General features: G+C 53.0%; 53 protein-coding genes (2 of these 53 cut by a window edge). 31 read left to right on the forward strand and 22 right to left on the reverse strand.

What is annotated here, in order from left to right:
- The 4 genes from ppc to gldA all read left to right on the forward strand — a co-directional run.
- On the forward strand, nucleotides 1-911 hold the 3' portion of the coding sequence (gene ppc / locus ACUY4S_RS22565; protein WP_458022961.1) for a phosphoenolpyruvate carboxylase. The gene continues 1741 nt to the left of window position 1, outside the view; the window shows 911 of its 2652 coding nt (coding positions 1742-2652); its start codon lies beyond the left edge, outside the window; it ends in the stop codon at nucleotides 909-911.
- 95 nt (nucleotides 912-1006) lie between these two features.
- A complete protein-coding gene (locus ACUY4S_RS22570) occupies nucleotides 1007-1867 on the forward strand; it encodes a helix-turn-helix transcriptional regulator (protein WP_458022960.1) in 861 nt (286 codons plus the stop codon).
- A gap of 226 nt (nucleotides 1868-2093) precedes the next feature.
- Nucleotides 2094-2756, forward strand: a complete 663-nt coding sequence (gene fsa, locus ACUY4S_RS22575; RefSeq protein ID WP_458022959.1) for a fructose-6-phosphate aldolase — start codon at nucleotides 2094-2096, stop codon at nucleotides 2754-2756.
- 10 nt (nucleotides 2757-2766) lie between these two features.
- Nucleotides 2767-3870 carry a bifunctional L-1,2-propanediol dehydrogenase/glycerol dehydrogenase gene (gldA, locus tag ACUY4S_RS22580; protein WP_458022958.1) on the forward strand — a complete coding sequence of 368 codons (1104 nt, stop codon included), beginning with the start codon at nucleotides 2767-2769 and terminating at the stop codon, nucleotides 3868-3870.
- An 86-nt stretch (nucleotides 3871-3956) separates the two neighbouring features.
- Here the strand turns inward: gldA and metF are convergent, their stop codons facing one another.
- From metF to metB, 3 genes are all read right to left on the reverse strand, one after another.
- Nucleotides 3957-4847, reverse strand: a complete 891-nt coding sequence (gene metF, locus ACUY4S_RS22585) for a methylenetetrahydrofolate reductase (RefSeq protein ID WP_312691549.1) — start codon at nucleotides 4845-4847, stop codon at nucleotides 3957-3959.
- A 208-nt stretch (nucleotides 4848-5055) separates the two neighbouring features.
- Complete coding sequence (locus ACUY4S_RS22590) at nucleotides 5056-7488, reverse strand: bifunctional aspartate kinase/homoserine dehydrogenase II (RefSeq protein ID WP_458022957.1); 2433 nt, start codon at nucleotides 7486-7488, stop codon at nucleotides 5056-5058.
- Nucleotides 7489-7490: 2 nt separating this feature from the next.
- Complete coding sequence (metB, locus tag ACUY4S_RS22595) at nucleotides 7491-8651, reverse strand: cystathionine gamma-synthase (protein WP_312691547.1); 1161 nt, start codon at nucleotides 8649-8651, stop codon at nucleotides 7491-7493.
- Nucleotides 8652-8919: 268 nt separating this feature from the next.
- On the opposite strand from metB, the gene metJ reads away from it, so the two are divergent.
- A complete protein-coding gene (gene metJ / locus ACUY4S_RS22600; RefSeq protein ID WP_015960995.1) occupies nucleotides 8920-9237 on the forward strand; it encodes a met regulon transcriptional regulator MetJ in 318 nt (105 codons plus the stop codon).
- A gap of 303 nt (nucleotides 9238-9540) precedes the next feature.
- Here the strand turns inward: metJ and rpmE are convergent, their stop codons facing one another.
- Entirely contained in the window at nucleotides 9541-9753 is a 213-nt protein-coding gene (gene rpmE, locus ACUY4S_RS22605) for a 50S ribosomal protein L31 (protein ID WP_039055221.1), read from the reverse strand.
- A 207-nt stretch (nucleotides 9754-9960) separates the two neighbouring features.
- On the opposite strand from rpmE, the gene priA reads away from it, so the two are divergent.
- The 7 genes from priA (at nucleotide 9961) to rraA (ending at nucleotide 17925) form a co-directional block, all read left to right on the forward strand.
- A complete protein-coding gene (priA, locus tag ACUY4S_RS22610) occupies nucleotides 9961-12153 on the forward strand; it encodes a primosomal protein N' (RefSeq protein WP_458022956.1) in 2193 nt (730 codons plus the stop codon).
- Nucleotides 12154-12277: 124 nt separating this feature from the next.
- Entirely contained in the window at nucleotides 12278-13303 is a 1026-nt protein-coding gene (cytR, locus tag ACUY4S_RS22615) for a DNA-binding transcriptional regulator CytR (RefSeq protein WP_312691545.1), read from the forward strand.
- Between the two features lie 95 nt (nucleotides 13304-13398).
- On the forward strand, nucleotides 13399-14388 hold the full coding sequence (ftsN, locus tag ACUY4S_RS22620) for a cell division protein FtsN (RefSeq protein WP_312691544.1): 990 nt from the start codon (nucleotides 13399-13401) through the stop codon (nucleotides 14386-14388).
- Between the two features lie 91 nt (nucleotides 14389-14479).
- Nucleotides 14480-15010 (forward strand): ATP-dependent protease subunit HslV, encoded by a 531-nt coding sequence (gene hslV / locus ACUY4S_RS22625; RefSeq protein WP_312691543.1) that lies wholly within the window; start codon nucleotides 14480-14482, stop codon nucleotides 15008-15010.
- A gap of 9 nt (nucleotides 15011-15019) precedes the next feature.
- Entirely contained in the window at nucleotides 15020-16351 is a 1332-nt protein-coding gene (hslU, locus tag ACUY4S_RS22630) for an ATP-dependent protease ATPase subunit HslU (protein WP_312691542.1), read from the forward strand.
- A 66-nt stretch (nucleotides 16352-16417) separates the two neighbouring features.
- Nucleotides 16418-17347, forward strand: a complete 930-nt coding sequence (menA, locus tag ACUY4S_RS22635; protein WP_458022955.1) for a 1,4-dihydroxy-2-naphthoate polyprenyltransferase — start codon at nucleotides 16418-16420, stop codon at nucleotides 17345-17347.
- 92 nt (nucleotides 17348-17439) lie between these two features.
- Entirely contained in the window at nucleotides 17440-17925 is a 486-nt protein-coding gene (rraA, locus tag ACUY4S_RS22640; RefSeq protein WP_312691540.1) for a ribonuclease E activity regulator RraA, read from the forward strand.
- A 98-nt stretch (nucleotides 17926-18023) separates the two neighbouring features.
- Here the strand turns inward: rraA and zapB are convergent, their stop codons facing one another.
- Nucleotides 18024-18269 carry a septal ring assembly protein ZapB gene (gene zapB, locus ACUY4S_RS22645; protein WP_312691539.1) on the reverse strand — a complete coding sequence of 82 codons (246 nt, stop codon included), beginning with the start codon at nucleotides 18267-18269 and terminating at the stop codon, nucleotides 18024-18026.
- A gap of 480 nt (nucleotides 18270-18749) precedes the next feature.
- Here zapB and ACUY4S_RS22650 point away from each other — a divergent pair, with 480 nt between their 5' ends.
- The 4 genes from ACUY4S_RS22650 to fpr all read left to right on the forward strand — a co-directional run bounded on the left by ACUY4S_RS22650 (nucleotide 18750) and on the right by fpr (nucleotide 23089).
- The gene (locus ACUY4S_RS22650) at nucleotides 18750-19598 is read left to right on the forward strand and encodes an MIP/aquaporin family protein (protein ID WP_312691538.1); all 849 of its coding nucleotides are present in this window, start codon (nucleotides 18750-18752) and stop codon (nucleotides 19596-19598) included.
- A 21-nt stretch (nucleotides 19599-19619) separates the two neighbouring features.
- Nucleotides 19620-21128, forward strand: coding sequence for a glycerol kinase GlpK (gene glpK / locus ACUY4S_RS22655; protein WP_312691537.1), 1509 nt, complete (start codon nucleotides 19620-19622; stop codon nucleotides 21126-21128).
- Nucleotides 21129-21235: 107 nt separating this feature from the next.
- Nucleotides 21236-22246, forward strand: a complete 1011-nt coding sequence (glpX, locus tag ACUY4S_RS22660; protein ID WP_312691536.1) for a class II fructose-bisphosphatase — start codon at nucleotides 21236-21238, stop codon at nucleotides 22244-22246.
- 96 nt (nucleotides 22247-22342) lie between these two features.
- Nucleotides 22343-23089: a ferredoxin--NADP(+) reductase gene (gene fpr / locus ACUY4S_RS22665; RefSeq protein WP_312691535.1), complete on the forward strand. Its 747-nt coding sequence runs from the start codon at nucleotides 22343-22345 to the stop codon at nucleotides 23087-23089.
- Here the strand turns inward: fpr and ACUY4S_RS22670 are convergent, their stop codons facing one another.
- A complete protein-coding gene (locus tag ACUY4S_RS22670; protein WP_312691534.1) occupies nucleotides 23090-23509 on the reverse strand; it encodes a DUF805 domain-containing protein in 420 nt (139 codons plus the stop codon).
- 113 nt (nucleotides 23510-23622) lie between these two features.
- Here ACUY4S_RS22670 and ACUY4S_RS22675 point away from each other — a divergent pair, with 113 nt between their 5' ends.
- The gene (locus ACUY4S_RS22675; RefSeq protein ID WP_312691533.1) at nucleotides 23623-24219 is read left to right on the forward strand and encodes a YiiQ family protein; all 597 of its coding nucleotides are present in this window, start codon (nucleotides 23623-23625) and stop codon (nucleotides 24217-24219) included.
- 106 nt (nucleotides 24220-24325) lie between these two features.
- A complete protein-coding gene (tpiA, locus tag ACUY4S_RS22680) occupies nucleotides 24326-25093 on the forward strand; it encodes a triose-phosphate isomerase (RefSeq protein WP_312691532.1) in 768 nt (255 codons plus the stop codon).
- 48 nt (nucleotides 25094-25141) lie between these two features.
- Here the strand turns inward: tpiA and ACUY4S_RS22685 are convergent, their stop codons facing one another.
- The 7 genes from ACUY4S_RS22685 to cpxP form a co-directional block, all read right to left on the reverse strand.
- Nucleotides 25142-26446, reverse strand: coding sequence for an SLC13 family permease (locus tag ACUY4S_RS22685; RefSeq protein ID WP_458022954.1), 1305 nt, complete (start codon nucleotides 26444-26446; stop codon nucleotides 25142-25144).
- 73 nt (nucleotides 26447-26519) lie between these two features.
- On the reverse strand, nucleotides 26520-27278 hold the full coding sequence (locus ACUY4S_RS22690; RefSeq protein ID WP_312691530.1) for a CDP-diacylglycerol diphosphatase: 759 nt from the start codon (nucleotides 27276-27278) through the stop codon (nucleotides 26520-26522).
- A 125-nt stretch (nucleotides 27279-27403) separates the two neighbouring features.
- A complete protein-coding gene (locus ACUY4S_RS22695; RefSeq protein WP_312691529.1) occupies nucleotides 27404-28393 on the reverse strand; it encodes a sulfate ABC transporter substrate-binding protein in 990 nt (329 codons plus the stop codon).
- Between the two features lie 146 nt (nucleotides 28394-28539).
- Nucleotides 28540-29502, reverse strand: a complete 963-nt coding sequence (pfkA, locus tag ACUY4S_RS22700; RefSeq protein ID WP_312691528.1) for a 6-phosphofructokinase — start codon at nucleotides 29500-29502, stop codon at nucleotides 28540-28542.
- Nucleotides 29503-29705: 203 nt separating this feature from the next.
- Complete coding sequence (gene fieF, locus ACUY4S_RS22705) at nucleotides 29706-30590, reverse strand: CDF family cation-efflux transporter FieF (RefSeq protein WP_312691527.1); 885 nt, start codon at nucleotides 30588-30590, stop codon at nucleotides 29706-29708.
- Nucleotides 30591-30777: 187 nt separating this feature from the next.
- The gene (locus ACUY4S_RS22710; protein WP_458022953.1) at nucleotides 30778-32580 is read right to left on the reverse strand and encodes an LTA synthase family protein; all 1803 of its coding nucleotides are present in this window, start codon (nucleotides 32578-32580) and stop codon (nucleotides 30778-30780) included.
- A gap of 210 nt (nucleotides 32581-32790) precedes the next feature.
- Complete coding sequence (cpxP, locus tag ACUY4S_RS22715; protein ID WP_312691567.1) at nucleotides 32791-33294, reverse strand: cell-envelope stress modulator CpxP; 504 nt, start codon at nucleotides 33292-33294, stop codon at nucleotides 32791-32793.
- 151 nt (nucleotides 33295-33445) lie between these two features.
- On the opposite strand from cpxP, the gene cpxR reads away from it, so the two are divergent.
- Nucleotides 33446-34144 carry an envelope stress response regulator transcription factor CpxR gene (gene cpxR / locus ACUY4S_RS22720; protein WP_312691526.1) on the forward strand — a complete coding sequence of 233 codons (699 nt, stop codon included), beginning with the start codon at nucleotides 33446-33448 and terminating at the stop codon, nucleotides 34142-34144.
- Complete coding sequence (gene cpxA / locus ACUY4S_RS22725) at nucleotides 34141-35514, forward strand: envelope stress sensor histidine kinase CpxA (RefSeq protein ID WP_312691525.1); 1374 nt, start codon at nucleotides 34141-34143, stop codon at nucleotides 35512-35514. Before cpxR ends, cpxA begins: the two co-directional genes overlap by 4 nt.
- A gap of 45 nt (nucleotides 35515-35559) precedes the next feature.
- Here cpxA and yiiM read toward each other — a convergent pair whose 3' ends face one another.
- Nucleotides 35560-36234 carry a 6-hydroxyaminopurine reductase gene (gene yiiM, locus ACUY4S_RS22730; RefSeq protein ID WP_458022952.1) on the reverse strand — a complete coding sequence of 225 codons (675 nt, stop codon included), beginning with the start codon at nucleotides 36232-36234 and terminating at the stop codon, nucleotides 35560-35562.
- Nucleotides 36235-36393: 159 nt separating this feature from the next.
- On the opposite strand from yiiM, the gene ACUY4S_RS22735 reads away from it, so the two are divergent.
- On the forward strand, nucleotides 36394-37287 hold the full coding sequence (locus ACUY4S_RS22735) for a dihydrodipicolinate synthase family protein (RefSeq protein WP_458022951.1): 894 nt from the start codon (nucleotides 36394-36396) through the stop codon (nucleotides 37285-37287).
- Between the two features lie 59 nt (nucleotides 37288-37346).
- Here the strand turns inward: ACUY4S_RS22735 and kdgT are convergent, their stop codons facing one another.
- On the reverse strand, nucleotides 37347-38330 hold the full coding sequence (kdgT, locus tag ACUY4S_RS22740) for a 2-keto-3-deoxygluconate transporter (RefSeq protein ID WP_312691522.1): 984 nt from the start codon (nucleotides 38328-38330) through the stop codon (nucleotides 37347-37349).
- Between the two features lie 248 nt (nucleotides 38331-38578).
- A complete protein-coding gene (gene sodA, locus ACUY4S_RS22745; RefSeq protein ID WP_458022950.1) occupies nucleotides 38579-39199 on the reverse strand; it encodes a superoxide dismutase [Mn] in 621 nt (206 codons plus the stop codon).
- Between the two features lie 288 nt (nucleotides 39200-39487).
- On the opposite strand from sodA, the gene rhaT reads away from it, so the two are divergent.
- Nucleotides 39488-40522 (forward strand): L-rhamnose/proton symporter RhaT, encoded by a 1035-nt coding sequence (gene rhaT / locus ACUY4S_RS22750; protein ID WP_458022949.1) that lies wholly within the window; start codon nucleotides 39488-39490, stop codon nucleotides 40520-40522.
- On the opposite strand, the gene rhaR is transcribed toward rhaT, so the two are convergent.
- A complete protein-coding gene (gene rhaR, locus ACUY4S_RS22755) occupies nucleotides 40523-41371 on the reverse strand; it encodes an HTH-type transcriptional activator RhaR (protein ID WP_312691519.1) in 849 nt (282 codons plus the stop codon).
- 73 nt (nucleotides 41372-41444) lie between these two features.
- Nucleotides 41445-42281 carry an HTH-type transcriptional activator RhaS gene (rhaS, locus tag ACUY4S_RS22760; protein WP_312691518.1) on the reverse strand — a complete coding sequence of 279 codons (837 nt, stop codon included), beginning with the start codon at nucleotides 42279-42281 and terminating at the stop codon, nucleotides 41445-41447.
- Nucleotides 42282-42586: 305 nt separating this feature from the next.
- Here rhaS (ACUY4S_RS22760) and rhaB point away from each other — a divergent pair, with 305 nt between their 5' ends.
- The 9 genes from rhaB to rhaM all read left to right on the forward strand — a co-directional run bounded on the left by rhaB (nucleotide 42587) and on the right by rhaM (nucleotide 52410).
- Complete coding sequence (gene rhaB, locus ACUY4S_RS22765) at nucleotides 42587-44056, forward strand: rhamnulokinase (protein ID WP_312691517.1); 1470 nt, start codon at nucleotides 42587-42589, stop codon at nucleotides 44054-44056.
- Entirely contained in the window at nucleotides 44053-45312 is a 1260-nt protein-coding gene (gene rhaA / locus ACUY4S_RS22770) for an L-rhamnose isomerase (protein WP_458022948.1), read from the forward strand. The genes rhaB and rhaA overlap by 4 nt, the downstream gene beginning before the upstream one ends.
- Before the next feature lie 89 nt (nucleotides 45313-45401).
- The gene (rhaD, locus tag ACUY4S_RS22775; protein WP_312691515.1) at nucleotides 45402-46232 is read left to right on the forward strand and encodes a rhamnulose-1-phosphate aldolase; all 831 of its coding nucleotides are present in this window, start codon (nucleotides 45402-45404) and stop codon (nucleotides 46230-46232) included.
- Nucleotides 46233-46316: 84 nt separating this feature from the next.
- Nucleotides 46317-47303 carry a rhamnose ABC transporter substrate-binding protein gene (rhaS, locus tag ACUY4S_RS22780; RefSeq protein WP_312691514.1) on the forward strand — a complete coding sequence of 329 codons (987 nt, stop codon included), beginning with the start codon at nucleotides 46317-46319 and terminating at the stop codon, nucleotides 47301-47303.
- Nucleotides 47304-47357: 54 nt separating this feature from the next.
- Nucleotides 47358-48869 (forward strand): sugar ABC transporter ATP-binding protein, encoded by a 1512-nt coding sequence (locus ACUY4S_RS22785; protein ID WP_458022947.1) that lies wholly within the window; start codon nucleotides 47358-47360, stop codon nucleotides 48867-48869.
- On the forward strand, nucleotides 48869-49873 hold the full coding sequence (locus ACUY4S_RS22790) for an ABC transporter permease (RefSeq protein ID WP_312691512.1): 1005 nt from the start codon (nucleotides 48869-48871) through the stop codon (nucleotides 49871-49873). The genes ACUY4S_RS22785 and ACUY4S_RS22790 overlap by 1 nt, the downstream gene beginning before the upstream one ends.
- On the forward strand, nucleotides 49870-50874 hold the full coding sequence (locus ACUY4S_RS22795) for an ABC transporter permease (RefSeq protein ID WP_312691511.1): 1005 nt from the start codon (nucleotides 49870-49872) through the stop codon (nucleotides 50872-50874). The genes ACUY4S_RS22790 and ACUY4S_RS22795 overlap by 4 nt, the downstream gene beginning before the upstream one ends.
- Before the next feature lie 76 nt (nucleotides 50875-50950).
- A complete protein-coding gene (fucO, locus tag ACUY4S_RS22800; RefSeq protein ID WP_312691566.1) occupies nucleotides 50951-52099 on the forward strand; it encodes a lactaldehyde reductase in 1149 nt (382 codons plus the stop codon).
- On the forward strand, nucleotides 52096-52410 hold the full coding sequence (rhaM, locus tag ACUY4S_RS22805) for an L-rhamnose mutarotase (RefSeq protein ID WP_312691510.1): 315 nt from the start codon (nucleotides 52096-52098) through the stop codon (nucleotides 52408-52410). The genes fucO and rhaM overlap by 4 nt, the downstream gene beginning before the upstream one ends.
- A 9-nt stretch (nucleotides 52411-52419) precedes the next feature.
- On the opposite strand, the gene ACUY4S_RS22810 is transcribed toward rhaM, so the two are convergent.
- The 4 genes in view from ACUY4S_RS22810 to ACUY4S_RS22825 are tightly spaced (at most 40 nt apart) and all read right to left on the reverse strand, a layout consistent with a single transcriptional unit that may run on beyond the window.
- Nucleotides 52420-53175 (reverse strand): fimbrial biogenesis chaperone, encoded by a 756-nt coding sequence (locus tag ACUY4S_RS22810; RefSeq protein ID WP_458022946.1) that lies wholly within the window; start codon nucleotides 53173-53175, stop codon nucleotides 52420-52422.
- Nucleotides 53172-54488: a fimbrial protein gene (locus ACUY4S_RS22815; protein ID WP_312691508.1), complete on the reverse strand. Its 1317-nt coding sequence runs from the start codon at nucleotides 54486-54488 to the stop codon at nucleotides 53172-53174. Before ACUY4S_RS22815 ends, ACUY4S_RS22810 begins: the two co-directional genes overlap by 4 nt.
- A gap of 15 nt (nucleotides 54489-54503) precedes the next feature.
- Nucleotides 54504-57023 (reverse strand): fimbria/pilus outer membrane usher protein, encoded by a 2520-nt coding sequence (locus ACUY4S_RS22820; protein WP_458024234.1) that lies wholly within the window; start codon nucleotides 57021-57023, stop codon nucleotides 54504-54506.
- A gap of 40 nt (nucleotides 57024-57063) precedes the next feature.
- Nucleotides 57064-57671, reverse strand: the 3' portion of a protein-coding gene (locus ACUY4S_RS22825) for a fimbrial biogenesis chaperone (protein WP_312691506.1). 109 nt of this gene lie beyond the right edge of the window; 608 of the gene's 717 nt are visible here — the last part of the coding sequence; its start codon lies off the right edge, out of view; the stop codon is at nucleotides 57064-57066.

A 57671-nucleotide genomic window follows, 5' to 3' on the forward strand; every position in this document is an offset into this window, starting at 1 on the left:
GCGGCGGCTCTATCGGCCGCGGCGGCGCACCGGCACATGCAGCGCTGCTCTCCCAACCGCCAGGTAGCCTGAAAGGCGGGCTGCGCGTGACCGAACAGGGCGAAATGATCCGCTTTAAATATGGTCTGCCGGAAATCACCATCAGCAGCCTCTCGCTGTATACCAGCGCGATTCTGGAAGCGAACCTGCTGCCACCGCCGGAGCCGAAAGCCGAATGGCGTCATATTATGGATGAGCTTTCCGATACCTCCTGCGAGATGTATCGCGGCTATGTGCGCGAAAACAAAGACTTCGTACCCTATTTCCGTTCCGCAACACCGGAGCAGGAGCTGGGTAAACTGCCACTCGGTTCCCGTCCGGCAAAACGTCGCCCTACTGGCGGCGTCGAGTCGCTGCGTGCCATCCCGTGGATTTTCGCCTGGACGCAGAACCGCCTGATGCTTCCGGCCTGGCTGGGCGCAGGCGCAGCACTGCAAAAAGTGGTGGAAAACGGCAAGCAGAGCGAACTGGAAGCAATGTGCCGTGACTGGCCATTCTTCTCTACCCGCCTTGGCATGCTGGAAATGGTCTTCTCTAAAGCGGATCTCTGGCTGGCGGAATACTACGATCAGCGACTGGTTAAACCAGAGCTGTGGGCGCTGGGTACCGAACTGCGTAAGCTGCTGGAAGCCGACATTAAAGTGGTACTGGATATCGCTAACGACTCTCATCTGATGGCGGATCTGCCATGGATTGCGGAGTCTATCCAGTTACGTAATATCTACACAGACCCGTTAAACGTTCTCCAGGCAGAGCTGTTGCACCGTTCACGCCAGGCGGAGCAAGAAGGTAAAGAGCCGGATCAGCGTGTTGAACAGGCGCTGATGGTCACCATCGCCGGGGTTGCGGCTGGTATGCGTAACACAGGCTAATTTTTATCGGTTATCGCAAAAGGCCACCGCTGTTGTGGCCTTTTTTTTTGCGCGCGGTTAAGGTTGTCCCCTTCGCGTCTCCACCGGGGAATATTATGAGCCTTGATGTCAGCCATCTTCTCTCCCGCCTGATTAACGGCCCACTGCCGTTGCGCAAAATCCACTTTGCCGGGGCATCTGGCGCGGCACCCGCACAGGCATTGCAGGTTGATTTCCCACGGCTGGAAATTGTACTGGAAGGCACACTGACAGATGACGGGATCGCGGGAGAAAACAGGCGGATGGCGCAACATGATGTGCTGTATATTCCCGCTGGCGGCTGGACGCAGCCACAATGGCAGGCACCCGCCACCACGTTAAGCATACTGTTTGGCAAGCAACAACTGGGCTTTAGCGTGACGCAATGGGATGGCGCTACTCTGAATAATGTGGCAAAACAGCACGTTGCCCGGCGTGGACCACGTATTGGCTCTTTTTTGCTACAAACTTTGCACGAAATCCAAATGCAACCGCAGGAGCAGCAAACTGCGCGGTTGATTGTCGCCAGTCTTCTGAGCCACTGTAGCGATTTACTGGGAAGCCAGATCCAAACCGCCTCCCGTAGCCAGGCGCTGTTTGAAGCCATTCGTGATTACATTGATGAACATTATGCGATGCCGGTTACCCGCGAATCCGTGGCACAGGCGTTTTACATTTCACCCAACTATCTTTCCCATCTGTTCCAGAAAACCGGCACGATCGGTTTTAATGAATACCTCAACCATACCCGGCTGGAACATGCCAAAACGCTGCTCAAAGGTTACGATCTGAAAATAAAAGAAGTGGCCCATACTTGCGGCTTTGTTGATAGCAACTATTTTTGCCGCCTGTTCCGCAAGAATACTGAACGCTCGCCCTCTGAATACCGTCGGCACTATCACAGCCAACTCAGCGAGAAGCACTCTGAGGAAGATTAGTCTGGATAAAAGCCACTTTTTCTGGATTTTTGTACACTCCATATCCCTTTTGTCATCCCGATCATGCCCCGATAGCGCACCGTATCAATACCCATATTGATTTGTGAAGTAAATCACACTTATCCATAGAGATGACATTTGTCCAGTATTTGGCAGGTTTGTGATATGGCAGCGGCTGCCCTGTCGCTCGTATGCTGTTGTCAGAAATGACATACGAGGAAACATCATGGAACTCTACCTGGATACAGCCAACGTGGCAGAAGTGGAACGTCTGGCGCACATTTATCCTCTTGCAGGCGTTACAACGAACCCCAGCATTATTGCTGCAGGCAAAGTCTCTGTGTGGGAAGTGTTACCGCGCCTGCAACAGGCTATCGGTCCGGAAGGCACGCTATTTGCGCAAGTGATGAGTCGCGAAGCAGAGGGCATGGTAGCCGAAGCAAAACGGCTGAATAATGCCGTGCCTGGCCTTGTGGTGAAAATTCCGGTCACGATACAGGGCCTTGCCGCCATTAAACAGTTAAAAAAAGAGGGCATTGAGACACTGGGAACGGCGGTCTACAGCGCAGCGCAGGGCCTGCTCGCCGCGCTTGCCGGCGCGAAATATGTCGCACCGTACGTTAACCGTGTCGACGCACAGGGTGGCGACGGTATTCGTATGGTCAAGGAGCTGCAGACCCTGCTGGAACGCCACGCACCGGGCAGTAAAGTGCTGGCCGCCAGCTTCAAAACGCCACGTCAGGCGCTCGATTGCCTGCTGGCAGGATGCGAAGCAATCACACTCCCTTTAGATGTAGCGCAACAAATGCTCAATACGCCAGCAGTAGAGTCAGCGGTGGAGAAGTTTGAACAGGACTGGAAAACAGCTTTTGGCAACCTCAACCTGTAAGGAGGAGTATATGGATCGTGTCATCCAGGCGCCAGGTAAGTATATCCAGGGTGCCGATGTCATCACCCGTCTCGGTGACTATCTCAAACCACTGGCCGAACGCTGGCTGGTCGTCGGTGATAAATTCGTTTTAGGTTTCGCCCGGCAGACGCTTGAAAAAAGCCTGACAGATGCCGGATTGTCATGTGAAATCGCGCCCTTTGGCGGGGAATGTTCACAAAATGAGATCGACAGGCTGCGCGGCATTGCGCAAAACGCCCATTGCGGGGCAGTACTGGGTATTGGCGGAGGCAAAACGCTGGATACCGCCAAAGCGCTGGCACATTTTCTGCGCGTGCCGGTGGCTATCGCCCCAACGCTCGCTTCGACTGACGCCCCCTGCAGCGCACTGTCTGTGATCTACACGGACGAGGGGGAATTTGATCGTTACCTGCTGCTTCCCAATAACCCGGATCGGGTCATTGTGGATACCAGCATTATTGCTCGTGCCCCGGCACGTTTACTGGCGGCAGGGATCGGCGATGCGCTGGCCACCTGGTTTGAAGCCCGGGCCTGCTCGCGCAGCGGCGCAAAAACCATGGCAGGCGGCCAGTGTACTCAGGCTGCACTCGCCCTGGCGGAACTCTGCTATAACACGCTGATAGAAGAAGGCGAAAAAGCCATGCTGGCGGCTGAGCTGCATGTTGTTACGCCGGCGCTGGAACGCATTGTAGAGGCCAATACTTACCTGAGTGGCGTTGGCTTTGAAAGCGGTGGACTGGCGGCGGCGCATGCCATTCATAATGGCTTAACCGCGATCCCGGACGCACACCATTACTACCATGGCGAGAAAGTGGCTTTTGGCGCTTTAACACAGTTGGTGCTGGAAAATGCGCCGCAGGACGAGATCGAAACGGTCGCAGCGCTATGCCACGCCGTCGGTCTGCCGATCACTCTGGCACAATTGGATATCAAAACCGATATTGAAGACAAAATGCGTATTGTGGCGCAGGCGGCCTGTGCCGAGGGTGAAACCATTCACAATATGCCCGGTGGCGCAACGCCCGATCAGGTCTATGCAGCGCTGCGGGTGGCAGACAAATATGGTCAGCTTTTTTTAGATGAGTGGGAATAAACCTTAAAAGCAACAGGCCCAGTAATGCTGGCGATTACCGGGTCTGAGAAGTGTTACTGGCCGGAGAGTTTCGGCATTTGCTCCGTTTATACCGCCGGACGCACACCCAACGTATGGCAGATGGCGTAACTCATTTCGGCCCGGTTCAGTGTGTAGAAATGAAAGTCTTTCACCCCTTCACGACTTAAAATCTTCACCATATCCATGGCGATATTGGCACCAACCAGTTTGCGGGTTTCTGCATCGTCATCCAGCCCGGCAAACATTTGTGACATCCATGCCGGGATACGCACATTCGTCATATCCGCAAATTTCTTTGCCTGCTTGAAGTTGGACACCGGCAGAATACCCGGAACAATCTCTACATCAATGCCTGTCGCGGCACAGCGATCGCGAAAACGCAGGTAGCTTTCCACATCGAAGAAGAATTGGGTGATCGCGCGGCTGGCGCCAGCCTCGACTTTACGCTTGAGGTTCAACAAATCGGCCTGCGCGCTCTTCGCTTCCGGATGCACTTCCGGGTAGGCCGCAACAGAAATATCAAAGTCGGCCACCTCTTTCAGCAGGGTGACCAGGTCGGCGGCATACATCTCTGGTTTACCGCCGCCAGGAGGCAGGTCACCGCGCAGCGCCACAATATGGCGGATACCGCTATCCCAGTAATCCTGTGCGATGGTGCGCAGCTCATCACGAGTGGCATCAATGCAGGTCAGGTGTGGTACCGCTTCAAGACCCGTACGATCTTTAATGCCTTTAATGATGCTGTGGGTACGATCCCGCTCGCCGGAGTTCGCGCCATATGTCACCGAAACGAATTTCGGCTTCAGGCTGCTTAAACGATCGATGGAGTGCCATAAGGTCTGTTCCATTTCACTGGTGCGCGGCGGGAAAAATTCAAAGGAAACATTAATCTGGCCATGTACTTCTGCCAGGCTCTGATTCAGGGCTTCCCGCTGGTTGGCGTGAAAAAAGCTCATACCTTACCTCATCAATCGCATATCAGGGTTTGTTGTTTTGTGAACTTCTATACGTTTAGACGTCCAGATGTAAAAATGACGGAAAACGGTTAAGTCGTCAACAGGAAAATCATTATTATGAGTGAGGAATGTTCAGCGAAGATGAAAAAGATTCATGACCTGAGGGAAGCCCCTCTCTGTGCGGAGAGAGGGGAAAACGTGTGAAGAACTACAACAGTTGCGCCAGGCGATTGATATCAGACTGGATAGCCCCGGCAGTCACATCACGGCCCGCGCCTGGCCCACGGATCACCAGCGGGTTATCACGATACCAGCGGCTTTCGATGGCAAAGACGTTATCGCAAGGCAGCAGTGACGCCAACGGGTGCTCTGGTCGCACAGCTTCAACGCCTACCCGCGCTTTACCGTTCGCGTCAAAGCGGGCTACGTAACGCAGCACCAGCCCCATTTCGCGGGCGGCTTCAAGACGTTGCAACATCTGGTCATTAAGTTCATCGCCATTTTCAAAGAAGTGATCAACAGACCCTTCCTCACAGCCCGATGGCACCAGCGACTCCACACGCACCTGATCCGGTTCAATGTCATAGCCCGCTTCGCGTGCCAGGATAACCAGTTTACGCATCACATCTTTACCGGAGAGATCAACTCGCGGATCTGGCTCCGTCAGCCCCTGCTGCCAGGCCTGATCGACCAAATCCGTAAAGGGTACAGAGCCGTCAAACTGCAAAAACAGCCAGGAGAGCGTGCCGGAGAAAATACCGCTGATCGCCAGGATGACATCACCGCTTTCGCGCAAGTCGCGCACGGTGTGGTTAACCGGCAACCCGGCACCGACTGTCGCGTTATATAACCAGTGGCGCCCCGTTTTTTCGAACGCATCATGGATTTGGCGATATTTGTCACTGGTGCTGGCACCTGCCAGTTTATTGGCGCTGATCACATGAAAGCCGTGGCTGGCGAAATCCAGATACTGATCGGCAAGTTGTGAACTGGCAGTGACATCCAGCACCACCAAATCGTCATACGGGTGAGCGCGCATCCACAGGAACAGAGCTTCTTCATCCTGTTCAACCGCTTCATCATTAAAAAAGGCCAGCGCACGACTGGCGTCCAGCCCGTCATAGCTCAGCAGACTGCGGCGGCTGTCCACCACGCCCGCCAGAACATATTCAAAACCAGTACGCGCGGATAACGCGCTCTGTTCGCGAGAGAAAAGCTCCAGCCAGCGCGAACCGATATTGCCTTTGCCGAACAGCATCAAACCAATGCGCTTCTCTGCACGGAACAACGACTGGTGCAGCCCCTGAATGAGGCTCTCGGTTGGCCCGACGCGCAACACGGCCACCAGGCTGATTCCTTCGTCGGACTGCCAGATAAATTCTACTGGCTGGCCTTTCAGCTGTTGCCAAAAACGGTGGCTATGCAACGGATTACGGCAGACCCCCGCGCCGACCATCGCCACCAGCGCCAGCCCCTGACGCAGGCGCAGTTCGCCCGGCAGACCGGCTTCGTCCAGCAGTTTAAAGACACTATCCACTACTTCCGAGGTGTAGCAGAGTTGCAACAGGTTACGGTCAGCATGCGCCCCGATCGCCAGCGGACGCACCTGCGCACGTTTCAGGACAACATCTATCTCTTTTTGCGCCAGCTTAAAATCCTGCCCCGATGGCACCAGGAACTCAATCAGGCAAACGTCATCATGGCTGGTGACAATACGCGCTCCCGTACCGGATGCCAGCACGCGTTCAATACGCGTTGATCCTTGTTCTGGCGTGTAGCTACAGCGCAGTTGCAAATCGATATTGCTGGCGGAAACAGGCTGTAGAGTACGGGCATGCAGTACCGGCGCCGCCAGGCGCGCCAGCTCGCTGGCTTCATCCAGCCGCAGCAGCGGTAACAAACAGGCATCTTTCACTTTGCGCGGGTCCGCGCTGTAGACCCCTGCCACATCACTCCAGATGGTCACGCGGGCTACATCACCCAGCGCGCCGATTTGCGTCGCCGAATAGTCAGAACCATTTCGACCCAGCAGTACCGTTTCACCCGCCTCGTTGCGGCTAATAAAACCCGTCACCACAATGCGTTTTCCTGGGTATTGCGCCAGACGTTGTTGCAATAACGGGTACGAAGCCCCTTCGTTCACCTGCGGTTGTGCGGCGCGCTCGGCGCGCAGGAAATCGCGGGCATCGAGCCAGGCGGCGTCCAGACCCTGATGATTTAATACCGCAGACATTAAACGTGCCGACCAGATTTCACCGTGACCGACCACTTCCGCATAAACAGCGTCAGTAATACCGGCATCCAACAGCCCGGCAAGGTGCTCAAGATCGTGAATGAATTCGCTGGTTAACCCGTCGGCAATGTCGGCGGGTAACAGCCCGGCGATCAAATCGCTTTGATAACGCCGCAGCGATTGCTGAACCTGATGCGCAGAGAGGCGATCGGTCTGGCTTAATTTAAGCCAGTTAATCAACTGGTTGGTGGTGCTGCCTGCAGCCGAAACGACCATCATGTCGCCCGGTTGCGAATATTCCGCCATGATCCCTGCGACACGCAGGTAACATTTCACATCAGCCAGACTACTCCCACCAAATTTGTGCAGTTGACGAGCCTTCGTCCCTGCCTGCGCAATCACACTCATGTTTACCCCTCAGCGGCGATCCGGAAGCCATTTTCCAGATCGGCAATTAGATCTTCACTATCTTCGATACCGGTAGAGATGCGTAACAGCGTCTCAGAGATCCCGGCGGCGGCACGCGCTTCCGGCGCCATGCCCGCATGGGTCATCGTGGCGGCATGCGAGATGAGGCTTTCGACCCCGCCTAACGATTCTGCCAGCGTAAAGAGCGATAACCCGCTCAGAAAGCGGCGCAGCGTCTGCTCGTCGCCATCCAGTTCAAAACTTAACATCGCACCAAAGCCTTTTTGTTGGCGCGCAGCAATTTCATGCCCCTGATTATCCGGCAAAGAAGGATGGTACAACTTTTTCACCAGCGGTTGCTCTTTCAGGAAATCAACGATCGCCTGGGCATTACGCTGGGCGACTTCCATACGCGGCGACAATGTGCGCAGGCCACGCAGCAACAGATAACTGTCGAAGGCGCTTCCGGTGACGCCAATGTTATTCGCCCACCATGCCAGTTCAGTGACAGTGGCTTCATCTTTAGCGATCACCACGCCTGCCACCACATCGGAATGCCCGTTCAGGTATTTGGTGCAAGAGTGCAAAACCAGATCGGCACCCAGTGCCAGCGGGTTTTGCAACGCCGGGCTCAGGAACGTATTGTCCACAACGCTGACAGCGCCAGCTTCCCTGGCGAGCTGACAGATTTTCGCAATATCCACGACACGCAACAATGGGTTGCTCGGGCTTTCGACCAGCAACAGTTTCGGTTTTTCTGCCAGCGCGGCTTTCAGCGCCTTCTCATCCCCCTGATCGACAAATCGCACACGGTAACAGCCACGCTTTGCCAGACTATCAAACAGGCGATAACTTCCGCCGTAACAATCGTGCGGTGCCACCAATAAATCGCCCGGTTTTAAAAAGACGGTGGTCACCAGATGGATAGCCGACATGCCGGTATTGGTCATCACCGCGCCTGCGCCGCCTTCCAGTTCCGCCAGCGCACGCTGCACAACATCACGCGTTGGGTTGCCACGACGCGAATAATCATGCGCACGTGGTTCATTAAAACCGGTGAAATTATAGGTACTGGAGAGGTGGATCGGCGGGACAACGCAACCGTACTGCTCGTCATCGTTCAATCCGCTACGCACTGCGATGGTGGCCTGTTTACGCGTCATGGTGAAGGCTTCCTGGCTTAATGGATGAAAAGTCTGCGCACAGAGTAAACACTGCAACAATAGACGTCAATACATCTGGACATCTAAACTTCTTTGCGTATAGATTGAGCAAAGGCATAATAGCCGTTAAAATTATATGCTTTAGTATGACACCGCCACGCGATACACCGTGTCAGGTTGATGACTCTACGGTAAACTACGCGGGATGATGGCTCAGGTGCAGAGACCTGAGTCTTAGACTAATGACTGAGAGGATTAAAGGTATCTCATGGCTGAATGGAGCGGCGAATATATCAGCCCATACGCTGAGCACGGCAAGAAGAGTGAACAAGTAAAGAAAATTACAGTTTCCATTCCTCTTAAGGTGTTGAAGATCCTCACTGATGAACGTACTCGTCGTCAGGTGAATAACCTGCGTCACGCCACCAACAGCGAGCTGCTGTGCGAGGCGTTTTTGCATGCATTCACGGGTCAACCTTTGCCAAACGATGAAGATCTGCGTAAAGAGCGCAGCGATGAAATTCCCGAAGCGGCAAAAGTGATCATGCGCGAGCTGGGTATCGACCCGGATACGTGGGAATACTGATAAACAAAAAGGGCGGAAGAAATCTTCCGCCCTTTTTGTTTAAAAATCTGATGGTTTAGAAGCGCGTCACTTCCGGGTGCACTTCTGCCAGCGATAACAGATAAGACATAAATACGTTTTTCATTGCAGTCAGCATATTACTCACCTTTCCTCACGCCTTGTTCACAGTGCTCAACGATGAAAAGGATATGCTCATTTTTTGTTCAGAGCAATATTTTTGTGATGCCAATCACAAAAATACCTCCCTGCGGGATAATTCAGACACAAAAAAAGCGCCTTCCGGCGCTTTTTTCGACTGGCAACTTATTTGCTGCCCGGGATGCTGAAGCGTTTGTTGAAACGCTCAACACGACCACCGGTATCAACAACACGCTGTTTACCCGTGAAGAACGGGTGGCAGTTGCCGCACACGTCCAGGTTCAGGTCGTGACCCACGGTAGAATGGGTTTTGATCACATTACCGCAAGAACAGGTTGCAGTAATAGCTACATAATTCGGGTGAATACCTTTTTTCATGGGAAACCTCAGTTTAAGGCCGCGTCGCTCTTCCAGCCCTAACGCCAGACACCACGCGAGTTAAAGTATAAGTGTATCTTTGGCACGTCAAATACGCATCAAAGGCGGCGAATCATACAGAAATTGGTCAACACATGCAAACTGTTCAGCTTGCAACTCCAGACAATGTGTATACTAACCCGCCAGTTTTCAAGCCAGGAAAATGAGATGCCCGTCGCCCACGTTGCACTTTCTGTGCCTTTGCCCCGCACCTTTGATTACCTGCTGCCAGATGACATGTCCGTCAGCGCAGGCTGTCGCGTGCGTGTGCCATTTGGTACTCAGCATCGCGTTGGCATCGTGGTCGCCGTCAGTGACAACAGCGAGTTGCCGCTCGCCGACTTAAAACGCGTCGATGAAGTGCTTGATAGCGAACCGTCGTTTTCTCCCTCGGTATGGCGCCTGCTGTTGTGGGCGGCAGAGTATTACCATCACCCGATTGGCGATGTACTGTTTAACGCGCTTCCCGTATTGATGCGGCAAACCAAACCCGCGAGCGCTGAATTTCAGGGCTACTGGTTCGCCACTGAACAAGGCCTGGCGACCGACATCAACCGTGTAAAGTCGCCCAGGCAGCAGCAGGCTTTATCCGCGCTGCGTAAAGGTAAAATCTGGCAACATCAGTTAGCCGCGCTTGATCTGAAAAGCGTCACCCTGCAAGCACTGCGCGCGAAAGGCCTTGCAGAGATGAACAGCGAAGCGCCCACATTTAGCGACTGGCGCAGCAGCTTTGCCGTCAGCGGCGATCGCCTGCGGCTGAATACCGAACAGGCCACGGCGGTAGGCGCGATCCACAGCGCGGCCGATCGCTTCTCCGCCTGGCTACTGGCGGGGGTCACGGGCTCTGGCAAGACGGAAGTCTATCTGAGCGTGCTGGAAAATGTCCTGGCGCAGGGCAAACAGGCGCTGGTGATGGTGCCGGAAATCGGTTTAACGCCGCAAACCATTGCCCGGTTTCGCGAACGCTTTAATGCGCCGGTAGAAGTTCTGCATTCCGGGCTGAATGACAGCGAACGGCTCATAACCTGGCAGAAAGCCAAAAGCGGCGAAGCAGCCATTGTGATCGGCACGCGCTCCTCCCTGTTTACACCGTTTAAAAACCTCGGTGTGATCGTTATCGATGAAGAACACGACAGCTCTTATAAACAGCAGGAAGGCTGGCGCTATCATGCCCGCGATTTGGCGGTCTACCGCGCCCACAGTGAGCAAATCCCGATTATTCTTGGCTCGGCCACCCCGGCACTGGAAACGCTCTATAACGTGCGCGTACGTAAATACAACCTGCTACGGCTGACCTGCCGGGCGGGTAATGCCCGCCCGGCAGCGCAACACGTGCTGGATATGAAAGGTCAACAGTTACAGGCCGGGCTGGCGCCTGCGTTAATTAACCGCATGCGTCAGCATTTGCAGGCGGGCAATCAGGTGATCCTGTTTCTTAACCGCCGCGGCTTCTCGCCGGCCCTGCTGTGCCATGATTGTGGCTGGATAGCGGAATGCCCACGCTGCGATCACTATTACACGTTCCACCAGGCGCAACGGCACCTGCGCTGCCACCATTGTGATAGCCAGCGTCCCGTTCCACGTCAGTGCCCATCCTGCGGCTCCACGCACTTGCTGCCTGTCGGCCTCGGTACCGAACAGCTGGAGCAGGTACTGGCCCCGCTGTTTCCTGGTGTGCCGGTGTCACGCATCGACCGCGATACCACCAGCCGTAAAGGTGCGCTGGAGCAGCATCTGGCGGAAGTTCATCGCGGCGGTGCGCGCATACTGATTGGCACCCAAATGCTGGCCAAAGGCCACCACTTCCCGGATGTGACGCTGGTGGCGCTGCTGGATGTCGATGGTGCACTATTTTCGGCTGACTTCCGTGCCGCCGAACGCTTTGCTCAGCTTTATACCCAGGTTTCAGGCCGTGCCGGACGTGCCGGGAAACAGGGCGAAGTGGTGCTGCAAACTCATCACCCGGAACACCCTTTACTGCTGACATTGCTGCATAAAGGTTATGACACTTTTGCAGAACAGGCGCTGGCAGAACGGCAGGCCATGCAACTTCCCCCCTGGACCAGCCATGTTCTTATTCGCGCGGAAGATCAAAACAATCAGCAGGCTCCGCTGTTCCTACAGCAGCTGAGGAATTTGTTGCAGGCCAGCCCGCTCGCTGATAACCAGCTGTGGATCCTCGGCCCGGTACCCGCTCTGGCAGCAAAACGTGCCGGACGCTATCGCTGGCAAATCCTCTTGCAGCACCCTTCCCGTATTCGTCTGCAGCACATAATAAACGGTGCGCTGGCGCTAATTAACACGCTACCGGAAGCGAGACGGGTGAAATGGGTTCTGGATGTCGACCCAATCGAAAGCTGATATTGGAAGGCAGCTCGAAAAATTCAAGATTCATCACACTTTTCATGAAAATTCTGTAACCGATGGGCTTAACTATCTGATAAAAATGTAACTACGCCTGCGCCGTGCATGCGAGGAGAATAAGGTGAAACCCAAAAATCAGGTTGCGGCAGCGACCATGAAAGATGTTGCCATGAAAGCAAAGGTTTCTACGGCAACCGTATCCCGTGCGTTAATGAATCCGGACAAAGTGGCGCAAGCTACCCGCAATCGGGTTGAGCAGGCGGCGATGGAAGTGGGTTATTTACCCCAGTCGACGGGACGCAACGTCAAACGCAATGAATCACGCACCATCCTGGTAATTGTGCCGGATATTTGCGATCCCTTTTTCAGCGAAATCATTCGTGGTATCGAAGTCACAGCTGCCAGTCACGGCTACCTGGTGTTAATTGGCGACTGCGCACATCAGAATCAGCAGGAAAAGACCTTTATTGATCTGATTATCACCAAACAAATCGATGGCATGCTGTTGCTGGGATCGCGTCTTCCTTTTGACGCCAGCATTGAAGAACAGCGCAATTTACCGCCGATGGTTATGGCGAATGAATTTGCGCCCGAGCTGGAGCTGCCCACGGTTCACATTGATAACCTGACCGCCGCGTTTAATGCCGTTAATTATCTGCAAGAGCAAGGGCACCACCTTATTGGGTGTATTGCCGGGCCGGAAGAGTTGCTGCTGTGCCACTACCGGTTGCAGGGCTACGTGCAGGCGCTGCGCCGTTCAGGCACCGTGGTGGATCCTCACTATATTGTGCGCGGCGATTTTACCTATGAAGCGGGCGCGCACGCGCTGGAACAACTCATGACACTGCCAAAACCGCCAACAGCAGTTTTCTGCCACAGCGATGTAATGGCGCTCGGCGCGCTTTCTCAGGCGAAACAGCGCGGTTTGAAAGTCCCTCAGGATCTCTCCATTATCGGTTTTGATAATATCGCGCTGGCGCAGTTCTGCGAGCCGCCGCTGACCACCGTTGCGCAGCCTCGCTACGAGATTGGCTGTGAATCGATGTTATTACTGCTTGAGCAATTGCAGGGGCATAACGTCAGCAGTGGATCGCGCCTGTTGGATTGCGAACTGGTCCTGCGTGGTTCAACCCAGCCGCTGAAGTAAAGCCGGGGGGCTTTCGGACTCCCTCTTCTGGTCAAAAGCCCGTCGCTTAAGTAACATGGCGGGCTGATAAACGAAATAAAGACAGCGAAACGATAGTGGCACAACGAGATTATGTACGCCGCGGCAGCCAGTCGGCTCCTTCGCGGCGCAAAAAGAGTAACTCAAGGAATAAGCAACGCAGTCAGTCTGCGGTCTCTCCGGCTATGGTCGCCATTGCGGCCGCCGTGTTGGTTGCCTTTATCGGTGGTTTGTACTTTATTACGCACCACAAGAAAGAAGAATCTGAAGCGCTGCAAAACACCAAAGTCACCGGTAACGGCCTGCCGCCGAAACCGGAAGAGCGCTGGCGCTATATTAAAGAGCTGGAGAGCCGTCAGCCTGGCGTGCGCGCACCTACCGAGCCGTCGGCGGGTGGCGAAGTGAAAAACCCGGATCAGCTCACGGATGAACAACGACAGTTGTTAGCGCAAATGCAGGCGGATATGCGCCAGCAGCCGACACAGCTTAACGAAGTACCGTGGAACGAGCAGACCGCCGAACAGCGTCAGCAAACACTGCAACGCCAGCGTCAGGCACAGCAACAAGTACAACAGCAGCAGTGGACGCAGCCAGTACAGCAGCCCAGAACACAGGCGCGTATCACCGAGCAACCGGTGCAGCAGCCTGCACGCAATACGCAAGCTGCCGCGCAGCCACGGCAGGCGCAGCAACAGAAACCCGTAACGACCACGCAGCCATATCAGGATCTGCTACAAACGCCGCCGCATACCTCGGCTGCGCAGCCGAAAACGCAGCAGGCGGCGCCAATAACGCGTGAAGCAGAAGCGCCCAAGCCGCAAACGGCGGAGAAGAAAGACGATCGCCGCTGGCTGGTTCAGTGTGGGTCGTTTAAAGGCCAGGATCAGGCAGAAACGGTACGTGCGCAGTTGGCGTTTGAAGGCTTCGATTCGCGGATTACCGCCAATAATGGCTGGAATCGCGTAGTCATTGGTCCGATCAGAGGCAAAGAGAATGCCGACTCCACCATTAGCCGCCTGAAAATGGCCGGCCATACAAACTGTATCCGTCTTGCCTCCGGGGGTTGAAACCCCCGAAATCCCCCCCATCTATAATTGCATTCTGCCCCATACCACGTATGGGGTCTGTAATCTGCATTTGTAACCAAGGGGTCTGCTCGTGACAACAATAGTAAGCGTACGCCGTAACGGCCATGTCGTTATCGCCGGTGATGGCCAGGCCACACTGGGTAACACTGTGATGAAAGGCAACGTGAAAAAAGTCCGTCGCCTGTATCACGACAAAGTGATCGCCGGTTTTGCTGGCGGCACCGCCGATGCTTTCACCCTGTTTGAATTGTTCGAACGCAAGCTGGAAATGCACCAGGGTCATCTGGTGAAAGCCGCCGTGGAACTGGCAAAAGACTGGCGTACCGATCGTATGCTGCGCAAACTGGAAGCCTTACTGGCGGTCGCAGATGAAACGGCATCTCTCATCATCACCGGTAACGGCGATGTGGTGCAGCCGGAAAACGATCTGATCGCCATCGGTTCCGGCGGGCCATACGCCCAGGCCGCAGCCCGTGCGTTGCTGGAAAACACCGAGCTGAGCGCGCGTGAAATTGCTGAGAAGGCGTTGGGTATTGCAGGCGATATCTGCATTTACACCAACCACTTCCATACCATCGAAGAATTATCCTCTGAAGCGTAAGGATTTCCCATGTCTGAAATGACCCCACGCGAAATTGTCAGCGAACTGAATAAACACATTATCGGCCAGGACGCCGCCAAGCGTTCCGTAGCGATTGCTCTGCGTAACCGCTGGCGTCGTATGCAACTTGACGAAGAGTTGCGCCATGAAGTCACCCCAAAAAACATTCTTATGATCGGCCCAACCGGTGTGGGTAAAACGGAAATTGCCCGCCGCCTGGCAAAACTCGCCAACGCGCCGTTTATCAAAGTTGAAGCGACCAAGTTCACCGAAGTGGGCTATGTAGGTAAAGAAGTGGATTCTATCATCCGCGATCTAACCGATGCCGCCGTGAAAATGGTACGCAGCCAGTCGATCGAGAAAAACCGCTACCGTGCAGAAGAAATGGCGGAAGAGCGCATTCTCGACGTGCTGATCCCTCCGGCCAAAAACAACTGGGGCCAACCCGAGCAGGCGGCTGAGCCTTCTGCTGCGCGCCAGTCTTTCCGCAAAAAACTGCGTGAAGGCCAGCTAGACGATAAAGAGATCGAAATCGATCTTGCTGCCGCGCCAATGGGTGTCGAGATCATGGCGCCTCCGGGCATGGAAGAGATGACCAACCAGTTGCAATCCATGTTCCAGAATCTGGGCGGCCAGAAGCAGAAACCGCGTAAATTGAAAATCAAAGACGCGATGAAGCTGCTGATTGAGGAAGAAGCGGCGAAGCTGGTTAACCCGGAAGAGCTGAAACAAGATGCTATTGATGCGGTTGAGCAGCACGGGATCGTGTTTATCGACGAAATCGACAAGATCTGTAAGCGCGGCAACACCTCCGGCCCGGATGTGTCCCGCGAGGGTGTGCAACGCGATCTGCTGCCTCTGGTCGAAGGTTGTACTGTGTCGACCAAGCACGGGATGGTGAAAACCGATCACATTCTGTTTATCGCCTCTGGTGCATTCCAGATTGCCAGCCCGTCGGATCTGATCCCGGAACTACAGGGGCGTTTGCCGATTCGTGTAGAACTGCAGGCGCTGACCGCCGATGACTTTGAACGTATTCTGACCGAGCCAAACGCGTCGGTAACCGTGCAGTACAAAGCGTTAATGGCGACTGAAGGTGTCAACATCGACTTTACGGATGATGGCATCAAACGTATCGCCCAGGCGGCATGGCAGGTGAACGAAACCACAGAAAACATTGGTGCGCGTCGTCTGCATACCGTGCTGGAACGCTTGATGGAAGATATTTCCTACGATGCCAGCGATCTGGGCGGTGAGACAATCATCATTGATGCAGACTATGTGAGTAAACATCTTGATGCTTTAGTGGCAGATGAAGATCTGAGCCGTTTTATCTTATAATCACGGCCACAACGTTTTCATCACATTCGATGGGGGCTTATGCCCCCATTTTTGTTGGCCTAATTTATGAACGAAACGCAATCTCTGAGCCGTACCCAAGCCTGGTTAGAAAGCCTGCGCCCGAAAACACTGCCGCTGGCCTTCGCGGCCATTATCGTCGGCACAGTGCTGGCCTGGTGGCAGGGCTTTTTCGATCCGCTGGTGGCGTTACTTGCACTGGTGACCGCCGGTTTGCTGCAAATTTTGTCTAACCTCGCTAATGACTATGGCGATGCGGTGAAAGGCAGCGACAAGCCGGACCGCATCGGGCCGCTGCGCGGAATGCAAAAAGGCGCCATTTCACTTGCGCAAATGAAGCGCGCATTAATGGTGATCATTGCGCTGAGCTGCATTTCCGGATTGTTGTTGGTCACCGCAGCGACACAGACCATGACCGATTTTGTGGGCTTTCTGATCCTCGGCGGTTTATCAATTGTCGCCGCGATCACTTATACCGTCGGTAAACGCCCGTATGGCTATATTGGGCTGGGCGATGTCTCTGTGCTGGTGTTCTTTGGCTGGCTGAGCGTAATCGGGAGCTGGTATCTGCAAACCCATATGCTGATCCCTGCCGTGATCCTTCCTGCCACCGCCTGCGGTCTGCTGGCGACGGCAGTTTTGAACATCAATAACCTGCGTGATATCGACAGCGACCGTGACAACGGTAAGAACACGCTGGTAGTACGTTTAGGCCCCGTAAACGCACGGCGCTATCATGCTGGCCTGCTGGCGGGCGCGCTGCTGTGCCTGGCGCTGTTTAACCTGCTTTCGTTGCACAGCCCATGGGGCTGGCTGTTTCTTCTTGCCGCGCCGTTGTTAATAAAACAGGCCCGTTTTGTCCTGCGCGAGCGCGATCCCCGCGCTATGCCGCCAATGCTTGAACGTACCGTAAAAGGAGCACTCCTGACTAACCTTTTGTTTGTGATGGGAATTATGCTCAGCCAGGCACATTTATAACTGATTAATGTCAATTAACAATTGATGATTTTGCCAACAATGCGCGATGCGCGATATACTGACAACTCTCGCAGCAACTAAACGTTAAGCCTATGAAATACGATACTTCTGAGCTTTGTGATATCTACCAGGAAGAGATCAACGTCGTGGAACCTCTGTTCTCCAATTTTGGCGGACGGTCATCTTTTGGCGGGCAAATCATCACAGTGAAATGTTTCGAGGACAACGGGTTGCTGTACGATCTGCTCGAACAAAATGGCCGTGGTCGAATCCTGCTGGTAGACGGCGGCGGCTCGGTGCGCCGGGCGTTAATCGATGCCGATCTCGCGCGCACTGCAGTGCAAAACGAGTGGGAAGGCATTGTGGTCTATGGTGCGGTGCGCCAGGTAGACGACCTTGAAGAACTGGATATCGGCATTCAGGCGATTGCCGCAATTCCGGTTGGTGCTACGGGCGAAGGCATTGGCGAAAGCGATGTTCGCGTCAATTTTGGCGGCGTCACCTTCTTCTCCGGCGACCATCTCTACGCCGACAACACCGGCATTATCCTGTCGGAAGATCCACTGGATATCGAATAAAAAAAGGGCGCCGACAGGCGCCCTTTTTTATTTTCATCATTTCGGATAACGCTACGCTTATCCGGCATGGACTGGCGATTAGGCGAAAGAAAGCGTAATCAGACTTCTTCCATGCGCCCTAACAATGCCTGCAAACGCTCCTGCCAGCCGTGTTGCTGCTCTCTTAACTGGTGGTTTTCGCGCTCCAGCTCTTCACGACCCTGCTGTGCGGACTGCACTTCCTGAGCCAGGCTGTTGTTTTTGTCTTTCAGCTCTTCGATTTCCATCTGCAACAGCGTGATGGTATCAATCGCCTGCTGCACTTTCGCTTCCAGTTTCTCAAATACTTCTAATGACATTGTCATACCTCTCCTGAGTTGCAAGGCGTTGATGGATATTCACTTCACTCTTCGGCGAAACCCGTAGCCCGCCGAATGATACGTGTCTTTAAAATCCTCGTCCCAACGATTGGTGACGCCTTATGAATATGAGCGTATTTCGCTTGTTACCGATTGTATGAAGCCCACCAGCCCCTGTCCAGCGTAGAGCCGCGCTGTTTGCGCTTTGCAACACTTTTCAGTCTGCTCCTGGTGCAAGACACGCATCTATCTATAAATTGTTAATTCCCCGGTTACAAAAATGATTCAGCTCTCATTTCTCCATGATGCAAAAATGCGCACTAGCGCTCGAAAACGCTCATTTTATTGACGCAGTACACACATTTTAATTTCGATATTTCTCGTTTTTGCTCGTTAACGATAAATTAACACTATGTCTACACGACATCATGGCGGCCTTGTACCTCCGTGCTAACAATAACCACTAAACTTTTGCAGGATCCGATTATGAGTCAAACATCAACCTTAAAAGGCCAGTGCATCGCCGAGTTTCTCGGCACCGGGTTGTTGATTTTCTTCGGTGTGGGCTGTGTCGCGGCACTAAAAGTGGCTGGTGCCACCTTTGGTCAATGGGAAATCAGTATTATTTGGGGTCTGGGCGTGGCGATGGCCATCTACCTGACCGCAGGGGTTTCCGGCGCGCATCTCAACCCGGCAGTGACGATTGCATTGTGGCTCTTCGCCAGTTTTGACGGACGTAAAGTTGTTCCTTTTATCATTTCTCAGTTTGCCGGCGCGTTTTGCGCGGCTGCACTTGTTTACGGGCTTTATTACAATCTTTTCCTCGACTTTGAACAAACACACAACATGGTGCGCGGTAGCGTAGAAAGCCTTGATCTGGCTGGTATTTTCTCAACTTACCCGAACCCGCACATCAATTTTGTACAGGCTTTCGCCGTTGAAATGGTGATTACCGCCGTTCTGATGGGTGTGATTATGGCGCTGGGCGATGATGGTAACGGTATTCCGCGTGGTCCGCTGGCGCCGTTGCTGATCGGCCTGCTGATTGCCGTGATCGGCGCATCGATGGGACCGTTGACGGGCTTCGCCATGAACCCGGCACGTGACCTCGGGCCGAAAACCTTCGCCTGGCTTGCGGGCTGGGGTAACGTCGCGTTTACCGGCGGTAAAGATATTCCCTACTTCCTCGTGCCGTTGTTTGGGCCGATTGTAGGGGCGGCGTTAGGCGCATTCGGTTATCGTAAATTGATTGGTCGCCATCTGCCGTCCGATGCCAGTGAGGCTGCGGAAGAAAAAGGCACCGCCTCCACCACTCAACAAAAAGCTTCGCTGTAATGTGACTACGGGAACATAACCATGACTGACAAAAAATATATCGTTGCGCTCGACCAGGGCACTACCAGCTCCCGCGCCGTGGTGATGGATCATGACGCCAACATCATCAGCGTTTCACAGCGTGAATTTGAACAAATTTATCCGAAGCCAGGCTGGGTTGAACATGACCCGATGGAAATCTGGGCCTCGCAAAGCTCCACGCTGGTGGAAGTGTTAGCGAAAGCCGACATCAGTTCAGACCAAATCGCCGCTATCGGAATTACCAACCAGCGTGAAACTGCAATTGTCTGGGAGCGCGAAACCGGTAAGCCCATTTATAACGCCATTGTATGGCAGTGCCGCCGTACGGCTGATATTTGCGAAAAACTGAAACGCGACGGCATGGAAGAGTATGTGCGTAACGCCACCGGCCTGGTGGTTGACCCTTACTTCTCCGGTACCAAAGTGAAGTGGATCCTCGACCATGTCGAAGGCTCCCGTGAGCGCGCCAAACGCGGCGAACTGCTGTTCGGTACGGTCGATACCTGGCTTATCTGGAAAATGACCCAGGGCCGCGTCCACGTGACCGATTACACCAACGCCTCGCGTACCATGCTGTTCAACATTCACGAGCTGGACTGGGATGACAAGATGCTGGACGCGCTGGATATTCCGCGCGCCATGCTGCCACAAGTGCGTAAATCATCCGAAGTCTACGGTCAGACCAACATTGGCGGCAAAGGCGGCACGCGTATTCCTATCGCCGGTATTGCCGGTGACCAGCAGGCAGCGCTGTTTGGCCAGCTGTGCGTTAAAGAAGGGATGGCAAAAAACACCTACGGCACCGGCTGCTTTATGCTGATGAACACCGGTGAGAAAGCCGTGAAATCCGAGCATGGCCTGCTGACCACCATTGGCTGCGGCCCGAAAGGCGAAGTGAACTATGCGCTGGAAGGTGCGGTGTTTATGGCGGGTGCGTCCATTCAGTGGCTGCGTGATGAGATGAAGCTGCTCAGCGATGCATTCGACTCCGAATATTTCGCCACCAAAGTGAAAGACACCAACGGTGTGTATGTCGTGCCTGCGTTTACTGGCCTTGGCGCGCCATACTGGGATCCGTATGCCCGCGGTGCCATCTTTGGCCTGACCCGTGGTGTTAACGCCAACCACATCATTCGTGCCACGCTCGAGTCTATTGCTTATCAGACCCGTGACGTGCTGGAAGCGATGCAGGCTGACTCCGGCATCCGTTTACACGCGTTGCGTGTGGATGGCGGCGCAGTGGCGAACAACTTCCTGATGCAGTTCCAGTCCGATATTCTTGGCACCCGCGTGGAACGTCCTGAAGTGCGTGAAGTGACGGCGCTGGGTGCGGCGTATCTGGCTGGTCTGGCTGTCGGTTTCTGGCAAAATCTGGATGAGCTGCAGGAAAAAGCCGTCATTGAGCGCGAATTCCGCCCGGGTATCGAAACCACGGAGCGTAACTTCCGCTACAGCGGCTGGAAAAAAGCCGTTAAACGTGCACTGGCATGGGAAGAGCGCGACGAGTAATCCCTTTACAACGCCCTCTCACTCACGGTGAGAGGGCGTCTGCCCGGCCACCCTCCCCCTCTCGCTGTGATAAACTTCGCTCAATTTCTTTCACTATAGAGTTTGTTATGAGACGAGAACTTGCCATCGAATTCTCCCGTGTTACTGAAGCTGCGGCGCTGGCTGGCTACAAATGGCTGGGACGCGGCGACAAAAACACAGCTGACGGCGCGGCGGTCAATGCCATGCGTATTATGCTCAATAACGTCAATATCGACGGAACCATTGTCATTGGCGAAGGGGAAATTGACGAAGCGCCGATGTTGTTTATCGGTGAAAAAGTGGGCACGGGTAAAGGCGATGCCGTTGATATTGCGGTCGATCCGATTGAAGGTACCCGCATGACGGCCATGGGGCAGGCCAACGCACTGGCCGTGCTGGCCGTAGGCGATAAAGGCTGTTTCCTCAATGCGCCGGATATGTATATGGAGAAGCTGATTGTCGGGCCGGGAGCCAAAGGCGCTATTGATCTTAACCTGCCACTGGCGGATAACCTGCGTAATGTTGCGAACGCGCTGGGCAAACCGCTGAGCGAGCTGACGGTGACAATTCTGGCGAAACCGCGCCACGATACTACCATTGCAGAGATGCAAACACTGGGTGTGCGTGTTTTTGCCATTCCCGATGGTGATGTGGCGGCCTCGATCCTGACCTGTATGCCAGACAGTGAAGTGGATGTGCTGTACGGCATTGGCGGCGCCCCGGAAGGGGTCGTTTCTGCCGCAGTGATCCGCGCGCTTGATGGCGATATGCAGGGCCGCCTGCTGGCTCGCCATCAGGTCAAAGGCGACAGCGAAGAGAATCGCCGGATTGGCGAGCAGGAGCTAAAACGCTGCCGCGGTATGGGGATCGAAGCCGGAAATGTCCTGCGTCTGGACGAAATGGCGCGTAGCGACAATGTGATCTTTTCCGCGACCGGCATTACTAAAGGCGATCTGCTGGATGGCATTACCCGTAAGGGGAATATCGCCACCACCGAAACGCTGCTGATCCGCGGCAAATCACGCACCATTCGCCGTATCCAATCCATTCACTATCTTGATCGCAAAGATCCGGATGTGCAGCGTCATATACTGTAAGGGTATTTGTTCAATTGAGCTTTCCGGCCCCGGCGGGCTGGAAATCTCACACCGCAAGCATGAAGATAAAGCAACGCAACAGAACAGGAGATAACCATGGCGGACTGGGTAACAGGAAAAGTCACAAAGGTACAATTCTGGACCGATGCGCTGTTTAGCCTCACCGTACGTGCCCCCGTTCTCCCCTTCACTGCCGGGCAATTCGCCAAACTTGGGCTGGAAATTGACGGCGAGCGTGTTCAACGCGCTTATTCCTATGTGAATGCGCCAGGCAACCCCGACCTTGAGTTTTACCTCGTGACTGTTCCGGAAGGGAAATTGAGCCCGCGTCTGGCAGCGCTGCAACCCGGCGATGAAATTCTGATGGTCAGCGAAGCCGCTGGATTTTTCGTGCTGGAAGAGGTTCCAGACTGCGAAACGCTGTGGATGCTGGCGACCGGAACGGCGATTGGGCCGTATCTGTCGATTTTGCAGGAAGGGAAAGATCTTGAGCGCTTTAAAAATCTGGTGCTGGTTCACGCGGTACGCTACGCGGCAGATTTAAGCTATTTACCGTTGATGCTGGAGCTGCAAAAACGCTACGAAGGTAAATTACGTATTCAAACCGTCGTCAGCCGGGAAACGCTTTCCGGTTCACTGACCGGGCGCATACCGGCGTTGATTACCAGCGGCGCGCTGGAAGAGGCCGTCGGGCTACCGATCAACGCGGAAACCAGCCATGTGATGTTGTGCGGCAACCCGCAGATGGTGCGCGATACCACGCAATTGCTGAAAGATACCCGGCAAATGGCGAAACATCTTCGCCGTCGACCGGGGCACATTACTGCTGAACATTACTGGTGATCAGCGGAATTTTACTTCCAGCGTATCCTTGCCGTATTTGTTTTCTCCCTGGGTGCCGATAAACGCGCCCAGGTCAATCAGCATCATCACCACAATCACTACCGGGATCAGGCGTCCCACCACCCACGCCATAGTCTCATTCAGAACTTCCCAATGGCCGGAAAGCAGCATCCACGCCAGCACCATCAGAAATCCCCACGCACCGTGACGCCCTCTGTCATGCAGACGTTTTACCATCACGCAGGCCGTCGGCCAGACCAGACACACCAGCAAAAAAGCCGCCATCTGAAAATCAAGCATGCCACTGTTTGCCAGTGCAAACAGCACCGTCATGCTCACGACCCAGAGCACGATCCAAATCCAAAAATCACGACGCCCGATGCGCCCTTTGAAGGAAAACAACCACTGCTGTATGCCCATGTAAGGTTCCTTATTATCGTAATGCTGCGTAGTTTACCCTGGCGGCGGGAGTTTTTGACAAGCCCGTCTGTTATCGTTTTAATCGTGAGCAAACTGTACAGAGGACGATGTTAATGAAAGCGTGGCGTTATCAAATTTGGCTGCTATTTTCAGCGCTGGTCTTCTGCTCGCCCGCCATGGCGGAAGACACACCAACGGTGGCGACTGCGCCCTATTTACTGCCGGGCGCGCCGACGTTTGATCAATCTATTAGCCAGTTTCGCGAGAAGTTTAATAACGACAATCCTACGCTTGTGCTAAATGAATTTCGTGCAGTAGACAGTGACGGCGACAAAAGCCTGACCCGCGCAGCAACGAAAATCAATGAAAACCTCTACGCCTCCACGGCGCTGGAGCAAGGCACGCTGAAAATCAAATCAATGCAGATCACCTGGCTACCCGTGCAAGGGCCGGAGCAAAAAGCGGCAAAATCGAAAGCACAGGAGTATATGGCGGCGTTTATTCGCGAATTTTCGCCAACGCTGACCAGCGCGCAAAGTGTACAGAAGCTGCAAAAGTTGCTGACGAATGGCAAAGGCAAACCCTACTACGCCGAAACGGAAGGCGCGATCCGCTATGTGGTAGCAGATAACGGCGAAAAGGGGCTGACCTTCGCTGTTGAACCGATTAAGCTGGCGTTATCTGAGGCCCTTGAAGGTAACAATAAATGACAAAAAGCAAAGCCTTTCAGGGGATGAATCTCTATACTGTTTCACAGACATGCTGCCCCCAGGGGCGGCCATATTCCTTAATTCGCCAAGCGCGTGGAGAGTAAAAATGCGACATCCTTTAGTGATGGGTAACTGGAAACTGAACGGCAGCCGCCACATGGTAAACGAACTGGTTGCTAATCTGCGTACCGAACTGGCCGGCGTAACAGGCTGTGCCGTTGCTATTGCCCCACCTGAAATGTACCTGGATCTGGCTAAGCATGCTGCTGACGGTAGCCACATCGTACTGGGCGCGCAGAATGTTGACGTTAACCTGTCTGGCGCATTCACCGGCGAAACCTCTGCCGAAATGCTGAAAGATATTGGCGCGAAATACATCATTATTGGTCACTCTGAGCGTCGTACTTACCACGCGGAGTCTGACGAATTCATCGCCAAAAAATTTGCGGTTCTGAAAGCGCAGGGTCTGATCCCTGTACTGTGCATCGGCGAAACCGAAGCGGAAAACGAAGCCGGTAAAACGGAAGAAGTGTGTGCACGTCAGATCGACGCAGTACTGAAAACGCAGGGCGCAGCTGCGTTCGAAGGCGCAGTCATTGCTTACGAACCGGTTTGGGCTATCGGCACTGGCAAATCCGCCACCCCGGCACAGGCACAGGCTGTTCACAAATTTATTCGTGATCACATTGCCAAAGCAGACGCGAAAGTGGCTGAGCAAGTGATCATTCAGTACGGCGGTTCCGTTAACGCTGGCAATGCTGCAGAGCTGTTCACCCAGCCGGACATTGATGGCGCACTGGTTGGCGGCGCGTCACTGAAAGCAGACGCATTTGCCGTGATCGTAAAAGCAGCCGAAGCAGCAAAACAGGCCTAATCGCTGTTAGCTGCTTACTACCTCTCCCCCTGCCGGGGAGAGGTTTATTCAGAGTCTCCCCAGTACGCTAAACCACGCGTAATCCAGCGGTAACAACACCAGATACGTCGCCACCGCCAGCGCCAGACACAGCAACATCCCCGCACGCGCAGGTACTTTTCCCAGCGCCATCGCCACTACAATCGGCGACGCCTGATAAGGCAATAGCGGCGTCGAGTAGCCCAGCACCTGGATCATAATGACCGACAGCAGTGGGAAACCGGTCGCCTCGGAGAAACTCTGCGCCAGCGTAGTAAACAGCGCAGGAACTCCGTTCGCAGTCATAATAAAATTCAGAGCCGTGGTGATGCCCGTCAGCGCCAGGAAGCTGGTGAACGGCCGGTCGGGATCGAGTGGCATGACATGCAGCAATGCATCACCCACCGCGTTACCGATGCCAGTCTGCGTCACGGTGATCGCCAGACCCAGGATCCCGGCAACATAAATACAAGTGCGAATGTTCACCCCGCTGGAAAACTCATCGCCATTAATAAACCCGACACGCGGCAACAGCGTCACGCAGGCCGCCGCCAGGCCCGTCCACGCCGGGCCAATGCCATGCCAGCTTTCGGTCACCCACAGTGTCAGCACTACAGCCAGTAACCACGACAGGCGTTTCTCCTGTCGACTCATTGGCTGTGAAGGCAACTGTTCACGTGGCGCTTGCGGCTGGCCCGGGAACAGCCAGCAAATCAGGCCAATCAGGATCATGCCTTTCAGGATCCCCAGAACCGGCGTGTGCAACAGCAGGTACGGCACATAATTAAGGTGAATACCGTATGAGCCTTCTGCCGCACCGCTCATCACCAGGTTAGGTACGTTTGCAGGCAGAATAGTAGCGGAAAGCTGGAACGTGCCAAATCCCACCGCCAGCGCCAGTCCGTACCAGGGGCGCGTCCCCTCGTGAATGCCCGCGCGTGCAGCCATCGCTGCGACAATCGGCATTAACAGCGCAATGCGTCCCATATTCGAAGGCATGACAAAAGCCAGTGCATAACTCAAGAGCACGACGCTGGCGACCATTTGCAGCCATGAGTCGGTCAGTTTCGCCGATAGCGCCCTCGCCGCCCGATCTGCCAGCCCGGTTTTACGGATGGCGACGCCCAGCACAAAGCCGCTGAACACCAACCAGAAAGCGGAGGAAGCAAAACCGCCAAAGATGACGTCCGTGGGCGCGATTTTTGCCACCATCGCCGCCGTAAAAAACAACAGCGCAGTAATAAACTCCGGCAGCAGTGAAGTGGCCCACAACACGATGGTGATACCGACAATCACAGAGGGAAGGAACAGAGGATGTGTAAACCAGAGCGACATGCCTGTCTCCTGTAGATTTTTTCAGCAAGTCTACGGCGACAGGCAGGAGGAGTAAACGCGAATTATGGTGGGGCTATTTCAGAATATCGCATTGATGATCCTGAATTTCCTCAGCCGAAGCACGGTTAAATGCCAGCCAGTTTCGCTCCGTTGCCAGCAAAATAAAGGAGCCATCGGCCTGCTGCGCCATCGCCAGCGCAAAGCGCCCCAGATGGGCTTTCGCTTCCGGCACTTCTTCAGCCAGCATCAGGAACGGGCTGCGCTGTACCAGCTCCGCCTCGGTCACGCGGCGCGCCAGATAGTGATGACCCCGCAAACCGCCGGGGAAATCCAGCCACTGGCTGCTAATGCGGGCCGCATTGTCATTAAGCTGAGCGCGCACGTCTGAACGCAGGCAGGAAATATGAATATGGAAATGGTTTTGCGTGCGCCCGGTACGCGAGTTAATTGTCAGAGAGATGGCGTTTTCCGGCACTTTACTGCCGCGCTGTTTGCTCATCACATCGCGGGATTGCCATGCCTGCCAAAAGAAATTGGGGGTCGCAGGATCGAGCAACAGCGGGCTCTCCGTACCGTTGATGCGGTAAGTCGGCATCAGCAAAAATTGGAGCGGGCCGTTGCGATCTTTCATCAGTACATAGCCGCTTTTTTGGTTAACCTGCGCGCAAGGTTCCGGGGAGTGATGCTCGCGGGCATTCGGCAGGCATTGCTCCAGGACTATCTGACGTAAGGCATTAGGATTGCCGCTACTCTTAAGCCAATACCAGGCTCCTGCCCCGGCCAATACGGCCAGCACCAACAGAGCAACCGCGATGCGACGAGCTGTTTTCATATTTCCGCTTCCTTTGCTGAAAGAATCGGAATGATAGCGCAAAACGCCAGGGAAGTTGGAAATCCAGAATTTTGCCAGAACCAAACGACATCGCCCTCATGCGAGGGCGATGTGAAGAGGAAGAATTAACGCTTACTGATCTGGTCGAAAGTACCGCCATTAGAGAAATGCTCTTTCTGCGCTTTGGTCCAGCCACCAAACTCATCATCAATGGTAAAGAGTTTCAGTTTCGGGAACGCATTAGCATATTTCGCGGCGACCTGCGGATCGCGCGGGCGATAGAAGTTCTTCGCTGCGATCTCCTGGCCCTCCGGTGAATAAAGATACTTCAGGTAAGCCTCGGCAACTTTTTGCGTGCCTTTTTTCTCCGTCACTTTATCCACCACCGACACTGTCGGCTCGGCAAGGATCGATTCACTCGGCGTCACAATCTCGAACTTATCTTTACCCAGTTCATTGGTCGCCAGTAGTGCTTCATTTTCCCAGGCAATCAGCACATCGCCGATACCACGTTCTACAAAGGTGTTGGTTGCGCCGCGTGCGCCAGAGTCCAGCACTTCTACGTTCTTAAACAGCGCCTTCACGAACTCCTGAGCTTTCGCCTGATCGCCACCATTCTGATGCAGGGCGTAACCCCAGGCCGCCAGATAGTTCCAGCGTGCGCCACCGGAGCTTTTTGGGTTCGGCGTGATCACCGAGACGCCGGGCTTGATCAAATCGCTCCAGTCATGAATTTGTTTCGGGTTGCCTTTACGTACCAGGAAAACGATAGTTGAGGTATAGGGCGCGGAGTTATCTGGCAGGCGTTTGATCCAGTTTTTATCAATGCGCCCGCGTTCAGCGATAGCGTCAACGTCATAAGCCAGCGCCAGCGTCACGACATCCGCGTCGATACCGTTGATAACAGAGGTCGCCTGTTTGCCGGAACCGCCATGCGACTGGCGAATCACAACGTTATCACCGGTTTCTTGTTTCCAGTGCGCACTGAACGCCTTGTTGTATTGTTCATACAATTCGCGCGTTGGATCGTAAGATACGTTTAATAACTGGATATCCTTTGCCAGAACGCTGGTGGAAGCCAGCAGTAGTATTATTCCCACGCCCCATTTATTCATCGCCCACTCTCTCAAGGTTAGCTATTTTGATGGCCTCAGAGTGCCAGAAAGCGAATCAATGAATAAAGAATAAAAAAAGATTTGCTATAACTTGGGGGAATATCAGAAGTGAAAAAACGCCCTCGTATTTGAGGGCGTATCGGTAATTAATAAAGCTTTTTCGCGCAGTCCAGCCAGTCACCTTTAAACGGACGCTTCATGTTTTCGATAGCATCAATGATGTCATGGTGAACCATTTTTTCGTTCTGGATGCCGACACAGCGACCGCCGTAGCCCTGCAGCAGCAGTTCGATAGCGTACGAGCCCATACGGGAAGCGAGAATACGGTCGTAAGGAACCGGCGAACCGCCACGCTGGATGTGACCAAGCACGGTAGCACGCGTTTCACGCTGAGTTTCGCTTTCAATATACTTCGCCAGTTCATCGATATCACAAATGTGTTCAGTGATGGCCACAATCGCGTGTTTTTTACCTTTCGCGATGCCGGCTTTGATTTCCGACACCAGATCTTCGCGGTTGAATTCCACTTCCGGCAGAACGATAAACTCGCAACCGCCGGCAATGGCCGCCGCCAGGGTCAAATCGCCGCAATAGCGCCCCATCACTTCAACAATGGAGATGCGCTGGTGAGAGGAGGAAGTGTCACGCAGGCGGTCAATAGCTTCAACCACGGTTTGCAGCGCGGTGAAGTAACCGATGGTGTAATCAGTACCCGCTACGTCGTTGTCGATGGTGCCTGGCAGACCGATGCACGGAAAGCCCATTTCCGTCAGGCGTTTAGCACCCATATAGGAACCGTCGCCGCCGATAACAACCAGCGCGTCGATACCGCGTTTTTTCATGTTCTCAATAGCCACGGCGCGGATATGCTCTTCACGGAACTCCGGGAAGCGGGCAGAACCCAGGAACGTACCACCGCGGTTGATCATGTCGGATACACTGTAGCGGTCTAGCTGGATCATACGGTCTTCGTACAGGCCGAGGTAACCATCATAAATCCCTGCAACTTCAAGACCTTCTGTTAATGCTGCGCGGACGACACCGCGGATCGCGGCATTCATGCCTGGCGCATCACCGCCACTTGTTAACACACCGATTTTTTTAATCATGACTACCTCTGAACTTAGGAATGCAAAATAAAATTCTGTGGCCCGAAGCGACTCCCCAATGGGAGCGAACAACTATGCTGCAAATAGTATATCAATCCCTGGTTGCTGAATTGATTCAGGTCAGGCCAAATGGTGATAATTTATACACAAAAAGCAGGCCTGACGCATTTTTTTTCCACTGAAAAACGAAAGCTTTTAATTGCTTATCGTCCCTGAATGACAACGGAGCAAGGATCCTGATGAATAATCACATCCGATCCCGGAAAACGCTGCAGAATCGCCTGCTCGACCTGATCGGCAACCCGATGAGCCTGAACCAGCGGCAGGTTATCTTCCATTTCTAAATGAATTTGAATAAAGCGAGTCGGCCCTGACTGCCGCGTGCGAAGATCGTGTGCACCGCTGACGCCCGGCCAGGAAATAACGATTTCGAAAATTTCCTGACGCTCGTTGTCGGGCAATGCACGATCCAGTAATGCCTGGACTGCGTCGTAACCCATGCGTAACGCGCTGGACAAAATATAAACGCCAATACCCAGCGCAAATAATGCATCTGCCCGGTGCCAGCCATACCATGACAAACCAAGAGCGATAAGGATTGCGCCGTTCATCATAACATCAGACTGATAATGAAGCATATCCGCCCTCACGGCCTGGCTCTGGGTTTTACGCACCACCCAGCGCTGAAAAGTGACCAAAATCACAGTACTGAGCAACGCGACCACAGTGACTACCACACCAATGCCTGGCGCATTCAAAGGTTCAGGTTTGACGAGATGCTGAATACCGGTCAAAAACAGAAACAATGCCGAGCCGGAAATAAACATACTTTGCGCCAGGGCAGCCAGTGATTCCGCTTTGCCGTGGCCGAACGTATGCTCTTCATCCGCAGGCTGGAGTGAATAACGCACTACCAGCAAGTTGGTCAGCGACGCGGCAATGTCGACCAGCGAATCAACCAGGGCTGCCAGGATACTGACTGAACCGGTAAACCACCATGCGAAGATTTTAATGACCAGTAATGACGATGCCATGACTGTCGCGGCGACTGCGGCGCGGGTGACCAGCCGCCCATAGGATTCATTCATAGAGGCTCCTGCTTTTCTATGCAGAAATTATAACGGATGGTGCGGGCGGCAATGAAAGGATTAAACGTAAGAAGAGGTGATAGCAAACCGTATGATGCGATAGAAGCCCTTGTTTCTATAGGGAATCGACTACCATCGTTGATGTCATTCGCAGACATACAGATGATAGCCAATTCCCTGACGATTTTTACTGCGTCACGTTTTCAAACAGTGACACAGAATAGAGCCACGCAGGTACCTGACCGATTAAATGTTGATAGCCGTTATAATCGCTATAAAGAGGATCCTGGCAACCATGCTGCTGGGTATAAGTGACGGCAAACATACCCGACTGGATAAAATATTTATCAGCCAATGACGCCACACAGAAATAGGGCTTTTTATTCGCGGCCCGCACAAACTGCGCGACGGCCTCTTTGTCACTGGATTTCACCAGCACAGGCACATCGCCAAAGTCCAGCGGATTGATGCCCGCACGAAAAGTAAAATCTTCATCTTTTACACCAGTCGTCGAATAAAGATTATGCGCAAGAACGTCTTTTTCATAAAAATATTTATTCAACGCAGGTTTATGATCGCCATAAACCACAATCACGGCGTCTTTATCAATTGCTTCAACCTGCCGGGAGAATTCCAGCAGGCGGGATAAAGATTCCTCTACCTCATATTTGTAGACACCTTCACCGCTATCATTATTGAGATAGGGGTAAGGGCCGTGCGTTGACATAGTAATCAGATTCATGAACATTGGTTTACCATGGTGCTCATTCAACGCTTTTAAAGCCGAGCGATAAAGAACAATATCATCTGTTTGCCACTGCCAGGGCTTCTTATTTTTAGCTATTTCACTTGGGACATCGCCCATTTGTGTTATATCGACAAATTGGTCAAAACCAAATTTACGGTATACATCATTTCTGCGCCAGAATGCTCGATTATTATTATGTGCAGCGAATGAAAAATAGTTTTTACTATTTAAAACACTAGCAAAGGATTCGGCATTGTCCTTGAATATATCTACATACTCCTGATAGATTATTCCGGAAAGGTATTTACTATTGCTTGGCAGGCCAGTTAGCATTTCAAATTCAATGTTAGCCGTTCCTGCACCATAATGCGGAGAAGTAGCGCGCATAGCCGTAAAACCATTATCCAACAAGGGCTGGTAGAGCTCTATAAAGTTTTTATTATCGTACCAGCATGATTCACACAAAATGAAAATAACAGTTTTGTTTTTAGGTGTGACATGTGCATAAGCATCACGTAAGGTACGATATTCACGAATGTTATCAACAGACAGCGTTGGCACAGAAAGGCGTACACTCGTCTGCACTAAATGCATCGGCAATCCATGCCGTTTCACATTGCCAGGCCAATCCCATGAGAAATAGTTCATTTCATATTTATTATTGAGCCTGTTAATACCCTCTTTTACCCATCCCGGCATGATTCCTATATTATTAAAATATGGAGAAAATGCCATCGGCGCAGTAATAATTAACAATAAAAAAACCGCAATCTTATTCCCTTTTAAAAAACGAATCTTTTTATCTAAAAAATAAAGCAACACACCAACCAAAACCACAGCAACACAAAGAAAAATCTTATCCAATGAAAGATATTTTGTTGCTAATGTGATATTTGATCCAGCCACGATATCGTTAAAAGAAAGTGGCTGTTCTGTCAGTGATATTTTTGTAGTGCTAATAAAAGCAACAACAATGGAAACCAGTGCTGTTACATATAGAGAAATAAAAACCCTTGCGTTAACAAAACGAAGAATAAGATATAAAAGAATCACAGGAGCAGACATCCAATACATCCTAATTACTTCATGAGCATTTATTCCATATGGACTATCCCCTAGAATATCTAGCGATCTTTTGAGGAGAAATACAATAACAGAAACACACAGAACTTCAAGAAGGGCTCCCTTAATAAAGCCACCGCACAATTTTATAAAATTATTAACCATGTTTTTATCTAACATTTCCCTGGCGCCTGAAATAAAATAATAATTTTTACACCATGATACTACTCATATATTATTTTGACACAGGTTAAAATGTGTAAAAAAGTGAGAATACGGCAAGTTTTGTTCTTTTATAGGGCAAATTTGCAAAATCGTGGTATAAAAAAAACCCCCTCATCATGAGGGGGAAGACAGGGATGGTGTCTATGGCAAGGAAAACAGGGTTTGTTACTGGTAATGCCGGGTACTGCTGCTACTTAACACTGTTGACGGGGAACTTTGCTGCATCTGCGCAATTTCTCGCAGTTGTTCCATCCGTTGTTGATGCTTCTGGTTTAAAACCGCTTGCTGCTCCGGCGTGAGCAGGTGGTACATCTGGTTGCGGACTTTTGCCATTTCAACCTGACGAGCCACCTGTTCCTGCGCCATCTTTTCTGCCTGAGCGCGCACAGCGTTTTCATCAAAATTTTCTGCGGTGACAAGACTGTGCATTGTCTCCATTTCGCTAACATTAACAGGAGGCTGATCGTGTCGTGCCTGTCTCATGAGATCCCGCATCTGTTGACGTTGCTGTTCGGTTAAATTAATTCCGTCGAACATATGGTTCTGGACACTGCGCTGCGCGAGACTATCAGTCGGGTGCCAGTTATCGCCTGTTACGACCTCAGCCGCCTGGCTAACAGCACTTAACGCCAGCGTTGAGGCCATGACGGCAGCGGTAACTTTGCGCATCATTTACTCCAGTAATATTTCCGTATCGCGTATCAACGAGAATGAGTCTACGATTCAGGCTGCAAACATGCGTCAGGGGGTGTAAAACAACGTAAAGTCATGGATTAGCGACTCTTGATGACGTAATTTCTGCCTCGGAGGTATTTAAACAATGAATAAAATCCTTTTAGTAGATGATGACCGAGAGCTTACATCCCTGTTAAAAGAGCTACTCGACATGGAAGGTTTTAATGTGCTCGTTGCTCATGACGGGGAACAGGCGCTCGACCTCCTCGACGACAGTATCGATTTGCTTTTGCTCGACGTGATGATGCCGAAGAAAAACGGCATTGATACCCTTAAAGAGCTACGTCAGACACACCAGACGCCTGTGATTATGTTGACTGCACGCGGCAGCGAGCTTGATCGCGTTCTTGGCCTTGAGCTGGGCGCGGATGACTACCTGCCGAAACCGTTTAATGACCGTGAGCTGGTTGCACGTATCCGTGCGATCCTGCGCCGTTCACACTGGAGTGAACAACAGCAGAACAGCGATAACAGTTCCCCAACGCTGGAAGTGGATGCATTAAGCCTTAATCCGGGTCGCCAGGAGGCCAGCTTTGATGGCACGGCGCTGGAGCTGACGGGCACGGAGTTCACCCTGCTTTACTTGCTGGCTCAGCATTTGGGTCAGGTGGTTTCTCGTGAACACCTGAGCCAGGAGGTTCTGGGCAAACGCTTAACGCCGTTTGACCGCGCCATCGATATGCACATTTCGAACCTGCGTCGCAAACTGCCGGACCGCAAAGATGGGCACCCGTGGTTTAAAACCTTGCGTGGTCGCGGCTATCTGATGGTATCCGCTTCATGATAGGAAGTTTGACTGCCCGCATCTTTGCCATTTTCTGGCTCACGCTGGCGCTGGTTTTGATGCTGGTATTGATGGTGCCGAAGCTTGATTCGCGCCAAATGACAGAACTGCTCGACAGTGAGCAGCGTCAGGGGGTGATGATCGAGCAGCATGTCGAAGCAGAACTCTCTAACGATCCACCTAACGACCTGATGTGGTGGCGCAGGCTGTTTCGCGCCATCGACAAATGGGCGCCGCCGGGTCAACGACTGCTGCTGGTGACGAGCGAAGGCCGCGTCATTGGTGCCGAGCGCAATGAAATGCAGATCATCCGCAATTTCATTGGCCAGGCAGACAACTCCGATCATCCGCAGAAGAAAAAATATGGCCGGGTAGAAATGGTCGGCCCTTTTTCAGTGCGTGACGGCGAAGATAACTACCAACTCTATTTGATTCGACCTGCCAGCAGCTCGCAATCCGACTTTATCAACCTGCTGTTCGATCGCCCGCTGTTACTGCTGATCGTCACCATGCTGATCAGTTCACCCTTGTTGCTGTGGCTGGCATGGAGCCTGGCAAAACCGGCGCGTAAACTGAAAAATGCAGCCGACGAAGTCGCCCAGGGCAATTTACGGCAACATCCGGAGCTGGAAGCCGGGCCACAGGAGTTTCTCGCCGCCGGTGCCAGTTTTAACCAGATGGTAACGGCACTGGAGCGCATGATAACCGCGCAGCAGCGCCTGCTTTCCGATATTTCTCACGAACTGCGTACACCGCTTACGCGCCTGCAACTGGGTACGGCGTTGCTGCGTCGCCGCAGTGGCGAAAGCAAAGAGCTGGAACGAATTGAAACGGAAGCACAGCGACTGGATGGCATGATAAACGACCTGCTGGTCATGTCGCGTAATCAGCAAAAAAATGCGCTGGTGAGCGAAACGGTCAAAGCTAACCAAATGTGGAAAGAGGTGCTGGATAACGCCGCCTTTGAAGCAGAACAGATGGGGAAATCCCTGACGGTCAATTTCCCGCCGGGGCCATGGCCGCTGTACGGAAACCCGAACGCGCTGGAAAGTGCGCTGGAGAATATTGTCCGCAATGCGCTGCGCTACTCACACAGCAAAATCGAAGTCAGCTTTGCGGTGGATAAAGACGGCATCACCATCAACGTTGATGATGACGGTCCTGGCGTCAGCCCGGAAGATCGCGAACAGATTTTCCGCCCGTTCTACCGGACAGATGAAGCACGTGATCGGGAATCCGGCGGCACCGGGCTGGGACTGGCGATTGTAGAAACCGCTATCCAGCAGCACCGCGGTTGGGTAAAAGCGGATGACAGCCCGCTGGGCGGTTTACGCTTAACGCTCTGGCTGCCGTTATACAAACGCGCATGACTGCATGCCCTCTCCCGGCAAGAGAGGGCATTTTCTTGCCCGCGATTATTTACCCCACAACCGACGGGAATCATCTTCAATTTTGCCGTGGATCCGCCGGTTCTGTAACGTTCGCGTCCAGCTGGCCGATAACCCTGCTGCCGACAACAAACGGTGGTACTGCTCATCATCAAACGGCTGATACCAGGCAATCGCACCCGCTTCATCAACGCTCACATCGCTAACCCGTGACGCCAGCTCCAGCGGCGAATCCGTTGAGACGCGCCCCGCTGCAATCACCCGATACAACCAACCGACTTTACCGCTTGCCTGCATCTGTGATGCCATGTCGCTGATAGCAAAGTGAAAGTTAAGTTTAAAGCAGGGCGAGCGCGGCTGCGTGACCTGAATCAGGGCATCGCCCCAACGGAAAATATCACCGATAAACACCGTCTTTTCCGTCAGACCAAACGTGGAAAGGTTCTCGCCAAAAGCCGGGGCGCAAAACAACGATGCCTGCTCGGGGAAACGCTCAGCCCACCAGGCATAATGCTCACGTGGATAATGGCAGAGTGCACGATCCGGGCCGCCGTGGTAACTCTGTTCAGCCTGCTCATCGCCCGCCAGCCCTGCCCCGGTGAGCATCAGTTCACCTTCAACCTGTAATTTTGCGATAGCGCTTGGGCGACTGCCCGCGTAATCCCTGACTTTACCCATAAACACATCAACCGGATGGCGCATTTTCTCTCCTTAGATTTTTATCTGTCACGCTGTTAACTTCGATTTTTTTACCCGGCAAACACCCAGAAATGCGACATTGGTTGGCTTGCCGCCGCACAAGACGTGCTATCACTTACTTGATATTTGAAACGCCATTTCATTCATCAAGGAGACTCTATAATGAGCCAGGTAACCCCTTTCTCCGGCGTCTGGTGTCCTTCTATTACGCCAATGGACAGCGCAGGACGGATTGATTTTAACGGATTGCGTCAACATCTCGCACGCCTAAGTGCGGCGAAAATCGACGTAATATTGTTGATGGGCAGTATTGGCGAGTTCGCCTCCCTCTCACTCGAAGAACGGCTGCTGTTGATCCGCGAAGCTCGCGCAATGTCTTCCGGCGTCATGGTCGCCAATGTCTCTTCGACCTGCTTTAACGATATGCTGTTGATGGCAGCAGAAGCGTACAGCGCAGGTTACCAAGCGGTAATGGCGCTACCGCCTTATTACTATGGGCAGACTGCCAGGCAATTATTGAACTATTTTCGCGCACTGGGTAACGCGTTCAGCGGCAAATGGTTTGCGTATAATTTTCCGGCACGAACCGGCTGTGATTTAACGGCAGATTTAGTGGCGACGCTGGCGGCGGAGTTCCCGAATTTTGCCGGTATCAAAGATACGGTGGATTGCCAGTCGCACACCCGCAATATGATCATTGCCACCCAACAAGTGCGCTCCGATTTTGCGGTCCTTTCCGGTTATGACGAGTACTACATTCCCAATTTGCTGGCGGGTGGCGCCGGGGTGATCTCCGGGCTGAACAACGTGATGCCGGAGCTGTTTGTGAAAGCTCGCGAAGCCTGGCAGCAAAAGGATTTAGCCGCGCTGGAGATTGTGCAACGCGAAATCGGCAAATTTATGGCGATTTATGCCATTGGCGATGATTTTGTCACCACCATTAAAACTGTGGTTTCGCGTAAGTTCGGTTATTGCACGCCAACTGCACGCAACATGGGCGGAGCGCTTAACGAAGACCAGTGCAATATTATTGATCGGGTTTTTGGCACCCAATAATGTCGGATGGCGCAACGCTTAACAGATCTGGCACATGCGTAGCGCCATCCAGGTAAGGGTTATTTCACCGTATTGCGTATTATGATTTCCGCCTCATTGCCTTTCACTTTACGTGACCAGAGAGACGTCAAAATCGGCACCAGAACTGAGGTGACAATTACCGAGGTCGCCACCAGAGCAGTCGCTGCGGGTGCCATCGCTTTAAAGTCCGGCACCATTTCAGCAATCAGCACCGGCGTGGCCACCGCAGCACCCGCAGAGCTGGAGGCTGCCAGCCCGGCAGTGCCATCGCCACCGCCAATCATTTTGTCGGCAATGATCAGCGGAATTCCGGTAATTACAATCACCGCCAGCCCCAGCAGAATGCCTAACAACCCGGTTTGAGCAATCACGCTTAAATCAATGGTATTACCCAGCGCGAAAGCAAAAAACGGGATCAGGGTCTGTACGGCTTTACTGAAGAACTCTCGCAGTTCCGGATCCAGGTTCCCTAACGCGAAGCCGACCAGAAAGGGCAACACAGCCCCCACGAACACGTGCGGCTCGAAGGAGGCGATCCCAGCGGTACCAAGGATAATCATTGTCATCAACGGCCCGGATTCGAGCGACATCAGCACAAAGGCCCCGGCTTCCTCTTTGGTGCCATATTGCTGCATGATGGATGCATAAAGCCCGCCATTGGTCATATCCATCGAGGCCACCAGCGCCAGCGTCGACAACCCGGCAAAGAAACCCGCCTCTACGCCATGCGCGGGGATTAAGCGTGACGCAACGGCGGCCACTACCCATGCCACGGCGATTTTTGTCACCACCAGCGTACCGGATTTACGCAGTACCGTCCCGGTAGCGCTCAGCTTGATCGACGCCCCCATGCAGAAAAACCACACCGCCAGAATCGGCACCGTGCCGGTGATCATCCCGTTTGTGAAGGAGCCGAAATATTTTCCCGCACCGGGCGCAAAAGTGTGGCACAACGCACCGATAAACAAGGGAACCAGCATCATACCGCCCGGAATTCTCTCTATTGCACGTTTGATTTGCATATATTCACCTGTCGTCAAAACCCACTGATTTTGCTGCGCCGACCGAGGGACGCTCAGCGCTGATGACAGGATGTTAGAACCACTTCGGAGAGGGAAAAGTGATCAACCGTACATAACAAAACATTATTTCATTATTTTAGGATCAATGTTTTTATTAGCTAGCGCGCTCACACTTTGCCATAAAAAAACCCCCGTCGGCAGTGCCTGGCGGGGGTTTATCTCACCTCAGGGTGAGCGACGAAATCGTCTTATTTTTTCGCAGCAAAACGGGCAGCAGCTTCGTCCCAGTTCACCACGTTCCAGAACTCTTTAATATAGTCCGGGCGGCGGTTCTGGAATTTCAGATAGTAAGCATGTTCCCACACATCCAGGCCCACGATCGGGAGGCCGGACGCGCCAGAAATCGCTTCGCCCATCAGCGGGGAATCCTGGTTTGCTGTCGAAACGACCGCCAGTTTGTCGCCTTTCAGCACCAGCCACGCCCAGCCGGAACCAAAGCGGGTTGCAGCCGCTTTTTCAAATTCAGCTTTGAAGTTATCAACGGAACCGAAGTCACGTTCGATAGCGGCTTTCAGATCACCCTGCAGGGTGGTGCCTTTTTTCAGGCCTTTCCAGAACAGGCTGTGGTTAGCGTGGCCGCCTGCGTTGTTACGCAGCACGGTTTTTTTATCTGCTGGCAGCTGATCCAGCTTGGTGATCAGTTCTTCAACAGGCAGATTTGCGAACTCCGGCAGGCTTTCCAGCGCTGCGTTTGCATTGTTCACATAAGTCTGGTGATGTTTGGTGTGATGGATTTCCATCGTTTGCTTGTCGAAGTGCGGTTCAAGGGCATCATACGCGTACGGCAGAGCAGGCAGTGTATAGCTCATGATCATCTCCATTAAAGGTAAGCGGCTACTGTGTTAATGCCGCGTAAGCAGTTGGTTCATTATAGTTAATTAAATGATATTGAAAATGTTTATCAATGCCGTAGTTTTTATAAGGTTATAACTTTTGGTTATGTTACTGAAATTGTGAAGCCGCTCACCTCCATAACGCGCTCATTGCCAGCTCCCGCCGTTACGCGGCAAACGCCTCAAGGTTAATCCTGCGCCTGATTTTTACACTCATCGGGTCGGCTGCTCGTATCCCGGCGATAAAAACAAAGAGGATCCAAAATGAGTAACGCGATTACGATGGGTATTTTATGGCATTTGATAGGTGCGGCCAGTGCAGCCTGTTTCTATGCCCCGTTTAAAAAAGTGCAACACTGGTCCTGGGAGACCATGTGGTCAATCGGCGGCATCGTCTCCTGGTTGATCCTTCCCTGGACTATCAGCGCGCTGTTATTGCCTGATTTTTGGGCTTATTTCAGCTCGTTTAATGCCTCCACACTACTGCCAGTGTTCCTGTTCGGCGCCATGTGGGGTATCGGCAACATTAACTATGGCCTGACCATGCGTTATTTGGGCATGTCGATGGGCATTGGTATCGCGATTGGCATCACCCTGATTGTCGGTACGCTAATGACGCCGATTATTAATGGTAACTTCGATGTGTTAATTGGCACCCCTGGCGGTCGCATGACGTTGCTCGGCGTGCTGGTTGCCCTTGTTGGCGTGGCGATTGTGACGCGTGCGGGCCAGTTGAAAGAACGCAAAATGGGCATCAAAGCAGAAGAGTTCAGCCTGAAAAAAGGGCTGGCGCTGGCCATTATGTGCGGCGTGTTTTCCGCTGGCATGTCCTTCGCCATGAATGCCGCAAAACCGATGCACGAGGCCGCAGCAGCACTGGGAATCGACCCGCTATACACCGCATTGCCCAGCTATGTGGTGATCATGGGCGGCGGTGCGCTGGTAAACCTCGGCTTCTGTTTTATTCGTCTGGCAAAAATGAAAAACTTGTCGATAAAAGCCGACTTCTCGCTGGCAAAACCGCTACTTATTAGTAATGTTCTGCTGTCCGCGTTGGGTGGGTTGATGTGGTATTTGCAGTTCTTTTTTTATGCGTGGGGTCACGCACGCATCCCGGCCCAGTATGATTACATCAGTTGGATGCTGCACATGAGCTTCTATGTGCTGTGCGGCGGTATCGTTGGGCTGGTTCTGAAAGAGTGGAAAAACGCCGGCCGCCAGCCGGTCGGGGTTCTCAGTCTGGGTTGTGTGGTGATCATTGTCGCCGCCAACATCGTTGGCCTCGGCATGGCCAGTTGATCAGGCTGCAATACGACTACGATGACGCCACTGACCTGGCGTCATCCCTACCTCACGACTAAACACCACCGAAAAGTAGTTACTGTCTTCAAACCCGCATTGCATGGCGATTTCGCTGATCATCTGCTCAGAATGCTGCAACAGGTACTGCGCATGGCAAATACGCAACTGACGCAAGTAGTGGTTGATGGTCATTCCGGTCTGGGTGCGAAACTGCTGACGCAACGCCCTTTCACTGCACTGCTCCTGCTCGCAAAACTGCTCCAGCACAAAACTGCGGTTCAAACTACCGGACAACGCAGTGATCAACTTATCCAGCAGGGCTTCACTGTGGGTGGCCGCAAGATTATCGGTGGCGAAACGGTGGCGTTTTAGCGTCAATATGAGCTGCGCGAACAGTGTTTCCGCCATGAGATTGTCGAGCGGATCGGGCCTTGCGCTCTCATGCTCAAGTTGCGTAATGACCTGCCGCGCCTGTGCCATACCTGTGCTACCAATACGCCAGTGCGGTACCCAATTTGAGCCATGCAGGCCGGGAATATGCGCTGCCCAATCAAGATTTAAGGTCAGCCGTTCCGGACAATAGATAATATTTTGCAGCACCAGATCGTTAACCGACGCGTACGAATGGCAATCTTCCGCACGGATATAAAACAAATCACCGCGGGTAATGCGGTAAGGGCGACCATTAAGCACATGCAAACCGTTGCCGCGCCATACCAGCACCAGTTCATAAAACTCATGGGTATGTTCGGCAAAGACATTTTGCGGATAGCGATCCGCCACCGCAACGGCCTGGCCAGCGCGGGGAAAGAAGTCTGCTTTACGAAGGATTAACTGACCTGCCACAACGCCACCTCTGCCGTGAACAACCTGCCATTATTAGCGGATCCACGGCAAAAAATCGGTGATAGCCTTCTCGTTACTGAAGCAGCATATCACGCCCCTGACGGATATCGCGCGGCGACCAGTTGAACTCACGACGGAACAGCGTTGAGAAGTGGTTGCTGTCGCCAAACCCACAACGGAAGGCAATATCCGTTACGCTGTCATCGCTATGGCGCAGCATATGGCGCGCTTTAATAAGCCTTAACCGGTTGAGGTAGCGCTGCGGCGTCAGGCCCGTAGAATGCTTCATCTGGCGGTGCAGCGTGCGCAGTGAGAGCGTAAAGTGTTCCGCCAGCGTTTCCCAGCACACATCTTCCGCAAAGTGATCTTCCAGCCACAACATCAACTGATTCAATCGGGCATCATTATTCACCGCCCCTTCTTGCAGGCTGCTTTTACGCAATAAAACCAGCAACTGCATAAACAAGATCTCACGGTTGGCAATGCCATGGGTGTCCATTTCGCTATCCGACGCCTCCATCTGACCGATGATGGCACGAACCTGCGTAAGCGCCTGCTGATTCACCCGCCAATGCGACGGATAGTGGCCATCCTGCTCTTGCGGTAAAAGCTGATTCAGCCCCGATAAAAACTGGAATGCCTCCGGCGAACGGTACAGAACATTCGTCAGGCAAAGGTTATCAGTATGTTCATACAAGTGCCGGTCATGGTCGCGCACAAAGCACACTGTACCGCCGCTGATGGTGTAGGGCTGACCGTTAAAAACATGAATGCCGGTACCATGCTCAACGATCACAATTTCATGAAAATCATGATGATGCTCAGGGAAAGCCGCCTGGGGTAATCGCGGCTCAATGGCAACAGGTGATTTACCTGACGGGAAAAAATCCACGCTATGAAGTACGGTCATACTTGCCCCCAACCCAACAATGAGAAACGTTCTCAAAATAGTAATTAAGGGTTCTCAACCTCACCTTAAATTTTCGACACTATTTCGCGCATAGCCTGCCGTTTTTTCAAGAAACGGCGGGAAAGATCGGGAAATGTGGCCAGGGTCACAATGGCCGAAAACCCCGCCATAACTGGAAACTGTGAACTCTCTCACGTTCATCTTTGCTTTCTTGCCAGCGCTAAATCGCCGCTGTCCGTAACAAGAAGGTACAACGCCTCGCCCTTTTTTAGACTGTTCGCAATGACTCTAAGAAGGACCCGCTCATGACTTTTCGCCATTGTGTTGCCGTTGATTTAGGCGCGTCCAGCGGACGCGTCATGCTGGCGCGTTACGATCGCCAACAACGCACACTTTCGCTTCGCGAAATCCACCGTTTCGTTAACTGCCTGCAAAAGGTTGAGGGTGTTGACTGCTGGGATATTGATAGCCTGGAAGCCGAAATCCGCTTCGGTCTGCAAAAGGTGTGTGAAGAAGGTATTCAACCTGACAGCATCGGTATCGACACCTGGGGCGTCGACTATGTTTTGATAAACCGCCATGGTGAACGTGTCGGCCTGCCTGTTGCCTACCGCGACAATCGTACCGACGGCATCATGAACCGTGCGATGCAAGCACCGGGCAAAACCGACATTTATCTGCGCAGCGGCATTCAGTTTTTACCGTTCAACACCCTGTATCAATTGCGGGCGCTGGCGGAACAGCAGCCTGAATTACTGGAGCAAGCCGATCATGCTCTGCTGATCCCGGATTACTTTAGCTACCGTCTTACCGGCAATCTGAATTGGGAATATACCAACGCCACCACCACGCAACTGGTCAACATCAACACAGATAACTGGGACAGCACGCTGCTGGACTGGGCTGGCGTTCCTGCACGCTGGTTCGGCACGCCAACGCACCCGGGAAATGTGATTGGTCACTGGGTGTGCCCGCAGAATCATCGCATTCCAGTCGTCGCTGTCGCCAGTCACGACACCGCCAGCGCCGTTATTGCCGCACCGCTGGCAGATAAAGATGCTGCGTATTTATCGTCAGGCACCTGGTCGCTGATGGGTTTTGAGAGCAAAACCCCTTACACCAGCGAGAACGCGCTGGCGGCCAATATTACCAACGAAGGCGGTGCAGAAGGGCGTTATCGGGTGCTGAAAAACATCATGGGGCTCTGGTTGCTGCAACGCGTTCTGAAAGAGCAAAGCATTACCGATCTCCCGGCGCTGATTGCCCAAACGGAACAGATCGCCACGTGCTGTTTTGTCATCAATCCAAACGATGAGCGCTTTATCAACCCGGACAATATGAGTGCCGAAATCCAGGCCGCCTGCCGGGAAGCAGGCCAACAGGCCCCGCAAAGTTCGGCTGAACTGGCGCGCTGTATTTTCGACAGTCTTGCGCTGCTGTATGCCGACGTACTCGGTGAACTGGCGAGCCTGCGCGGTCACCCCTTTACCCGTCTGCATATTGTCGGAGGCGGCTGTCAGAACCAGCTACTGAACCAGTTGTGCGCAGACGCCTGCGGCCTGCCAGTGATCGCTGGCCCGGTTGAGGCCTCCACGCTCGGCAATATCGGCATTCAACTGATGACGCTGGATGAACTGACCCACGTTGATGACTTCCGCAAGGTGGTCGTCGCTAACCACGACCTGATCACCTTTACCCCCAATCCTGATAATGAAATCGCCCGCTATGTCGCGCGCTTTCAGCAAAAACGACAGACAAAGGAGCTTTGCGCATGACCACTCAACTTGAACAAGCCTGGGAAATTGCTAAACAGCGTTTCGCCGCTGTGGGTATTGATGTCGAGGAGGCGTTGCGTCAGCTTGATCGCCTGCCGGTCTCAATGCACTGCTGGCAGGGCGATGATGTAGCCGGTTTCGAAAACCCGGAAGGTAGCCTGACCGGCGGGATCCAGGCTACCGGCAGTTATCCTGGCAAAGCGCGTAACGCCATGGAACTGCGTGCCGATTTGGAGCAAGCGCTGAGCCTGATCCCCGGCCCCAAACGTGTCAACCTGCATGCGCTTTATCTGGAAGCAGATGCCCCGGTGAGCCGCGATCAGATCAAACCGGAGCACTTCAGAAATTGGGTGGAATGGGCCAAAACCAACAAACTGGGGCTGGATTTTAACCCATCCTGCTTCTCACACCCGCTGAGCGCGGACGGCTTTACTCTGTCGCATGCTAACGATGAGATCCGCCAGTTCTGGATTGACCATGTCAAAGCCAGCCGCCGCGTTTCTGCCTGGTTCGGTGAACAACTGGGTACGCCGTCGGTGATGAATATCTGGATCCCGGATGGCATGAAAGACATCACCGTTGACCGCCTGGCACCCCGCCAGCGTCTGCTAAATGCGCTGGATGAAGCCATCAGCGAAAAACTTAACCCGGCACACCATATCGACGCCGTCGAAAGCAAGCTGTTCGGTATTGGTGCTGAAAGTTACACCGTGGGCTCCAACGAGTTCTATCTGGGCTACGCCACCACCCGCCAGACTGCACTGTGTCTGGATGCCGGGCACTTCCATCCGACTGAAGTGATCTCCGACAAGATCTCCGCCGCCATGCTCTATGTTCCGCGTCTGCTGCTGCACGTCAGCCGCCCGGTACGCTGGGACAGCGACCACGTCGTGTTGCTGGATGATGAAACCCAGGCCATTGCCAGTGAAATCATCCGCCACAAACTGTTTGACCGCGTGCATATCGGTCTCGATTTCTTTGACGCTTCTATTAACCGTATCGCCGCATGGGTGATCGGTACGCGCAACATGAAAAAAGCGTTGCTGCGCGCATTGCTGGAACCGGTTGAGCAGCTGCGCAAACTGGAAGCCGATGGCGATTACACCGCGCGGCTCGCCTTATTGGAAGAGCAAAAATCCCTGCCGTGGCAGGCAGTATGGGAGATGTATTGCCAGCGCCACGATACCCCAGCAGGTAGCCAGTGGCTGGAAAGCGTGCGCGCGTATGAGAAAGACGTATTAAGCCAGCGCGGGTAACCCGTTAACCCCTCCCCGGCAAGGGTGAGGGGAAAATTTTTCAGCGTGAGGGGAAAACCCCGCACCGTATTAACAGGAACAACAAGACTATGCAGACCATTATTAATTCCTGGTTCGTCCAGGGGATGATTAAAGCCACCTCCGACGCCTGGCTGAAAGGTTGGGATGAACGTAACGGCGGCAACCTGACCCTGCGTCTGGATGATGCGGACATTGCGCCGTTTGAGGCGGATTTCCATCAGAAGCCACGGTACATTGCACTGAGCCAGCCAATGCCATTGCTGGCGAACACGCCGTTTATTGTTACCGGCTCAGGCAAATTCTTCCGCAACGTGCAGCTCGATCCGACAGCGAATTTGGGCGTGGTCAAAGTCGACAGCGATGGCGCGGGTTACCACATTCTGTGGGGACTGACCCATGAAGCCGTGCCGACGTCTGAGCTGCCGGCGCACTTTTTATCCCACTGCGAACGTATCAAAGCCACAGGCGGCAAAGATCGGGTCATCATGCACTGCCATGCCACTAATCTGATTGCGCTGACCTACGTGCTGGAAAATAACGCCGACTTTATCACCCGTAAACTGTGGGAAGGCAGCACAGAGTGTCTGGTGGTCTTCCCGGACGGGGTTGGCATTCTGCCGTGGATGGTGCCGGGCACCGATGAAATCGGTCAGGCAACTGCCACAGATATGCAGAAACACTCACTGGTACTGTGGCCGTTCCACGGCGTCTTCGGCAGCGGCCCGACGCTGGATGAAACGTTTGGCCTGATCGACACCGCGGAGAAGTCCGCAGAAGTACTGGTAAAAATCTATTCGATGGGCGGCATGAAACAGACCATCACTCAGGAAGAACTGATTGCACTGGGCAAACGCTTTGGCGTTACACCGCTCCAGTCGGCTATTGATTTGTACAAATAACAACATCGCGCCCCGCTCACGAAGACGGGGCGAAACCTCACCTGCAAGCCCTACAAACACTAACTTATGTGGAGTAAAAGCGAGATGAAAACAAAAGCAAGCTTGATCCTCACCGTTGCCATTCTGGCGTTGTCCGGTTCCGCTGTTGCCGAAGTTAAAATCGCCCTCGTGGCGAAATCGTTAGGTAATGGTTTTTTCGAAGCAGCAAATACCGGCGCGCAGGAGGCAGCCAAAGAGTTAGGCGATGTTAAAGTGATTTACACCGGCCCCACGACCACCACGGCCGAAGCCCAGATCGAAGTACTGAACGGTTTGATCGCCCAAGGAGTGGATGCGATCGCCATTTCAGCCAACGATCCGGATGCAGTGGTGCCGGTACTGAAAAAAGCCATGCAGCGCGGCATTAAAGTGGTGTCCTGGGACTCTGGCGTGGCCAAAGCTGGGCGACAAATCCATTTGAACCCCTCCAATAACGCGCTGATCGGCGAAACGAACGTTAAACTCGCCGCAGACGCGCTAAAAGCGCTGAATGTGGAGAAAGGCGACGTGGCCATTCTCAGCGCTACACCCACCTCCACTAACCAGAATATCTGGATTGCGGAGATGAAAAAGGTTCTGCCGAAATACCCGTCCATCAACCTGGTCACTGTCGCCTATGGCGATGATTTATCTGATAAGAGCTACCGCGAAGCGGTCGGGCTGTTGAAAACCTACCCGGATTTAAAAGTGATCGTTTCACCGTCATCCGTTGGCATTGTTGCTGCCGCGCAGGCGGTAAAAGACCAGGGCAAGATCGGCAAAGTGTATGTCACTGGCCTGGGTCTGCCGTCGGAAATGGCGGGAGCTATCAAATCCGGTGCCAGTAAAAGTTTCGCAATCTGGAACCCGATCGATCTCGGCTATGCAGCAACCTATTTAGCCGATGACCTGGTGAAAGGCTCGGCGACCAAAACCGAAGCCAGCATGGGCAAACTCGGCAAGGTCAAACTGGATGCCGATGGCAGCGGCGCAATGGCAGAACCGTTCGTCTACGATGCCAGCAACATTGATAAGTTCTCAAAGATTTTCTGATCCCTTTCTCCCTCTCCTCTGTGGGGAGGGAGTGACAAGACCTGGAGAACTATCATGACTGCATCCACCCCATTGCTGTCGCTGAAGGGCATTACCAAAGTTTTTCCTGGAGTGCGTGCCCTTGAGAATGTGCAACTCGATCTCTGGCCCGGAAAAGTCACGGCGTTAATTGGTGAAAACGGCGCAGGGAAATCCACGCTGGTTAAAGTGATGACCGGCATTTATCAGCCTGAAGAGGGCGAAATACTCTACAAAGCGATTCCGATTACCCTCCCGACGCCTGAAGCGGCGCATAAAATGGGCATTACTGCCATCCACCAGGAAACCGTCCTGTTCGACGAACTGTCTGTCACTGAAAATATTTTTGTCGGCCAGTATTTGTATAAGGGCCTATTTAAAAAACTCGACTGGCCCGCTATGCACCAGAAAGCGCGCGATATTCTGTCACGGCTGGAGGTGCAAATTGACCCACACGCGACCTTAAAAACCTTAAGCATTGCGCAACGCCATATGGTGGCGATTGCCCGTGCGCTCTCCTTTGACGCGCAGGTGGTGATTCTGGATGAACCGACTGCCGCGCTGTCACAACATGAAATCCTGGAGTTTTACCAAATCGTCGAACGGCTAAAACAGGAAGGTAAGGCGATTCTGTTCATCTCACATAAGTTCGATGAAATTTTTGAACTGGCGGATCACTACACCATCTTGCGTGATGGCGTGTACGTTGACTCCGGGGCGATTCAGGCGATCAGCGAAGAGCGCATGATCGCGATGATGGTCGGGCGCGCCATCAACCAGAGCTGGCCCAAAGTGGTTTGCGAAATGGGCGAGACGGTACTGGAGGTTAACGATCTTTGCCATCCCACCGAATTTGCCCATATCAGTTTCTCGCTGCGCAAAGGCGAAATCCTCGGCTTTTACGGGCTGGTTGGTGCCGGGCGCACTGAACTGATGCAGGCGCTTTGCGGCGTGTCACGCCCCCTTTCCGGCAACATTATTCTCAATGGCAAAACGGTGCATTTCCACCAGCCTGCAGACGCAATCAACGCCGGGATCGTGTACGTGCCAGAAGAGCGGCAAAAACAGGGGGCGATTATCGCGTTACCAATTGCCCAGAACATCAGTTTGCCACAACTCAGTAAGTTAAACGGCAATGGTGTACTGAACGATGCCCGTGAATGGGCACTGGCGGATGAGTATGCCCGCCGTTTGCAGGTAAAGGCGTTTAGCTGGCGGCAGGCGGTAGAAACGCTTTCCGGGGGTAATCAGCAAAAAGTGGTGATCGGCAAATGGCTGGCGACCCATCCGGATGTGATCATCCTCGACGAGCCCACGAAAGGGATCGATATCGGATCGAAAGCGGCCGTGCATCAATTTATGTCGGAACTGGTGGCGCAAGGGCTGGCAGTGATCATGGTGTCTTCTGAACTGCCGGAGGTCATGGGCATGAGCGACCGGATTATTGTGATGCATGAAGGACTGATGGTCGCGCAATACCAGGCGGGAGAAGCCACAGCAGAAACCATTGTCAGCGCCGCCAGCGGTGCGGGTAAGGAGGCGGCATAATGTGGCAACAACTGCTTAAACACCGCGAAGCCTTGCTGGCCGGGGTGATTGTGTTGCTGGTTCTGGCAATTGGCAGCCGCGTACCGTCGTTTATCAGCCCCGGAAACCTGGTGGAGATGTTCAACGATACCGCCATTCTGATCATTCTTGCCCTTGGGCAAATGATGGTGTTGCTTACTAAAGGCATCGATTTGTCGATGGCGGCGAATCTGGCGTTAACCGGCATGATTGTGGCGCTGATCAACTTCCACCACCCGGATGTGCCCGTCTGGTCGTTGCTGCTACTGGCAACCTTCCTCGGGCTGATAATGGGCGTGATTAACGGTTTACTGGTGTGGAAACTCGGGATACCGGCGATCGTGGTTACGCTCGGCACCATGAGCATCTGGCGCGGGATTATCTTCCTGTTGTCCGGTGGAGGCTGGGTCAACTCTAACCAGATGGGAGCCGATTTCCTGGCGCTTCCGCGCGCCAGCGTGCTGGGTCTGCCAGTGCTGAGCTGGTGCGCAGTAGCAACATTGCTGCTGGTGGGCTACTTCCTGCGTTATAGCCGTACCGGACGCGCACTTTACACCGCAGGCGGAAACGCAACGGCAGCGTACTACACCGGGATCAACGCAGGCAAAATGCAGTTTGTCAGTTTTTGCCTTTCCGGTGCGCTGGCGGGGTTTTGCGGCTATTTATGGATCTCCCGTTTTGCCGTTGCGTATGTTGATGTGGCAAACGGTTTTGAACTGCAAGTCGTGGCAGCCTGTGTGATCGGCGGCATTAGCACCATGGGAGGAACCGGGCGCGTGATGGGGTGCCTGTTCGGTGCGTTATTTCTCGGGGTCATCAATAATGCGTTGCCAGTGATTGGTATTTCGCCCTTCTGGCAAATGGCCATCTCCGGCACGGTGATTGTGATTGCGGTTCTGCTCAACGAACGTGGCAACAAGCGTAAAGGCCGGCTGATCCTGCGCGATGCGGCCCTGGCGCGCCAGAAACAGGCGGTGAAATCATGAGTAAAATGCTGACCTCCGAAGCCGTAAAACCAACGCCCGGCACAACCCCTTTCTTGCAACGGTTATTGTGCTGGGAAGGTTTTTTACTGGCTGTCACTCTGGCGGTGTTTGTGGTGAACGCGCTTGCCTCTCCTTATTTCCTTAATATCTGGAACCTGTCTGACGCCACATTTAATTTCACTGAAAAGGCGATCATTGTGCTGCCGATGGCAATGTTGATTATCGCCAGAGAGATTGATCTCTCTGTGGCGTCCACCATGGCGCTCAGCTCAACAGTGATGGGGTTCTGCGCCCAGGCAGGCATCGACACACCGCTTCTGGTCTGTGTGGGGCTCAGCGTTGGTTTGCTGTGCGGGTTGTTCAACGGTCTGCTGGTGACGCGTTTCAACCTTTCGTCGATTGTTATCACCATCGGCACCATGAGCCTTTATCGCGGCATTACGTACATTTTACTTGGCGATCAGGCGCTAAACAGCTGGCCTGAGAGCTTCGCCTGGTTCGGTCAGGGCTATGTGTGGGGTGCACTGTCGTTTGAGTTTGCGCTATTCATCGCGCTGGCGCTGTTGTTTGCCTTCCTGCTGCATAAGACCAACTTTGGCCGCCGGACCTATGCCATCGGCAATAACCCGACCGGTGCATGGTATTCCGGTATTAATGTTAAGCGGCACAACCTGATCCTGTTTGCTCTGGTCGGGCTGATGGCGGGCCTGGCCGCGATCCTGCTGACATCGCGCCTGGGCAGTACCCGCCCGACACTGGCGCTGGGTTGGGAACTCTCCGTCGTGACCATGGCGGTGCTTGGCGGCGTCAATATTCTCGGCGGTTCCGGCAGTATGCCCGGCGTGATCATCGCTGCTTTTTTAATGGGGCTGGTCACCTTCGGCCTCAGCCTGCTCAATGTGCCAGGCATTGTGATGTCGATTATTGTCGGCGCAATGCTGATTGTGGTGATTTCCCTGCCAATTATCACCCGTCGCGTGATGCAACGCAGGCGTATGTAAAAGACAAGAAAGGATCCCTCCGGCGGCAACGCACTCTGGCGTCGGAAAAAATCACAGCAATTTAAGGAGCATCATGATGAGTTTTATGTTGGCACTACCCAAAATCAGCCTGCATGGCGCAGGCGCTATCGGCGATATGATCAGACTGGTGGCAAATAAGCAGTGGGGAAAAGCGCTGATCGTAACTGATGGTCAACTGGTGAAACTGGGACTACTGAACAGCCTGTTTGCCGCGCTCAAGGAACATAACATGCCCTACCATCTGTTCGATGAGGTGTTCCCGAATCCTACCGAAGAACTGGTGCAGAAAGGCTATGAGGCTTATAAAAATACCGGCTGCAATTTTGTGATCGCCTTTGGCGGCGGCAGCCCAATCGACACCGCCAAAGCGGTAAAAATCCTCACCGCCAACCCAGGTCCTTCCACCGCGTATTCGGGCGTCGGCAAAGTAAAAAACGCCGGTGTACCTCTGGTAGCGATTAACACCACGGCCGGAACAGCGGCAGAAATGACCAGCAATGCAGTGATCATCGATTCTGCACGCCAGGTGAAAGAAGTCATTATTGATCCGAACATCATTCCGGATATCGCCGTCGACGATGCCAGCGTAATGCTGGACATTCCGGCGTCGATAACCGCCGCCACGGGCATGGACGCGTTGACCCACGCCGTTGAAGCCTATGTTTCTGTGGGTGCGCACCCGTTAACCGATGCCAACGCGCTGGAGGCAATCCGCCTGATCTCTCTGTGGCTGCCCAAAGCCGTAGAGAACGGTCATGACATTGACGCTCGCGAACAAATGGCGTTTGGTCAGTATCTGGCGGGCATGGCGTTTAACAGCGCCGGTCTGGGTCTGGTGCATGCGCTTGCACATCAACCCGGTGCAACACACAACCTGCCGCACGGCGTCTGTAACGCCATCCTGCTGCCGATCATCGAGAACTTTAACCGGCCGAATGCAGTTGCGCGCTTTGCACGCGTGGCGCAGGCGATGGGCGTGAACACTCAGAACATGAGCGATGAAGCGGCCAGCATGGAAGCCATTAATGCAATCCGCACCTTGAGCGCCCGCGTGGGCATCCCTTCCGGCTTCAGCAAACTGGGCGTGACCAAAGCAGATATCGAAGGCTGGCTGGACAAAGCGCTGGCCGATCCGTGCGCACCGTGTAACCCGAGAACTGCCAGTCGTGATGAAGTCCGCGAACTGTACCTGGAGGCATTATGATCCGTAAAGCCTTTGTGATGCAGGTGAACCCAGATGCGCACGAAGAGTATCAACGCCGCCATAATCCCATCTGGCCGGAGCTGGAAGCGGCACTGAAAGCGGGAGGCGCGCATCACTACGCCATTTATCTGGATAAAGAGCGTAACCTGCTGTTCGCTACCGTGGAGATTGAATCGGAAGAGCGCTGGAATGCGGTCGCCAGTACGGAGATTTGCCAGCGCTGGTGGAAGTATATGCGCGACGTGATGCCAGCCAACCCGGATAACAGCCCGGCCAGCGCCGAGCTTAAAGAAGTGTTTTACCTGGACTGATGGCGTCGCTCACCCCCTCTCTTTTGTGGAGAGGGGGAATTCATGTACCGAGACATTACCCTGGTCATCAATCAATTCGACGCGAATACGCAGTGGCAATGGCAGTGATCTTACGGCCTGACTCTGCACGAAATAACGCTTTTCGCTGTACGGTGCTGTCATCATGTCCGGCAACTGTTCCACAGCATAGCTTTTGTCTGCTGCCAGTACTTGCATTGCGGCGAAAGAGAGATGCCACGGCGAACGGTTTTGACAGACAATCTCCAGTTTCTCGCCGATGTATTCCGCATGGAAGCTGAACGCCGTTGCGTTATTTTCAGGCGCGCCAAGTGCTTTGGGCCGCCAGAAAATTTTCAGCTGCGTATTCATGGTCAACACCACGCTGTGCTCCTGCAAAGAACGAACAGGCGAGCCCGGAGGGATCTCATAGATATTTAGCCAAAAAACAGACTCGCGATCTTGTGGTAGCGGTGACTGATTGTAGATCAGTCGGATCCCCTGAATTTTTTGCGGCGCAAGCGAGAACATCGGAGGAACGGTGACAAAAGGCGCTTTAACGCTGCCAGGCGCAGGGTTTATCTCTCCGTCGTCCACCCAGGTCTGCACCATTACCGGCCAGTCATTGGTATTCACCAACATCAGGCTTTGTTGCACCTGCCCTTCGGTAAAAATAACCCGCGAAGCAGAGGCTGTTACACCCGCGTGAACAGGAAGCATCATTGCCCAAAATAGCGCTCCCATCCCCACAAGTAAGCGCATCATCATTGTACTTTCACCAGGATTTGCGCGCTGGCGTAAACTTGCCCTGCACGAACAGTCTGGTTACCCACGCGGGAAAGATACGCATTGAAATCAATCGCATATTCGCTGATCCCTAATGTGCCTCCGCTGTTAACTACTCTGATGCCGTCTCGTGCGTCGTACCACCCGCCTGCCTCACCCATAGCACACGCTGTAATACAGCGTTGCCAGCCAATAAAGTTACGTATTATGCCGTCATCGGCGTTCGCAATCTGGATCCCGACCCCCTTCGCCATGCCATCTACCCCGAGGTCAGGGGGGAGTAAATAGCGAACGCCGCCAGAGCTATTCACAAGATTGAGTTGCTGTGCGGCTTGATAACTTTCATAAGGGACTTGCATGCCAAGCGCCGTCAGGCCGCTAATCGTACCGGTTCCCGCCAGCCCCTCGCAGAGAATGTTCACGGTAAACTTGCTCTGTGATTTTCCACCGCTATTTAACGCGCCGACACTGATAGGGGGAAATGTGACGACAGGCGTCACATTTTTGGCAGTGCAGGTCCGTTGCGATACCAGCTGCGCCATGGGCGCCACTCCGCCCATGTTGATACTCATCCAGTTGTCTTTCCACCAGCCGTTATAGACATAGGCCGAATCGCCCACGTCACAATACGCATCCGGGCTACCTTCAGAACAAAAAGAGACATATCCATTAGGCTGGTTACAGGTATACGTACCCGATGTCAGTTGATCCCGTTTTGCACAATAGTCTGATGGCGCTTGCCCGCGAGAAGTCGTGGTGCTAACCCGAATCAGATCCGCACGTATAGGGCTAAAATCCTTCAGCCGGATATAGATTTTCAGGCCATCCGGCGATACGACATAATTCTTTAACGGGATCCGTTGATAGTTACGTGTAAACACCCGACCAGAGTTAACATGAGTCAGGCGTATCGCCACATGACTAAAAAGCGTTGCATAGTAATTAGGGTAACCATCGAAAGCGCCTATATCAAAAAAGCCTCCGTTTCGGTCATTACCATTTGTGGCAATGATTTCATAAATATTGTTTTTGTCCGCTATATCGCAAACCCAAAGAATGCTGTCCGGACCTTTTGTATAACGAGGATTGTCATAAAAATTCACTACGCTTGAAGCCAATGGTGAACCTACTGGCTGCACTTTGTCTGTCGTGATGTTGATGGTCCCAAGCGCAAGACTGACTCCCCATCCACTTAATTCTGAGCGGGCAAAGTCAGGTCCTTTCACGCACTTTGCATTCAGGGACAAGCTGGTAAATAAGAAAAAGCTCAGCAAAGTTATCCGAAAAAATGTCATTAGCGACTCCATTACTTAGCGGCAAGGCAATGTCAACAGAGCCAACGGCTCCTGCGAGGACGGCGCATGCCAGGCAATACGGCAGCGCTCATTGGTGCGGTTTCCCCATTGAACCTGTAACTCTCCCTTTTCTTCATGGGAACGCAGGTAAATTTGATTAGCCTGCCCCACCATTCCTGTACGGTTGCCATATCCGTCATACACGCTTGTTCCCATAGGAATAGATGCGTTGTCCGGCCGTGCTGCTGTGATCAACATGGCCTGGCCTTGAAGAGTGTTAAAACGTAACCGCACCGTTGCACCGGCATAAGGCGCGACCTGCATTTTCATGGTCTGTAGCTCAACGTTGTCGTCCATATTGCCCGGGTCCAGCGTGACATGGTTGATTTGATAAGCACCTAACGCTGGAGTTATCGCATAACCAAACGCATCAACACGCGCGTTCTGACCGCCAATCACCTCAGCGCCGCTGGCACCTGGCGCATCAATTAAAGCAAAGCTATCTCCTACCCACTGACCCAGCGTCACACCACCTTTATGGGCCACAATTGCCCCCTGCAACGAAGCTGAAGCCTGCCAGTAGTTACTTGATGTAGACCAGGATGTTGCGGCATTAACGTAGGGGAAGCTGCGCTGGAGGTTGGCGCCCCATCCAGCTTGTTCCATTCTCTTATTGGCAGAAAAATTAAGGCTATAATTCAGCGGATCGTGTTCGCCATATATGCCACTCAGCGTGGACTGATAACCACCATCACTTCCGCCATTGCCGGTCGTATGGTTAACATTGGTTGAGAGTGTGGGTGAAGTACGCCGCTGACCAAGCGGTGTGGATAAAGAAAACGACCACATTGTTTGCATCTGGCGGCGAAACGAAAATACGTCGGCGTTATTGCTGACACCCGGCGTAATGCTATAGGTTCTGGCCGCTGTAACGCTTAACGAAACCCCATAATCAAACAGCTTATTCCAGCTGAGTTGATACTGTTTATCCCGTTGTTTTCCATCGCTATAATCCTGCATTGATGCGGAAGCATTAATATTGCCAAATGACGCCAATGGCTGAGAGGCGGCAAATTCAATACGGCTGCGTTGTTTCCAGGTGGGAGATTGCCACTGTTGCGCCTGACCTTGTGCATGGCGCGACCCCAGTGTGTCGTAGAGCTCAGCATACCCCTGGGCCGCATATCGGGACGCGGCCAGGGTAAATAATGTTCCGGTTTGCGGCAGTGCTTTGCTGTAGTTCAGCCGTAGCATCCAGCCACCACGGTTGCCGTCATCCTGCTGCGCCAGAGAATAAAAACTGTTTAATCCTACCGCCCCGATCGCTGAGCTATACACGCCACCGAGGGACCAGGCCATGTATCCCGACGCCAATTGATTGCCGACGTTAAACGTAAGCGCATTGGTCAATCCCTGCCGCCAGATCATTTCGCTAAAAGTATTTCCTGCGTCAATGTTCTGCACCTTTCCCGCAGTGAATGACCATTGGGATACACCCGGTCTGATCGACTCCGCCAGCGAAGAGTAAGGCATGTTGTATATATTTTTACTGCCATCCGCTTCGGTAACCACAATGGTTAAGTCGCCGGAATAATAAGTGGGATACAGATCGTCAATGACGAACGGGCCCGGCGCAACCGTCGTTTCATACAGCGTGGTCTGGTCCTGCATAACTGTGACTTTTGCATTGGTTTTTGCAATGCCCCGTACGACAGGTGCGTAACCGCGAAGAGAATCTGGCAGCATGCGTGTGTCCGAAGTGAGCTGTATGCCCCGGAAACTGATACCCGAAAAGAGTTGCCCATCGGTGTACCCTTCCCCCAACGTCATTTCGCTGCGTAAAGGGTAGATAGCGCGCTGGATATAACGGCGACTGGTATTCCAGTGATTGCCATCAATATTGCTGTAGTTCAGGCTGGATTGCTGGCGGTAACGCCATAGCCCCAGATTTATACCACCGTTAAGATTCACCCATGATGAATCCATCTTGCTTGTTTTATAGCGGCGCGACGTTGCGTGGTACTGGTTAGCCATGTAATTGATAAATAGCATACTCTCTCCGGCGTCGAGACTTTCTTCGCTCACGGCACCACGAGGAGAGGATTTTAATAATGCCTGCGGTACACTCACATCCATGCGCAGTTGTGCCAAATCGAATTTAAGCCTTACACCTTGCATCACATGATCGTCTGGCCAGTAGCATGAGGCGGGCTGTTTCTCTGGCAACGATTTAAAACGCAACATGGCAACGAGTGCATGGGGAAGGCAGGGTTCAACATTTGTACCCCGTTGTGAAAATTCAATTCCGTAGCGCGTGATAAATGTGCCGTTAAGATAAATATCCAGAGAATGACTTCCTGGCGTTATTAACGCATCCTCGTTCAGTTTTTGCAGATCACTACTGGATAATCCGCTATTTCTCAATAAAGAAGCGTCGAAGTAAAATTCGTTCTCTTTTGCTGTCGCGGTTAATGACAATAAAGTGACGAGACTGAACAAAACCCGAATATATAAACGGTACTGATACATTGACATTATCCGAATTGAACAGTACTTGCATTATAAAACCAGGAAGCTAACGAGGCAGACGATAAACCTTGCTGGATATTCCGCCATAATCATTTATTGCGTTAATAGTTAAATGACTTCCCGCCTGTTCAGGTAATAACCATTGGGCAGTAGTGTATGGTGCAATCATCCCGGTATTCTTAATTTTCTTTTTCTTGCTGCCATCTCCAGCATAAGCATCAAGAACAGAAATATAATATGCAGTAGTATTCTTAACATCTATTATTTGGCCACGCCTGTCGATTTTAATCTCATCAAGAACATTATTTGCATCCAGTGCAATTCCGGTGGGGCGATAAAAAATCTTAAGCCGGCTTTTTATCACCAGGGTTAGATGACTTTCATGATTATCTGCTTCATTTTTTGCTGGATATTGCAAAAAGTTCAGCCAAAAAAGCGATTCTCTATCCTTGGGTAAATCTTTCCCGGTGAATTTCAGGCGCATTACATGTGTCTGATTGCCATTAATACGAAAAATAGGTGGCATGGTAATGAAAGGGGCATCGGCTGTTTCTGGCGTAGAGTTCGGGTTATTGATATCCGTCCAGACCAGCACCAGAACAGGCGCTTCCCCTGCATTATTAAAGGTCAGAGATTTCTCTTTTATATCAGCTT

Source organism: Kosakonia beeri (assembly GCF_054165705.1).

Coding starts and splice junctions, on each gene's coding strand:
- ACUY4S_RS22790 (WP_312691512.1), top strand. CDS start 48,869: ATGTGGCAACAACTGCTTAAACACCGCGAAGCCTTGCTGGCCGGGGTG.
- glpX (WP_312691536.1), top strand. CDS start 21,236: ATGAGACGAGAACTTGCCATCGAATTCTCCCGTGTTACTGAAGCTGCG.
- rhaD (WP_312691515.1), top strand. CDS start 45,402: ATGCAGACCATTATTAATTCCTGGTTCGTCCAGGGGATGATTAAAGCC.
- tpiA (WP_312691532.1), top strand. CDS start 24,326: ATGCGACATCCTTTAGTGATGGGTAACTGGAAACTGAACGGCAGCCGC.
- cpxR (WP_312691526.1), top strand. CDS start 33,446: ATGAATAAAATCCTTTTAGTAGATGATGACCGAGAGCTTACATCCCTG.
- rhaM (WP_312691510.1), top strand. CDS start 52,096: ATGATCCGTAAAGCCTTTGTGATGCAGGTGAACCCAGATGCGCACGAA.
- metB (WP_312691547.1), bottom strand. CDS start 8,651: ATGACGCGTAAACAGGCCACCATCGCAGTGCGTAGCGGATTGAACGAT.
- fucO (WP_312691566.1), top strand. CDS start 50,951: ATGAGTTTTATGTTGGCACTACCCAAAATCAGCCTGCATGGCGCAGGC.
- rhaB (WP_312691517.1), top strand. CDS start 42,587: ATGACTTTTCGCCATTGTGTTGCCGTTGATTTAGGCGCGTCCAGCGGA.
- hslU (WP_312691542.1), top strand. CDS start 15,020: ATGTCTGAAATGACCCCACGCGAAATTGTCAGCGAACTGAATAAACAC.
- ACUY4S_RS22810 (WP_458022946.1), bottom strand. CDS start 53,175: ATGATGATGCGCTTACTTGTGGGGATGGGAGCGCTATTTTGGGCAATG.
- cpxP (WP_312691567.1), bottom strand. CDS start 33,294: ATGCGCAAAGTTACCGCTGCCGTCATGGCCTCAACGCTGGCGTTAAGT.
- ACUY4S_RS22590 (WP_458022957.1), bottom strand. CDS start 7,488: ATGAGTGTGATTGCGCAGGCAGGGACGAAGGCTCGTCAACTGCACAAA.
- rhaA (WP_458022948.1), top strand. CDS start 44,053: ATGACCACTCAACTTGAACAAGCCTGGGAAATTGCTAAACAGCGTTTC.
- yiiM (WP_458022952.1), bottom strand. CDS start 36,234: ATGCGCCATCCGGTTGATGTGTTTATGGGTAAAGTCAGGGATTACGCG.
- glpK (WP_312691537.1), top strand. CDS start 19,620: ATGACTGACAAAAAATATATCGTTGCGCTCGACCAGGGCACTACCAGC.
- metJ (WP_015960995.1), top strand. CDS start 8,920: ATGGCTGAATGGAGCGGCGAATATATCAGCCCATACGCTGAGCACGGC.
- metF (WP_312691549.1), bottom strand. CDS start 4,847: ATGAGCTTTTTTCACGCCAACCAGCGGGAAGCCCTGAATCAGAGCCTG.
- fieF (WP_312691527.1), bottom strand. CDS start 30,590: ATGAATGAATCCTATGGGCGGCTGGTCACCCGCGCCGCAGTCGCCGCG.
- ACUY4S_RS22735 (WP_458022951.1), top strand. CDS start 36,394: ATGAGCCAGGTAACCCCTTTCTCCGGCGTCTGGTGTCCTTCTATTACG.
- cpxA (WP_312691525.1), top strand. CDS start 34,141: ATGATAGGAAGTTTGACTGCCCGCATCTTTGCCATTTTCTGGCTCACG.
- ACUY4S_RS22710 (WP_458022953.1), bottom strand. CDS start 32,580: ATGTTAGATAAAAACATGGTTAATAATTTTATAAAATTGTGCGGTGGC.
- zapB (WP_312691539.1), bottom strand. CDS start 18,269: ATGACAATGTCATTAGAAGTATTTGAGAAACTGGAAGCGAAAGTGCAG.
- fpr (WP_312691535.1), top strand. CDS start 22,343: ATGGCGGACTGGGTAACAGGAAAAGTCACAAAGGTACAATTCTGGACC.
- rhaS (WP_312691514.1), top strand. CDS start 46,317: ATGAAAACAAAAGCAAGCTTGATCCTCACCGTTGCCATTCTGGCGTTG.
- rhaT (WP_458022949.1), top strand. CDS start 39,488: ATGAGTAACGCGATTACGATGGGTATTTTATGGCATTTGATAGGTGCG.
- ACUY4S_RS22650 (WP_312691538.1), top strand. CDS start 18,750: ATGAGTCAAACATCAACCTTAAAAGGCCAGTGCATCGCCGAGTTTCTC.
- ACUY4S_RS22815 (WP_312691508.1), bottom strand. CDS start 54,488: ATGACATTTTTTCGGATAACTTTGCTGAGCTTTTTCTTATTTACCAGC.
- ACUY4S_RS22695 (WP_312691529.1), bottom strand. CDS start 28,393: ATGAATAAATGGGGCGTGGGAATAATACTACTGCTGGCTTCCACCAGC.
- fsa (WP_458022959.1), top strand. CDS start 2,094: ATGGAACTCTACCTGGATACAGCCAACGTGGCAGAAGTGGAACGTCTG.
- ACUY4S_RS22795 (WP_312691511.1), top strand. CDS start 49,870: ATGAGTAAAATGCTGACCTCCGAAGCCGTAAAACCAACGCCCGGCACA.
- ACUY4S_RS22820 (WP_458024234.1), bottom strand. CDS start 57,023: ATGTCAATGTATCAGTACCGTTTATATATTCGGGTTTTGTTCAGTCTC.
- kdgT (WP_312691522.1), bottom strand. CDS start 38,330: ATGCAAATCAAACGTGCAATAGAGAGAATTCCGGGCGGTATGATGCTG.
- rhaS (WP_312691518.1), bottom strand. CDS start 42,281: ATGACCGTACTTCATAGCGTGGATTTTTTCCCGTCAGGTAAATCACCT.
- ACUY4S_RS22670 (WP_312691534.1), bottom strand. CDS start 23,509: ATGGGCATACAGCAGTGGTTGTTTTCCTTCAAAGGGCGCATCGGGCGT.
- ACUY4S_RS22690 (WP_312691530.1), bottom strand. CDS start 27,278: ATGAAAACAGCTCGTCGCATCGCGGTTGCTCTGTTGGTGCTGGCCGTA.
- menA (WP_458022955.1), top strand. CDS start 16,418: ATGAACGAAACGCAATCTCTGAGCCGTACCCAAGCCTGGTTAGAAAGC.
- gldA (WP_458022958.1), top strand. CDS start 2,767: ATGGATCGTGTCATCCAGGCGCCAGGTAAGTATATCCAGGGTGCCGAT.
- priA (WP_458022956.1), top strand. CDS start 9,961: ATGCCCGTCGCCCACGTTGCACTTTCTGTGCCTTTGCCCCGCACCTTT.
- ACUY4S_RS22685 (WP_458022954.1), bottom strand. CDS start 26,446: ATGTCGCTCTGGTTTACACATCCTCTGTTCCTTCCCTCTGTGATTGTC.
- rraA (WP_312691540.1), top strand. CDS start 17,440: ATGAAATACGATACTTCTGAGCTTTGTGATATCTACCAGGAAGAGATC.
- ACUY4S_RS22675 (WP_312691533.1), top strand. CDS start 23,623: ATGAAAGCGTGGCGTTATCAAATTTGGCTGCTATTTTCAGCGCTGGTC.
- rpmE (WP_039055221.1), bottom strand. CDS start 9,753: ATGAAAAAAGGTATTCACCCGAATTATGTAGCTATTACTGCAACCTGT.
- ACUY4S_RS22785 (WP_458022947.1), top strand. CDS start 47,358: ATGACTGCATCCACCCCATTGCTGTCGCTGAAGGGCATTACCAAAGTT.
- sodA (WP_458022950.1), bottom strand. CDS start 39,199: ATGAGCTATACACTGCCTGCTCTGCCGTACGCGTATGATGCCCTTGAA.
- pfkA (WP_312691528.1), bottom strand. CDS start 29,502: ATGATTAAAAAAATCGGTGTGTTAACAAGTGGCGGTGATGCGCCAGGC.
- ACUY4S_RS22570 (WP_458022960.1), top strand. CDS start 1,007: ATGAGCCTTGATGTCAGCCATCTTCTCTCCCGCCTGATTAACGGCCCA.